Here is a 57,671-nt window from a genome sequence, read left to right as displayed (position 1 = left end):
TAATACTGGTCTATATTTTTAATTTTTGACATCAGGTTTGCCACATCCAGATAAGCATTCAAAATCGTCTTATCATATTCATATAACGCTTGTATCTGCTTAGCATCAGCCGTCTGAAAATTAGCTTTGATCGCACTTTTATTAATCAGCGGACCCGCCAGCTCTCCTACCAGATTATAAGCAATCGATTCCGGCATTTTCACCAGATATGATGGTTTAAATGCTTCCAATCCTAATGTCGCAGAAATTTCTAATGAAGGATAAAACTCTTTTCTTGCCGCTTCCACATCTAATTTAGAAGATTTTAACTCCAGTTCTGCCTGCTTGATATCGGGACGGTTTGCCAACAATTGTGACGGAATTCCCGTATAAACCGTTGGCGGAATCGTTGACATAAAGTTTTCCTTTGTTCTGATAATCGGCTGTGGATATCTTCCCAACAAAGCATTGATCTGATTTTCCTTTTCAGTAATTTGCTGACGGATTGTGTACTCTGCTGCTTTAGATTTTGCCAGTTCTGCTTCAAATTTCTTTACCGCAAGCTCTGTGGCAGCAGCAGCTTCTTTCTGAATCTTGGAAACTTCTAATGCCTTTTGCTGAAGCTTAATATACTGTTGAATAATATCCAATTGATTATCAAGCGCCAATAATTCATAATAATTATCCGCCACTTCCTCAATAAGATTAGACAAAACAAAGTTCTTCCCTTCTACCGTAGAAAGGTAATGAGCCACCGCTGATTCTTTTTCCGTTCTCAGCTTTTTCCAGATATCAATTTCCCAGTTTGCATTCAATCCTGCTTCAAAATTTCCCAGTGGATCTGGAATTTCTTTACCCGGCTCCATTTCTGTGCTTGCATCTCCGGCTCCCTCACTGGTATATCGCCCGGCTTTTTTCAGCCCGGCTCCTATTCCGGCAGAAACTGTAGGAGTAAGTCTTCCTTTTTTAGCTAAAACTCCACTTTTAGCAATTTCAATCTCCTGAAGTGTGATCAAGAGTTCCTGATTATTCTTTAAAGCCGTTTCAATAAGGCTTACAAGATTCGGATCTGTAAAAAACTGTCTCCACGGAGTTGTTCCACTGTTATTATTAGCATCCTGCTGTTCTTCCTGATTGAAATTTTGAGGAATATTTGTTTTTACCTCATCCTTTATGACGGTTGCCATTGGTGCTTTACAACTTGCTAAAACAAGAGATAAAGCGATGGCTGCTATATATTTATTATAAATCTTCATGTTTGTCATCGTGTTGATACGGTTCAGTTTGTTCTGTTAAAGGATTTTCTTCTTCATATTTTGCCAGTCTCGACTTTTCAGCAATTGTTCCAAAAATGTAATACAGCCCCGGAATAATCATTAACCCGAAGATTGTACCTATCAACATTCCTCCTGCTGCAGCTGTTCCGATTGTACGGTTACCCACAGCACCGGGACCCGTTGCAATCACCAACGGAATCAACCCTGCAATAAAGGCAAATGATGTCATCAAAATAGGGCGGAAACGTATCGCTGCTCCTTCAATTGCTGCTTTTGCTACAGGAATTCCTTCTTCTGCCTTTTTCTGTACAGCAAATTCCACAATTAATACGGCGTTTTTACCCAAAAGTCCGATAAGCATTACCATTGCCACCTGAGCATAAATGTTATTTTCCAATCCTAAAAGCTTCAGGCATAAAAATGCTCCAAAAATACCCACAGGTAAGGATAGAATTACAGGTAAAGGAAGGATAAAACTCTCATATTGTGCAGAAAGAATCAGATAAACAAATCCTAAACATACCAGAAATACAAATACTGCTTCATTTCCACGGCTTACTTCATCTTTAGAAATCCCAGCCCAGTCGATACCGAAACCTCTTGGAAGTGTTTTATCCGCAACCTCCTGAATGCCTTTAATTGCCTGTCCGCTACTATATCCTGGCGCAGGAGTTCCGCTTACTTCAGATGCATTATACATATTATGTCTGGTAATTTCTGATAGACCATATACTTTTTCTAAATGCATAAAATCTGAGTATGGAACCATCTGATCTTTATCGTTCTTAACGTATAACTTTAATAAATCCGTTGGCAATGCACGATATTGAGGACCAGCCTGAACAATTACCTTGTAAGGTCTGTCAAAACGGATAAAACTCGTTTCATAATTGGACCCGATTAATGTAGAAAGATTATCCATCGCTTTTTCAATGGTTACTCCTTTTTGCTCCGCAAGATCATTATCAATCTTCAGCATATATTGAGGGAAGCTCGCCGAATAGAATGTAAATGCCGACCCTAGTTCAGGACGTTTTTTCAATTCCTTCACAAAATCGTTACTTACCTGCTCCATTTTATGATAGTCTCCACTTCCTGCCTTATCAAGCAATCGAAGTTCAAAACCTCCTGCTGCACCATATCCAGGAACAGAAGGCGGTTGGAAAAATTCAATATTGGCTCCAGGAATATTCTTGGTTTTTTCTTCTAGCTTTTCTATAATTTCGGCTGCAGATTCTTTACGTTCATCCCAGCTTTTAAGGTTGATAAGACAGGTTCCTGAGTTCGATCCCGTACCTTCAGTCAGAATTTCATATCCAGCCAATGATGAAACAGACTGTACACCATCGATATCCTCGGATTCTTTCAATAATTCCCTTGCGATCTGATTGGTTCTTTCCAAAGTAGATCCCGGTGGCGTCTGAATAATCGCATAAATCATCCCTTGGTCTTCTGCGGGAATAAATCCTGATGGAATGGAGTTACTCAGGAAATAAGTTCCAGCACAAAATGCCAATAGCAATGGTAATGTAAATGCTTTTTTAGTTACTGTTTTATTAAGCATTTTCTCGTACTTCCCTGCTCCCTTGGTAAATAATCCATTGAATTTATCTAGGAAGATTGTAATCGGCGTTTTCTTTTTAGCTTTTCCGTGATTATTTTTCAAGATTAAAGCACATAAAGCCGGAGTTAACGTTAATGCTACTACCCCTGAAAGGATAATCGCTGAAGCCATTGTAATGGAGAACTGGCGATAGAAAACTCCAACTGGTCCGGACATAAATGCAATCGGAATAAATACGGATGCCATTACCAAAGTAATTGCGATAATCGCTCCGCTAATTTCATGCATTGCTTCTTCCGTTGCTTTTAAAGGGGAAAGATTTTTCTCCTCCATCTTGGCATGGACGGCTTCAATAACCACAATCGCATCATCTACTACTACTCCAATTGCCATTACCAGAGCAAAGAGGGAAATCATATTCAATGTAATTCCAAATGCGGACATCACCGCGAAAGTCCCTACCAACGAAACTGGAACTGCCAAAGCGGGAATCAAAGTTGAACGCCAGTCTCCAAGGAAAAGAAAGACTACAATTGCCACCAATACAAAGGCTTCAAACAACGTATGAATTACCTTTTCCATGGAAGCATCCAAAAATTTGGAAACGTCATAACTGATGTCATAATGCATTCCTTTCGGGAAATTATTTTTTTCAAGATCAGCCATTAAAGTTTTTACATTTTTAATAACGTCACTTGCGTTGGAGCCATACGATTGTTTTACCGTGATTGCTGCTGAAGGTTTTCCATTCAATGTAGAATAAATATCATACATTGAACTTCCGAATTCTATATCTGCTACATCCTTTAATCGGATTGATTCACCATCCGGTTTTGCTCTTAAAATAATGTTTCCATAGTCCTTTTCGTTATTAAAACGTCCAGGATATTTTAACACATATTCAAAAGACTGCGAACGTTTACCTGAACTTTCTCCCGTTTTACCCGGTGACGCTTCCAAACTCTGTTCGTTCAAAGCTTCCATCACTTCATCTGCTGAAATATTATAAGCCGTAAGCCTGTCCGGTTTAAGCCAGATACGCATTGCATATTCACGGGTTCCTAAAATATCGGCAAAACCTACCCCGCTTACCCTTCTTAGTTCAGACATTACATTAATATCCGCATAGTTAAACAGAAACTTCTGATCAGCTTTCGGATCATCACTATACAGGTTAATGTACATCAGCATATTCGGTTCTTCACGGGTAATCTTTACCCCTTCACGAACTACCAGCGGAGGTAATTTATTCACAACCGAAGATACACGGTTCTGAACGTTTACCGCTGCAACATTGGGATCTGTTCCTAAATCAAATACCACCTGAATGGATGCCTCTCCGTCATTTCCTGCATCCGAGGTCATATATTTCATCCCTGGAACACCATTTAAGCCTCTTTCCAGAGGAATAACAACAGATTTAATCAATAATTCGTTGTTGGCTCCCGGATATTCCGCGGTAATATTTACTTTAGGCGGAGAAATGGAAGGAAACTGTGTCACTGGAAGTTTTACCAATGAAAGTATTCCTAAAAATACAATAATCAATGAGATTACAATAGACAGAACGGGTCTGCGAATGAATTTCTTAAACATACTACTTCACTTAGAGTCCACTACTCTGCTTTTAATTTCAATGATTGAAGAACTTTTTTAGGATCCTGGAATTTTGTTTTCACTTTTTGATCATCCTTCACTTTCTGAACACCTTCCAAAAGAATCTGATCTCCTTTTGTAATTCCTGAACCTACTACATACAAGTCAGGCAGTTCATAAGCAACCTTTATATTTCTTGATCTTGCCGTTCCGTTTTTGTCAATAACAAATACATACTTCTGATCCTGAATTTCATAAGTAGCTTTTTGAGGAATGATCAACGCATTGTGAACAGGCATCGTCATCTGAACTTTTCCGGTTTCTCCGTTTCTTAATAACTTATCGGGATTGGGAAACTTTGCACGGAAAGCAATATTCCCCGTTTCATTATCAAATTCCCCCTCGATAGTCTGAATTTCTCCTTTTTGAGAATAAGTTTCACCGTTAGCCGTAATCAAAGATACCTGATTGCTTCCTCTGTCAGCAACATGAGTCTGGTAGCTTAGATATTCAGGTTCAGAAACATTAAAATAGGTGTAAATACTTGTATTATCAGAGAGAGATGTCAACAAATCTCCTTCATCCACAAGACTTCCTAACTTTAAAGGAATTCTATTAATAATTCCTGAGAACGGTGCTTTAATATCTGTAAAAGACAGGTGAATCTGAGCAAGTTTCATTTCTGCATTGGCAGCATCCAGTTTAGCTTTTGCCATTGCTTTTTCGTTTTTGGATACAATATTATTGCCAGCCAGTGTACTTGCGTTTTTCAACTCAATAGAAGCTTGTTCCACTTCTGCTTTTGCTTTTAATAATTCAGCCTGATATAATTTAGGCATAATTCTGAATAGTGTTTGCCCTGCCTGTACATATTGCCCTTCATCTACAAAAATCCTCTCAAGGAAACCTTTTTCCTGTGCACGAAGCTCAATGTTTTTTACAGATTGAATCTGAGCCACATATTCTTTATTGATCACAGTATCCATCACTACAGGAGAAGTTACCGGATATACCGTTACTTCCTCTTTTTCTTCTTTTTTCTTACTGCAGCTCACCGCCAATAACAGGACGCTTAATGCAATGCCCGAAGCAACTCTTTTTATCATAATTCTAGAGTTTGTATAAATCGTTAATGTTTTGAATAGAAATAAAAATGGTAATAAAAGTATTACGACGTGAGCATTACCAGGCTACACAACGAAAGGTGTTTCCATCTGATTATCAGACAGACATCAATTCGAAAAAGTGAAATTTTAAATTCTAATAGATCGGATCAGAATAAATCTTTTGGTCGCCAAACCAAAAACAAAGCCATGAAGGTCCTGTCTGAAACGTTTGTAGCTTTTTAATCCAAAAATATAAACAAGGCTGAAAACACTTGCAAAAACTGCAATTATCTGAAATACATCAGAAAATTGAAAATCATTTTCGGCAAGCTCCAGGGTAGAATTGTCTATACTATCCGCCATCTGCTGAACCGAAAGCTTTTCGTACGTTTGATTCAGGCGGTTAGCTCTTTTGGGCATATGATGAGAAACATGACCGGAATAGTCATTTCGAAGTGTTTTAACATTCAATCTGCTTTCTACTACAAAGAGCAGAAAAAGACCAGTTAAAAAATATACTATAAAGTTTCTCATATTGAAGTCGCAAATGTACGCTTAGATTATGATATCTTCATAATGGATTAACAAAATTTAACTCTCCTTTAAATAACCTGAATTCAAAATTTTATTAAATATTAAATATACATTTTACTATTATTTTTCATTCATGTTTTAAAAGCTAAACTTTATCATGATTTTCAATTTATTAATATAAGCATTTTGGAATTCTCTTATTTTTGAATTATTTTTGCCGAAAATTTACACAACAAATGAACAATGGAAAAAAATACACCTTATCCTTTTGGAAATAAGACGGTTAAAAATTCAGAATTAATCGCACCTGACACAAAATTTTTACTCTAAATATTACTTCCCGTTTCGTGAAAAATGTTTTGAAAAAAGCGCTAAAAACGCACAATAATCAAAAAACAATGTTAGTTTATGAAAATTTAACACATATTTATTAAAAATATTTGTAAATTTATATAGTATTAACACCATAATTCATGAAACACTTTAAAATCACTTATCACTATGAAAAATTTATTAACTTCAATCCTTTTCGGGTTGGCAATTCTTTCCTCAACAGCGTGTAAACATCCCAGCAAAGAAGCTGAAACGGTTACCATCGCAACTCCTGAAAATGCTGACGATATTTCAAAGGATGTATACGTAGACAGCTATGGAGAAAAAATAGAAGTAACAATAAACCGTTCTAAAAATACAGCCACTGTACATTTAAACGGTAAAACTTATGACCTAAAAAAAAGTGATGCTTTACCCGAGTATACAGCCTCAAATGAAGAGTATCAATACTCTGAAATTAAGGGGAATATCACTTTCCTAAAGAAGAACGTGGATATGGTACTTTTTCATCTTAAACAGGCAAAAAAAGAGTCTGCTCCGGCAAAAATGGCATCGTATTAGCATAGGGATTAAACATAATATTTAAATAATTAAAATTTATGAAAAGCTTATATTATTATTTATCAGCTCTTGTTCTTACCGTATTTCTTGTTGCTTCTTGTCAAACACAAACTGCACAAAAACCAACAACAGATATTACAGGGAAAACTTGGAAATTAACAGAGCTTAACGGGCAACCGATTCAGTTAAAAAATCAAAAGAACAATCCTTACTTTAAACTTGATATGAACGGAATGAGATATGCAGGTCATGCAGGATGTAATGGTTTAGGTGGAACTTTTGAAATTAAGCCTGATGTAATGAGAATTAAGTTTAATCAAGGAATGTCTACCATGATGGCTTGTGAAGATCTGGATATTGAAAACCAATTCACAAAAGCAATCCTTGCTGCAGACAACTATTCTGTTAACGGAAATACATTAACATTAAACAAAGCGAGAATGGCTCCTTTAGCTAAATTCGTTCTTGAATAAGAAAAAATAATTAGATTTAATATAAAAGACGTCCTCATAATGGGGACGTCTTTTTACTTTTTATTATACATTATATAGCAGATCAGGAGACTTATATTGACTATGACAGCAAAGGAATTTGATAAGATAATAGGTAATTCATCCTTTTTAAAACCATACCAAACCCATAAAGATAATCCTGAAATAAGGACCAGTAACATCAACAAGGAAATATCTTCCACATTTTTCTCTCTGATCACCTTTATAAGCTGTGGGATCATAGATATGGAAGTAAGTACTCCTGCTATTATTCCTAATAAATTTTCATTCATTTCAAGATGATTGATGTTCTAAGCTTATAATTATTTAAACCTATTCAGTGAAACTTCATCATGCAAAGGAACTCCTTCTTCTATAAAACGGAATAAATCACGCGAAAAGTAACATCCATTCAGAATTCCTCTTGCTCCCAATCCATTAAATACATAGAGATTATGATAAGTTTCATGTCTGCCAATAATTGGTCTTCTGTCTTTCACCGTAGGTCTGAATCCAAAATTAACTTCTTCCACTTCAAAATCGTAAGGATAAAATTCTGAAAGTCCATTTACCAATTGCGTAACAGCAGATTCATCAATATGATGATGAAGTTGTTCTCTATCATAAGTTCCGCCATAGAAATATAATCCGGTTCCTGTTGGGAATAAGAAATGTTTCTTCTTAATGGTAATATCTTCAGGAATTGGCTGAGAAAGCTTAACTTTTATATGATGTCCTTTGTTTGGATTGACAGTGATTTCAGAAAAGTAAGGATTTTCTTTCACCCCCATTCCTTCACAGAAAATAATATTTTGGAACTTTAAATCCTTATAAGTGGATTCAGATAGATTCACTTTACTGTATTCAAATTTTTCTTTGATTAAAAAGTCATTTTTTTCGAAATAATTGAATAAACCTGTAAAAAATCCATTAACATTTAATCTCGCAGACTGATTAACCTTTCCCGCGAGAAAATCGTTTTTTACTATGTTTAAAGACTCAAATTTTTCATCTAAAAAGTTGATGAGTTCATCATTTGTTAATTTTTTTAACCAAAGCTTCTGTTCATTTTCATCATGAAAAATTCTGTGAATCGGTGCATTGATCAAATAATTCTCTCCGGTATAAGATTTTATTTCCTCAAGACTGGTTTTTAAAAAATCAATTTGCTCCTGCGCTTTCCAGAATGTTGTAAACTTTTTAAGCACCACAGGATTAATAATCCCTGCCGATACCTGCGAAGCACTCTTTCTTCCTTCAGAAAAGATTACAAACGATTTGTTATTCTTAATCAACTGATGAGCAAAGAAAAGCCCTGCATATCCATCTCCAACAATAATATAATCTACATTTTTCATATGAGAATTTTCATTTTTTAAAGGTCAAATGCAATCGCAAGTTTATTGATGATCAATTGACAATAAATAAGGAGCGATTTCATAATAAAAAAACCTGAGTAAAAATACTCAGGTTTTCTATAAATATCAAGTGAAAATTTAGTAATTCCACATATCATTTTCCATTTCAAGGATTTGCAACTTAATTCTGTCGCTTTCATCCAGCTGATCATCAGCATCTTTAGGGATATAGTCTTTAATAGTACCATCACCTAAACCGCTTGAAGATTTATAGATTACAGAAGAGAATCTTCTTGCATTGATGATATCATCGAAAGATAAGTCTGCAGACGAGTTTTTTCTGTTGAAAACATAATTGTTTGCTAAAATATCTCTTGCATTCGGATAGAAAATCCAGAATAGGTCGATAAGTTCGTCATTGCTTGCAATAGGCTTACCATCTGGTCCTATCACTCCCTGTACCGCTGGATCTGGTCCCATTGCTGCGATACCTAGAGGTCTGTATTTCATTTGTCCGTCTCTCTTATCTACGAACCACATACCCATAATTTTAAGAACCTTTACTTTATCAGTAGTGGTTTTAAATACATCGGTATATTCTTTTTTCTCCTGATCAGTTAATGCTCTTCCAGAGTTTAAGATATCGATGGCAGCATCGTTGATTTTAATATTCTCCAATCTTTTCTGAATCCCTTCAGGTGAAAGCTTTACAGTAAAGTTTTCATCATCGTACACCTGTTCAATTTTACCAGATAAAGCTGCATCTAACAGTAACTGATATAGAGATCTTGTAGGTGTAGATAGAAGACCGTCTGGATTATCGTAGTAAAATGGCTGATTGATTTTATCATTCATATCGATAATTTCCCAAACAAACATACTCTTAAGGATGTCTTTGTCTTCAACAAATCCATATTCAAGAGGCTTTACTGTTTTATCAATAATAGTATCACCAACTTTTTGTTTGTTCTCCGCTCTCATCTGTCTAAACTCTTCTGGAGAAGAAGCGTTCAGAATAGTCTGGGAAAATGCAAATCCCGAAACTAATACTAAAAGGGTGCTAATATATTTTTTCATAATAAATTACAATTTTAGTCCTATTGAACATTAATAATTATAGGAGTAATATTTTTAATCTGTTGTCCTTCTAATCCTTGAGCAGTAGCTTTAATATCGAAGATAGAAACTACGTCCCCAGATCTCAGATTTTTAATTAATCCAGATGCATCATTTAATGAGTTTCCGTGGATCAATAATGCTGCTCTACCAGGTACTCTTACCATGAATTGAGTTACATTGAACGAAACAGGGAAGTCAAAGTCAGGAATAGCTGCCTGTACAGATTGGTTAGGAATAGAAGTTGCCGGCATCGACAATACATTCTGACCTCTCATCTGTCCTTGTGGTGGCGGAACATTCTTGATTCTATATTCAAATACCTGTGAAACTGTTTTTCCATAAGGATCTACTCCAGATAATGTCAACTTAACAGTAGTACCTGTAGAAGGTTTTACAATCCACTTACCAGGACCTGTATTTCTTACAGTTGCTCCCGGAGCTGATAATGAAAGTTTAGAATTGTCTGCACCTAAGATTGATCCTGAAACAGGGTTCTCAAGTCCTCTATACATTACATTCATCTTATCAGCAGAAAGTAATAATCCTTTTTCAAGTTTTACTTCTCTAGGTCCTGCAATTACGTTATACGTATGTGTCCAAGGGAAAGATTGTGGCTTTCCTGTAGCATCTGTTAATGTAATAGTTCCTCCTAATTTATGTTCACCGATTCCAGCACCAGAAATAGGAATAATACCCTTACCATTTTCCTGCTTGCTCACACCGGAAATGTTGATCTTATTACTGTTAGAATAAGTACCCAGCATTACTTTTACTTCCGCTTGTTTACCAGCCTGAATATCTGTAGGACCTGAAACGATTGGCTCATAGCTTGTAAACTTGATGCTCGCATCTACTTTCTCCTGAAGTAATAATGCTAATGCATCAGACTGTACGTTTCTGGCATCATTTTGGATAATTTCCAAATTAGATATAGCAGCAATGAGTGGCTGATGATAAAATTTATTTTGGAACCAAGTTTTCTCATTTGGAGATTTTCCTTTAGGATACTCTGCAATAAGAGACCTGTTCGCTCTCTCAACTAAATCATTAAGCTGAGGGTTCTTTCCAAAAGTAGCATTAATATAATTTCTTACATCATCAATTTTAGCCTTTAAATCCATGGCATTTTTTGATGGTGTATTTTCGTCTCCTTCTTTAAAGAAATATTCAGTAGTTGCTTCGTTATTGTTAAGTGCAGCGAAGTTTTCACTTACATCAATATCTTTTCCGGTTTTAGGATCTTTATCATGAAACTCAGATTGTTTTTTTAACAAATCTTTGATATCCTGAGCATGTTTCACTAATGCATCAATCTTGGATTTTAAGGTTTTATAATCTTCCCAAGGTTTTGCATAAGTATCCGGAACCTGTTGAGCTTTAGCTTCCAGTGTTTTTTCAAAGATCTTTTCGTTTTTATTTTCCGTTAAACGTCTTGTTTCGTTTAAGGCTATTGTTGAATCATAATATGATCTGATGATTTCTGCATCAATGTTTAGGGCCATCATCGCGATGAACACCAGATACATCAGGTTGATCATCTTCTGACGAGGGGTCTGTTTTCCTTGTGCCATTCTCTTTTCTTTGTTTTTTGATTAAATAGTTTAAGTTCAGAAATGGTTAGGAATTAAGACTTCATAGCAGTTAGCATACCACCATAAACTCTATTTAAGTTATTAAGATTAGATGTTAAACCTTGTAGCTCTTGATTGAATTTTTCAGAATGTTCAACAGATTTCTGCATGTCGGAAACATATTTAGTAGCAAATTCTGCTTGTTTCTTTCCGCTTTCCAACTGCATTGCATATAATGCATTCATACTTTCCATATGCTGAGCAGCTTTATTTAACTGATCATTATATTTATGTGTAGAAGCAGAAACGTCAACAGTTTGGTTGATTTGATCTACAGAGCTTGAAAATTTATCGATTCCCGTTCTTAATCTTTCGAATAATTGAACGTCTAATCTTGCGTCTTCAAGCATTTTATCCAATTTGGTAGAAAGAGAATTCTCTAGTTCAGCAAATTGGTTACCTGTATTTCTAGTTGTTACATTTGAGTGTAAAGGGTTTGGGTTAGCATGCTTATCTAATAATTCAGGATAAACGTTTTCCCAAGCGTAAGACTCTTCAGTTTTTGGAGGGTCAAAGGCAAAAATAATAAAGATAATAGCTTCTGTAATAAGTCCTACAGTAAGAGCGATATTACCATTAATTGGTCCCAGGGTAATGTGAGTAATTTTAAGCCAAGCTCCAAGAATTACAATTGCAGCACCGAATGAATAGAAGAAATTCATCCAAGCATCTTTCGTCTTAAACATATTGAGTTAGTTTTTTTAATGTTAAATAAAATTGTATTGAAAAATAATTGTTTTGATTGATTACCTGTTAACTCTTCTTGGCTTAACAGCTGCTTCAGGAATATCCTGAACAGTTCTAAATCCGATATAGCTTCTTGCTGAATCTTTTCTTTCCCAATCTCTAGCCCCTGTCATTAACGCATATCCTATATCTTTCCAAGATCCACCTCTTACAGATCTTTTAGTATCCTTTTTATCTTTTGTAGAAGGATTTAATGTAGAAGAGAATCCATATGAAGAATTGTTATATGCAGATTCAGTCCACTCAGAAACGTTCCCAGCCATATCATATAATCCAAACCCATTTTTCTTAAATTTCTTAACTGGAGCTGTATATGTATAAGTACCCTTTTTCTCGTCTTCCATATAGTTACCTCTCTTAGGTTTAAAGTTGGCTAAGTAGCAACCTCTGTCATCCATTAAATATGGACCTCCCCAAGGATAAGTAGCATTTTGCATACCACCTCTTGCAGCATATTCCCATTCAACTTCTGTAGGAAGACGGAACTGCAATGGTCTTTGTTTTTTTCTTTTTAAACTTTCGTTGTAATCTGTTTTCAATTTAGATCTGAAGTTACAATAAGCTCTTGCCTGATCCCAAGTTACACCTACTACAGGATAGTTTTTGTAAGCTTTGTGCCAGAAATATTGTTCAAATAAAGGCTCGTTGTAAGCAAAGTGGAAGTCTTTTACCCAAACAGTTGTATCAGGATAGATCGCGATACTTTGACTCTTCAGGTAATTAGCTCCTCTTTCATTGTCTGCAAGTGCAGCATCCATATCTCCCCAACGGTAAGTATATTTAAGTTTACTTACGTCTAAAATTCTTTCGTTTCCAATTCTGGAAGAAGCTGGTAAATACATAGATTCTAAAACTTCTGCGTATTCTACATCCGGATATTTTGATGTGCTCCAGTGTAAAGGAATTTTCCAATCTAGTCTTTTGCTTGCGTCATAGGTTCCGTCTTCACGACCACCCTGACCTTCCATATATTCCTGATAAGGTGTTAAATTTTCTTCTTTCTTAGCAAGGTATGCATAATCTCCTATGCTTGCTCCTCTGCCTCCACCTTCGTCACCACCTTCTCCGGCAGCTTCTGCAAGTAGAGTTCTTGCAATAGAATCTCTTACATAGTTAATGAATACCCTGTATTCTGAATTGGTAGTTTCTGCTTCATCCATGAAGAAAGAAGAAACAGTAACTGTCTTCAATGATGCTTTTTCAGGAGTATTTGTTGGATCCTGGTCTGCTAAACCAGCAACAAATGAACCTGCAGGAATTGCAACCATTCCGTATGGTCTTTCCGCAACAAATGATTTCGTTTTTTCTCTTGGTATCAATTCACCTTTTGTTCCTGGCTTCCCTACAGAAGAGCTGCCACCACCTGAACAAGATACCGATGCTACCGACGCAGACAATAATAAAAGAAATATCCTTTTCATGTTAATTTTTATAATTAAGCCGTAAATATATAATTTTTTTAAGAAACTTTTAAGATTTTTTTTGAAATAACGGAAGAAATCTAAATTTATTTTATTTACAACAACTTTTTATTCAACAGTCACAGATTTTGCTAAGTTTCTCGGCTGATCCACGTTTGCACCTCTATATACTGCGATGTAATACGCAAGCAGTTGTAAAGGCACTGACGCCACTATCGGAGAGAAACATTCTGATGTTTCTGGAATTTCAATAACATAATCTGCCATTTCGCTAACCTGACGGTCACCTTTATTAACGACAGCAATAACTTTTCCTTTTCTTGCTTTAATTTCCTGAACATTACTTACAATTTTATCATAGTGACCTTTTTTAGGGGCAATAATAACAATTGGCATGTTCTCATCAATAAGGGCAATCGGACCGTGCTTCATTTCTGCTGCAGGATATCCTTCTGCATGGATATAGGAAATCTCTTTTAATTTCAATGCACCTTCCAATGCTGCAGGATAATTGTACCCTCTTCCTAGGTAAAGGAAATTGGTTGCTTTTACGAAGTCTCTTGCGATATTCTGAGTCAATTCATGAGTAGCACTTAATACTTCTTCAATCTTTTTAGGAATAGCATCAAGTTCAGCGATTAAACTCATAAATTCAGCGTTTCCTAAATTCCCGTTATGTTTTCCTAGCTTGAAGGCAATTAAGGTAAGAATGGTAAGCTGTGCTGTAAATGCTTTTGTGGAAGCAACTCCGATTTCAGGTCCGGCATGAGTATATGAGCCGGCATCAGTAATTCTTGCAATAGAAGAATCTACAACATTACATATACCATATATAAATGCTCCTTTTTCTTTCGCTAATTTTAATGCAGCCATTGTATCTGCAGTTTCTCCTGATTGAGAGATTGCAATAACCACATCTTTATCTGTAATGATAGGATTTCTATATCTGAATTCCGAAGCGTATTCTACTTCAACCGGAATTCTTGCATATTCTTCGATAAGATATTCACCAATAAGCCCTGCATGCCAAGAAGTTCCACAAGCAATAATGATGATTCTGTTTGCATTTTTGAACTTCTCTACATGATCCCAAATTCCAGCCATTTTAATTACTCCTTCGTCTACAAGAAGTCTCCCTCTCATTGTATCATGGATAGATTTAGGCTGTTCAAAGATTTCTTTAAGCATGAAATGCTCATATCCTCCTTTTTCAATTTGTTCAAGACTTAATTTAAGCTCCTGAATTTCAGGCTCGATTTTAGAATTTTCATTAATTGTTCTGATATCAACACCGTTTTCCAAAGAAATCGTTGCCATATGCCCTTCTTCAAGATAGATGGCTTCTTTTGTAAACTCTACGAAAGGAGAAGCATCAGAAGCAATAAAATATTCTTTTTCACCAATTCCTATTGCTAAAGGTGATCCTAATCTTCCCACAACCAAAACTCCAGGATAATCTTCATGAAGCGCAGTAATTGCATAGGCACCATATACTTCATTCAAAGCATATCTTACTGCTGTTGGAAAATCTGTTTCAGTATTAAGATCCATAAAATACTGAACTAAGTTTACCAATACTTCTGTATCTGTTTCAGACTTAAAAGTAAATCCTTTTTCAGTAAGCATTGTTTTAATAGTATCATAGTTTTCAATAATACCATTATGCACAATCGCTATTTTTCCATTATTTGACAAATGCGGGTGAGAGTTTCTGTCACTTGGAACTCCATGAGTAGCCCAACGGGTATGTCCCATACCAATTTTAGCTGTTCCTTTTAATCCTTTCGAGATATTAACCAAATCCTCTACTTTACCCTTTGTTTTTTCAACCTCAAATGTATTATTTGAACCTTCTAAAACAATTCCCGCACTGTCATACCCTCTGTATTCCAATCTTCTAAGACCGTTAATAACAATCTCATAAGCATCCTGAAATCCTGTATATCCTACTATTCCGCACATATTTATTTTGTCTAGTGTTTATTTTGTTTTATTTATTTTTTTGCTCCGTAAGTAACCAATAATTTGATTTGATATTTTGAATTGTCATTTCCAACCAAAACAGCTCTGTTCATTTCAGTTGCTCTAGTTGTATATTGAGCCCCTGCAGGTGTTCCCTGAGCATCTTTAACAAACGAGCCAACATCTAATTTTAAGATTAAATCCTCAGCAGAGAATTCTTTAGCCTCCGTGATATCTTTAATTGTTTTTGTTACTGTTAGATCGTAATATTCCGGTGTATTAGTAGTCTTTATTCCATAATAATACATAGGAAGTCCATTCACAATTTCTGAAGTAAATGGATATTGTTTCACACCATCAACAATTTTCATAGGAGGAATAAGTGTTACTTTACGGTCTCCATCTATAGAATGCTTATTTTCAAAAGTTAAAGGATCTACATATACTCTGACTTTAGCTCCTACGATTGCTTGCTTTTTTTCATAAAGTTCTCTTCTTAGGTTGCTAAGAGTTTCTTTAGAAATTTTTATTCCTACAGATGGTCCTCCCATTCCCTGAACATAAAGCTTTTTATCTCCATTAGTCACATCAATTGAACCTAACGCCCCTACAACAGCAGATGAACCTCTAGCATATTCATATTTTCCAATATGAGCATTTGGACTTCCTAAGTTAAACTTAAGAGTCGTTTGTGGACGGGTTGTAGTTCCATTTTCTGTTTTATCATATTTATAGTACATGATAATTTCTAAGTCATTAGGAGAAAACTGGAAAAGATACTTATCTGTTTCGCTTACAGAAAGCTGAATACCTCTGAAATATCTGATAAAGTTAGAAGCATCCTGAAGTTCAGGTTTTCCTTTTTTATCTACAATACGAGTCTGGAAAAAGTTAGTGTCCAGCTTCATTCTGAACCCTAGATTTCCTGTAAACAGATTTGTATTGTCAGATTTTTTTGTAACAGTAACAGTACTTATATTTCCGTCAAAAACTGCTGAACCTAAAAGAGCACCAGTAACAATAGGTGCATTAGAACGGCTAAATGCATCATTATTAGTATCTATGAAAGATGTTACTTCATGAACATTAATAGTCATAGCTTTAGAAATCTTACCATATTTACGAACCGGATAAGTTTTTTTATCTATTGAAACAGCTACCGTTTCATTTCCAACAGGGAAATCATTTCTGTCATATGCACCCGGTGCTTTGATAGAGTCTGCAATATAATAAGTATCATCCATCGTATTTGCCGGAGGTCTTACTACTAGCACAACAGAGTCTACTTTCGGATTGGGACCGCTGAAGTCAAAGTTATCTACAGGCATTCTCATCTGAGTAATATAAGATGCTTTCTGTGTACCAAACTGTCCTTCAGTAAAAGATCCTAATACGCCCACACCTACCGAAGTACCTGAAGCATTAAGCCCGGCAATAAGTCTGGAAGCATCACTCCTGATAGAGTCATTATTATTAATATTGTAAGCGATAACATCATATGGAGTTTCAACACCTACTGCTGCATCTTTATCGAAAAGTTGCTCACCAAGAGAATCCGCATCTGGTTCACAGTTATAAAGTATAGCACTTCCGAAAACCGCCAAAAAAAGCATGGCGAAAGTCCTTTTAAGAGTATGAGTCATTAAAATGTGTTTTTAATAAAGTTGGTTTATAGAGTCTACATCAAGATACTCTGACTTCTGAATAGTCGTTTCGTTGAAAGCTTTATCCAGATCTTCATCAAGGAATTCATCTCCTTTTACAACGGCATCTACGTAGTTCATACTTTCGACAACAAAACTTTTAATTGTTGGGTTATCTAACGCTTTTAATCCTGAAATATTATCAAATTTTAGTTTTTCATCGATCTTTTTGTCAAGATCAGCGTCTTTCTCATTATAAAGAGAAAGAACAATTTTAGCGTCCTTAAAGTAAGTATCTGATTCGTAATAAGTTTTCAGGTAAATTGGAACAAAAGAAGACATCCATCCATTAAGGTGGATCACATCAGGTACCCAATTTAATTTTTTGATGGTTTCAATTACTCCTCTGGCAAAGAAAATAGCTCTTTCGTCGTTATCCTCGAAAGGAGTTCCTTCATCGTCGAAATAATATTGTTTTCTTTTGAAGTATTCTTCATTATCAATAAAGTAAACCTGAAGTCTTTCCCCCGGAAGAGACGCTACTTTAATGATTAAAGGCTGGTCTAGATCATTGATAATAATATTCATCCCTGAAAGACGGATCACCTCATGAAGTTGGAATTTCCTTTCACTTATTTGTCCAAATCTTGGCATAAAAACTCTTACATCATTGCCTTCATTGTGCATCTTAAGTGCCATTTTGTTTACCACTGCAGCCATATTTGTGTCTTCCTGATATGGATACATCTCTGTAGTAATGTACAGTATTTTTTGATTCGGCATAAACTTTCTATCTAATTTTTGTAAAAATGCTTTAATGTGCAAAATTACAAAAAAACATCCAACATTATTTTAATTAACATTTTTTTACGAAATTTCCCATTTGCAAAGTATTAAAAACACATATTATTGTGTGATATTTTTAGTATTTTTGAATAAGTATTAAAATAAACTATGGAAGTTATAAAAAATAGGAAAACCCTTCAGGATTTCATTGAAAGACAGAAGGAAATGGGAAAAAGAATTGGCTTTGCCCCTACCATGGGAGCGTTGCATAAGGGTCACCTTTCTCTGTATGAAGAGGCAAAAAAGGAGAATGACCTGGTTATTTCTTCAATTTTTGTAAATCCTACCCAATTTAACAATCCTGAAGATCTGGAAAAGTATCCAAGAGATATTAACAGAGACATTCTTATTCTCGAAAGTTCAGGGCTTGTAGACGCTGTTTACATTCCCGAAGTTACGGATATTTACCCTGAAAAAGCAGAAAGCCAGCATTATGATTTTGATGGATTGGAGAATGAAATGGAAGGAAAATCCAGACCAGGACATTTCGATGGTGTAGGAACCGTTGTAGAAGAGCTTTTCAGACAAGTACAGCCCGACAATGCTTATTTTGGTGAAAAGGATTTTCAACAGCTTGCCATCATCAGAAAAATGGTTGACAAAAAACATCTTCCTGTTAAAATAAAAGGAGTTTCTATTTACAGAGCGGAAAACGGACTAGCTTTAAGCTCTCGAAACCAAAGACTCCATGAAGACAGAAGGGATGCTTCTAAAATTATTTATGAAACTTTACAGAAAGTAAATGATTGGTTCAAAACGGTCAGCATTCCAGAAATAAAGGAAAGAGTGGCTGATATTTTCGATGATCAAAAAGGAATGCAACTTGAATATTTTCTGATTGCTGATGAAAATACATTACAGGAAACTGATTTCTTTTATAAAGACAGAAACTTCAGAGCTTTTATTGTGGTTGTAGTAGACGGAGTGAGATTAATTGACAATATGCATTTGGATTAATCATAAAAGTTTTGCTAAAAATATATTCCCGGTCATTATATGATCGGGATTTTTATTCAGATCATTTTCCAAACATATTACTTTTATCGTCCTGATTTTTAGTAGAGCACTTTGAATCAGTCTCAAACTAGGGATCACATTGTTTGTGATTTATGGAATTTTATTTAACACAAAGTTTCAATAACTTTATTTCGGATCAAGTGCAAAAGTTATGTGGCTTAGAATATTTAGATCTGTTTAATTTTAAAATTTAACGCAAAGGATTTCTATTATCTGCTGTTGTATTTTAGGAAGCAAAGATTGAATCAATTGTATTGATTCTTTCTAAGCGTACGCGTATCTACATCGCTTCATCAGCTACTTTTATCGCTTTCTTAGCTCCCTTATCAATAATCAATTCATCATGTCTTTGCATTTATAGAAAATTTAAGTATAAAGCTTAGAGGAGTAAAAAGATAATTTGTTTTTTTCTTCAGATTAACTAAACTTTTTACTTAGTCCACAAGTTTTGCACCTGATCCTTTTTTTGCTTAGTTCCGAACTTTTGCGCTTGATTCATTTAGATTAATATAAAAATCAAAGGTCTCCTGAGGGAGACCTTTGAAACACCAAATCACAAAATATTAATATGAAAAAAATTTACTTTTCAGTAAACTTGTGACCCGGCTGGGATTCGAACCCAGGACCCATACATTAAAAGTGTATTGCTCTACCAGCTGAGCTACCGAGTCGGCCACAATTAAAAATAAAAAATATTTTCAATTATAAAAATTTTCTTTGCAGTGCCTGCGACTGGACTCGAACCAGCACATCCTTAGGAAACCACCCCCTCAAGATGGCGTGTCTACCAATTTCACCACGCAGGCAATAAAATTACAAAAAACTGTAATGATATTGCTAGTGACCCGGCTGGGATTCGAACCCAGGACCCATACATTAAAAGTGTATTGCTCTACCAGCTGAGCTACCGAGTCGGCCACTTGTGTAACAAGTTTTCATTTAAGTAATGTCCCTTGTTTTAAGTGGTGCAAAGATATGACTTTTTTCTTTATCTCAAAACTTTTTCGCAAATTTGTTTAAAAAAAATTCATGATAATTTCATTGATTGGATACATGGGCAGCGGCAAATCCCACATTTCCAAAATATTAAGCGAAAAAATAGATTTTAAATTAATAGATCTTGATAAAGAAATTTCGAGGAGAAATAAATTAACCATTCCTGAAATCTTTGAAAAAAAGGGAGAAATTTATTTTAGAAAACTTGAAAGAGAAGCATTGGAAGAAATTCTTGCATCGGAAGAAAATTTAGTTTTGAGTTTGGGTGGTGGTACTCCGGTTTATTATAACAATATGGAGATCATCAATCATAATTCAAAAAGTGTTTTTTTGATGACCTCTGTGGGAACATTGGCAGAAAGGCTTTCTAAACAAAAAGAGAAAAGACCTTTGATTGCTAATATATCTAATGAGGACCTCCCTGAGTTTATTGCAAAACATTTATTTGAAAGAAATCAGTTTTACAGTAAGTCTCAATTCACTGTAGGTACTGATGCCAGAGAACCTGAGGACATTGTCAATGAAATAATAGAAAAGCTCTATCTCTAGAGCTTTTTTATTTTAATCTTGATCTTCGGCATCAGCATCTGTTTCGCCGAAGAAATCATCCCAGTCTGTAAAATCAGCATCCACATCATTGCCTACATAGTCGTCCATATCTCTTCTGTCTTTTTTAGTAGGTCTTCCTTCGCCTTTATTTCTGTAATAGTCTTGTGACATTTTACGGAGCTTTAATAGCTCATATTGCTCTTTATCGGTGACATCCTGTATATGAAGTGGGACCAGTTTTGCTCCAATTCTGCTTTTAGGAATCTGAATAACTTTTATTTTATAATCAATTTGATTTTTACGAACTTTAATAATATCTCCTTCTTTTACCTCTTTGGATGACTTTACGGCAGATGTTCCAATAGAAACTCGGTTCTTCTTAATCTCTTCTGCTGCAATACTTCTCGTCTTATAAAAACGAATGCTCCATAAAAATTTATCTATTCTCATAATTTTTTATACTTTTGCCGTTATATTATTTGTAAAGTAATTAAAGTTTTTTGAAATGAAAAAAATATTTTTATATATCCTTGCGGGATCTTTGTGTTTTTCTGCGTGTAAGAAAGATGATGAAGTAGAAACTTATCAAGAACCTGAAGACATCAATGTCCAGAATAACTATGATGAGCAGGCTATTACGAAGTTTATGGATGAAAATTATCTGGATGTACAAGGAAATATAAAAACTTTCAGTGCTACAGATTCTACTGATGATCATCAGAAAAAATTATCTGAAATGCCTTTTACAAAGCTTCCTTCCGGAACCATTTATATTATCAGAGAAGGTGCACAGCCGTCTCCCGGTAAAGAAATTAAAGAAACCAATGTAATTAAAATAATGGGTAGGGCTTACTCTTATTTAGCTACTGAAACTAATGGAAGCGGAGTATTTAGCTCTAAAGCTGCCTTCTTAAATACGATTGACGGAAACGTAGTTCCTTTGGTAGATCCAATGTATTACTATGTGAAAGAACAGACAATGAAAGATGCGGGTAAAGCAGATAACAGAGGCTATTTTGAAATAGCAGGTTTCAAAGAGGCAATACAGAAATTCAAAGCATATAATGATCTTGCAAGTGAAGCGCCATATAATTTACAGGGGGTAATCATTGTACCTTCAAAAGCAGCTTTTGCAAGAAATCCTCACTATCCTTATTTAAACATGTCTTACAGAAACAGATCATTTGTATTTAACCTACAGGTTTACAATAGCAGAGAAAGACTTGACAGTGAAAAGTAAAAATATAAACCGCCTAAACAGGTGGTTTTTTATTTGTTCTTAACTTGAAAAAAAGAATCTAGCAGAGAATATAATACCGTGGTTTATTTTCATGCTGTAAAGTATTCCTGTTTATCAAATCTGACTGAGATACAATGAATCATCATAAAAAAAACAGAGTAGAATGTTCTACTCTGTTTTTCTTTATTGAATGGTCATTTTTTTAAAACGACTTATGTATTATTAAGATCTGGCTTTTTGTTTTACATTTCCAAGAATATCCGGGAAATAAAGATCTGCAAGGTGATCAAATTCGTCTCCTCTCATAAACATTGTTGCATCCACTTCTTCATAAGAGCTTCTTCCTGCCGCAGCAATCAATTCGTTACAAGTGTGAAGTGTATTTTTATGGAAATGATATACTCTTTCTGCCTTATCTGTCACATCAAGCCCTTTAATAAGCATTTTATCCTGTGTGGCAACTCCGGTAGGACAATTGTTAGAATTACATCTTAAAGCCTGAATACAACCTAAAGAGAACATAAATCCTCTTGCATTATTACACATATCTGCTCCCATTGCAACAGCTCTTAAAATATCTAAGCTTGTAAGTACTTTACCACTTGCAATAACTCTTAATTTATTTCTAAGATTGTAATTATTCAATGTTCTGTTAACAAAAATCAAAGCAGGCTCCAAAGGCATCCCTACTCCATCTGAAAATTCTGGCGGAGCTGCTCCTGTTCCTCCTTCTGCACCGTCTATTGTTATAAAGTCAGGATAGATTTTTAAAACATTCATTTGTACGCAGACATCTTCAAATTCTTTGGTATCTCCAATACAAAGTTTAAATCCGATTGGTTTCCCTCCCGAAAGCTCTCTTAATTGCTGTACAAACCTCAACAATCCTGCTGCATCAGAAAAAGCGGTATGTGATGGTGGTGAAATAACGGTCATTCCCGGAGTTACGTGACGAATTGCGGCAATCTCCGGTGTATTTTTCACACCAGGAAGTACTCCACCGTGTCCTGGTTTTGCTCCTTGTGATAATTTGATCTCAATCATTTTCACATTAGGCAATGTAGAATATTTTGTAAATAACTCGGGATTGAATTTTCCTTCATCATCACGACATCCGAAATACCCGGTTCCTATTTGCCAGCATAAATCTCCTCCTTCCATATGGTAAGATGAAATTCCTCCTTCTCCTGTATTATGGAAAAAATTACCTTTTTTAGCACCTCTGTTCAATGAAATCTGAGCTCTGTCACTTAATGCACCGAAACTCATTGCTGAAATATTGAATAAAGAAGCGTGATAAGGCTGAGTACACTGCTCTCCTCCTACCCAAACTCTTGGAAGCTCTTCTGACGGTGATTTTGCATAAATTGAATGCTTGATCCCTTCATATTTTCTGTGATTTACTTCCAGCTGTGTACCGAAAGCTACAGTATCACTAATATTTTTAGCTCTTCTGTATACTGCAGAACGTTGATTTCTTGGGAACGGCTTCCCGTCGGTTTCCCTTTCAATGAAATACTGTTGCATTTCGGGTGAAATACTTTCGAAAAAGTACCTGAAGTATCCCAATACCGGAAAGTTCCTCAGAATAGCGTGTTTCGATTGGTAAGCATTGTAAACACCCAATGCATAGATGGCGGATAACAGCGTCGGTATCCAGTAATGCGCTCTGATTAATAGTGCTACAATCCACGTAGCAGCTACTAATACAATTCCCCAAGATAAAAACTTATCTCTCATGAATGTAGTATTTAAAAGTTTAAAAATAAATTTAGTGGAAATTTTGCAAAGAGCCTATGCTTTTGCTAAAAAACTTTGGTAGGAAGATTGCACAGAAACCGTGCCATCTGACAGGATTTTTTCTAAATTTAGAAATTCGATTTGATTTACGGATGCAGGATCAAAGTCTTTCTGGACTCTCACGTAGTTTTCTGTGAAGCCAAACATTTTCCCGTCTTTATTTTCATGCTCCCAAAGTACAGGAAGCGTTTTTCCAAGCTGAGTCTGATAAAATGCCATTTTTTTCTTTTCAGAAAGGATTCTAAGCATTTTATTACGTTTTTTTCTTTCTGCTATCGGAACGACTCCTTCCATCGCAGCAGCTTCTGTATTTTCTCTTTCAGAATAAGTAAATACGTGAAGGTAAGTAATCGGAAGTTCATTAAGGAAATTATAGGTTTCCATAAATATTTCCTCTGTTTCTCCCGGAAATCCTACAATAACATCTACACCAATTGCCGCATCAGGCATTACCTCGCGGATTTTGTTTACTCTGTCATTGTATAGTTTTGTCAGGTAACGACGTTTCATTTTTTTCAATAATTCATCGCTTCCGGATTGCAACGGAATATGGAAGTGAGGTACAAAACTTTTGCTTTTTGAAACAAGCTCAATGCTTTCATCCTTCAAAAGATTAGGTTCAATGGAAGAGATACGAATTCTTTCTATTCCTTCTACTTTATCCAGTTCTGAAATAAGGTCAAGGAAAGTATGTTCATGCCTTTTGTTTCCGAATTCTCCTTTTCCATAATCACCGATATTGACCCCTGTAAGAACTATTTCTTTGATATCTTTTGCGGCAATTTCTGAAGCATTCTTAAGAACATTTTCAATGGTGTCTGAACGCGAAATCCCTCTGGCTAACGGAATGGTACAGTAAGTACATTTGTAATCACAACCATCCTGCACTTTAAGAAAGGCTCTCGTTCTGTCTCCAATAGAGTAACTTCCAATAAAAAAATCAGTTTCTTCAATCTCACATGAATGAACGATTCCCTCGTTGTCTGATTTTTCTAAATCGTCAAGGTAACTTAGAATATTGAATTTTTCTTTAGCTCCTAAAACAAGATCTACTCCTTCAATCTGGGAAATTTCTTCAGGTTTCAGCTGTGCATAGCAACCTACAATTACCACTAATCCATCAGGATTGGCTTTCATTGCTCTTTTCACGTGAAGTTTACACTCGCGGTCTGCATTTTCAGTTACTGAGCATGTATTGATTACATATACGTTAGCTCTTTCATCAAAACTCACCTTATCATAACCTGCATCTGTTAATTGACGGGCAATAGTAGATGTTTCTGCAAAGTTTAATTTGCAGCCAAGTGTATGAAACGCGGCAGTTCTTTGAAAAGTAGACATTTGTTACTCCTGAATTTTATGGGTGCAAAGATAGTAATTTTAATAAGAATGAAAAGATTGATTCAGTCTATTGTTTATATTCATTTCTTACTTCGGGGCTATTTTGAAAACATACGGGAGAAGAATTGGTGTTCGGTTCTTCTTGTGAAAGTTTATTATTCATTTCATTATTAAACTCCTGGGATTTGTTTCTGGCGATGGAAAGTGTTTTCCAGTCTTCATTTTTAACCATTTTAGCAATGTAAACAATCTGTCCGATGTGGTAAGGATAATGAGCAAGCTGCCTGAATATAGCATCTATTACTGAATGGGCTTCTCCTCTGATATAAATTGTAGCATATAAATTTTCATCATTTACCTGATTCAAAGCATCAAATAAGCACTTCCAGCCTTTTTCCCAATATTCGAGAACTTCTTTTTTGGCAGTAAAAGTATTTACAAACTCCTCATCTCTATGACGCCAGTTTTTTTCACCATCTTCTGTCAGAAAGTTCGTCCATCTTGATAACATATTTCCGGCAATATGCTTCACAATGACAGCTATAGAGTTGCTTTCTTCATTGTACTGCCAGAAAATCTGATTGTCATCTAACTGATCAAATGCTTTATCACCCAAAGTCTTATAATATTCAAAACGTTTTATAAATAAATCCTTCATATTTCCTATTTGGTAACTAATGTAAAAAATTAATAAAAATAAAACCATCCCTCACGAAATGGTTTTATCTATGTATTATATTGTAATATGTAATTATTCTCTGTTTTTCACTAATATCCAGCCACTGAATTTTACAGGGGTATTTCTTTTATCATTTTCATTCCATGTTACAGAGTACCAATAGGTGCCTGTAGGAACTCTTCTTCCTACTTGAGTCCCGTCCCATTTATATCCGTTTGATCTATCCGCCTGATGAATTTTCACTCCATACCGGTCAAAAACATTCATTACAAGATTCTGTTTTCCTGCCAATGCAGAATAATCAATTACATCATTCACTCCGTCTGCATTAGGAGTAATAACATTCACAATATTAGGTACTACGACTCCTACTTCTATAGGATTACAATCGTAAGCATCTTTTACAAATACCGTATATTCTCCTCTTGAAATATTTGTGAAAATATTAGAGTCCTGCCAGATAACATTATCAATTGAATATTTGTAAGGAGCATTTCCTCCGATTACTGATACTGTTATGGAATTCGTTCCAATTTCAATTCCCGAAACAACAGGCTGTTCAGAAGCATCCACTTTTACTTTTTGTGTAGCCACGCAATCTCCGCTTTTAAGTTTTACCCAATAGGCACCAATTCCTACTTCTATTTTTTGAGTGGTAGCTCCTGTACTCCATTCGTAGCTCTTAAAACCAGGTCCTGCATCTAAGGTTGTCTTTTCTTCTGCACAGATGATTTTATCTTTTAAAACCTGAGAATATACGGGAGCAATTACTACCAGAGTAATTTTTGCGATGGTATAACATCCTTGAGCACTCATTACTCTGACATACACAAATCCGTTAGGAGCAACATAATTAGATATGTTTGTTATTTCATTGGTCTGATTAATTGCATCTGTTTCCGATGGATAATACTTTTTTGTAGAGTTTGTAAGATTCGTTACAGCTATTCCTCCGATGTTAAAAGAAGCTGTGGCAGGATTTGTCTCTATAAAGCAAGATCTCAATACAGGATTATTTACCGGAACTACAGGATGAAATTTTAAACTGATCTGTGCTACTGCACTACAGCCAAACTCTGAGGTTACTTTTACATAGATTGTACCTTCAGCAGATACAAATGCAGTTGGATTAATAATCTCATTAGTTCCTGCATTAAGATCAGCCATACTGTGATAGTATTTCTTTGTCATAAGCGGATTCGCTATAACATCGGCTGTGGTTAAATTATATAATGCCGTACCTGCGTTATTATTGTTACATTCCGTCAGTGTAGCATTTTTCACGGTGAAGCTTCCGTCTCTGAATTTAAATTTCCCTACTTGTTTACATTTATTGAGAGGATTGGTAGGATTGGCTGCATCGGTATAATTTATACTGTAAAAATAAACAGCCGTTGTATTGATAGCTTTAGGGGTATTGATAGGATTATTTCCTGTTAATGCATCATTCTGATTGGTATGATAGCTTACACTAAAGTTCTGATTTCCATTAATAATTCCTGGTGATAGAATTGTAAAATCAAATAAATCTGAAATAGAGCAGACAACAACCTCTCTTGGATCAGCCGGATTAGCTCCAGGAACTCCGGGAGGTATAAAAGGAGATGTTTGAATATTGGGGTCTGTAAATGGAGAAGCCAGCGTTGCCGTCCCGCCCCACGTTAACGAAAAAGGTGCAGTTGTTGAGCTCCCACTCCCTACCCAGTTATCTATAAATAAATAATAGCTTTCTCCCGGCAGCACATCCATATATTTACAATAAGGTGTTGGAGAGCCTCCAAGCGCGCTGATAATAGTACTCGTCATATTAAGACCTGTTGAAGCCCCTACCCCTATTACTGTTGCTGCATTACAACGTATAGGAGATCCCAGACTTCCACAGTTTACATTGGGACCAAAAATCGCCCAGTCATAGTCTGCCCCAGCATTATTGGGTACCAAATCGAAAGTAAGTGTCCCTCCAGTAGCAATGGTAATTTTATACCAGATGGAGTTGTGTTCACCGGTATTATCAATACAGCTTCCCGAATTGACGAGCTCCTTTACAGCTCCCCAGCCACTCGGGCTATAAGTAATGTTTGAATTTCCGCATACCGACAATGCACTGGCACAATCAGCCTGAGCGTAAAAAATTGGGGATGCACATAAAAGAATAAAAAGTAAAAGTTTTCTCATAGATATATAGTTTTTGTGGTTGAATCAGCTATTAATCAGATCAATATCTAATATTAAACCAAATATACCTATAATTTAATCACAAACAATAGAAATCTAAATATTTTGAATTATTTCAAATAATGAATCCAATTTATTGCGTAATAAACACTAATACCTTACTATTATTTTATACTTGTAATATTGCCACAAAGATTTTCAAGGTGAAAGATTTTATGAAAAGGACTCTTCACTTCGTTAAGATGTTCTTTGTCCTGAATAAATGTATATCTTGATGCCAGAGAATTCATATCCGAAACAATCACGAGCCAGCATTCATCCACAGAGGTATCATAATAGGGAAATTTTTCATTTTTCTTTTCAATGAGTTCCAGAATTTTGTCTGAGCACAATTCATCAAACAAGTTCATACTGTATTCATGGGTAATAAAAACATTTCTTCTGTGAAAGGATTTTCTTACACTTTTTACACAGCCTATTCCTTTATTTTTTTTTATGCTTTTATATATGTTGATGATATTTTCCTGCTGCTCTTCCAGGTTATCCAATTTTAAATTATGGTGAAATTCTAAAAAATAAACACCACGATATTTCGTAGTGTCTTCCTGTTCTAATAATATTTCTGCCTGGCGGAACATTTTATTTAAAGTACTCTCCACCTTCTTCATTTCCAAATGATTGATCACCTCGGTTAATTCAATTCCGATTTTTTTGTCGTTTAGTTTGGCGATAAAGTCCGGGCTTTCGCAGGTAAGGTTTTCAAATTTAACCTCAGGAAAATGATGCATAAAAGAGTTGAGAAGAAGAATCTCAGACTTCTTTCTGTATTTTTCACGATCATGAAGCGGAGATTCATCTATAGTACGGTGATACTTTTCTATAGGCTTTTTTTTCAAATGCCGGTTCAGGTAATATAAACTCAGATTCTTTATCAGATCTTCATCAGAAAACGTCTTTTTCATGTGTGATTTTTTTATTTAATTAAACACATGCAGCCATTGGCTTTCATCATTAAAAGTTTTTGATAATCAAAATTTTACACTCTTAAAGATAAGTAAAAAAACAATTCAATACTTACTTTTAAAATTAATTTATTGATTAATTAATGTAAAGTTTATTTTCATTATTAATACCTTTGTCACTTCTAACACAAACCTGTATTTATGGATTTTAGGAATTTTAAAATACCCTACAGCATCAATCCCCAATATTCAAAAAAAACCGCCTATTTTTCAATGGAATTCGCCCTTGAACAGGTGTTGAAAATATACTCAGGAGGACTTGGATTTTTAGCAGGTTCTCATATGAGAAGTGCTTACAACCTGAAACAGGATCTTATCGGAATCGGAATTTTATGGAAATTCGGTTATTATGATCAGGCAAGAAACCATGATCAAACCTTACAACCGGTATGGACAAGGAAAATGTACAGTTTTCTGGAAGATACGGGAATCAAATTTCAAATCGAAATCCACAGTGCTCCTGTCTGGGTGAAAGTATGGTACCTTGATCCGGAGATTTTCAATACAGCACCCATGTTTTTCCTTTCTACAGACGTTCCTGAAAATGATCACGTTTCAAAAACAATCTGCCACAAGCTATATGATGCCAACGAATCTACAAAACTGGCGCAATATATTTTATTAGGAAAAGGAGGTGCAAAGCTATTGGATGAAATGAACGTTGAAAGAGAAGTTTATCATTTAAATGAAGCTCATGGACTTCCCGCAGCTTTCTATTTATTAAGAAAATATAATGGTGACCTGAATAAGGTAAAGGAAAAACTTGTTTTCACCACTCATACTCCTGAAGAAGCAGGAAATGAAAAGCATAATCTAAAATTATGTTATGACATGACCTATTTCTCAGGCTACACCATGGAAGAAGTAAAATCTATTGAAGGATCAGCTGATGATCGTTTCAATCATTCTCTTTGTGCTTTGAAAATGGCAAGAATAGCCAATGGTGTATCTCAGCTTCATGGCGTAGTTTCCCGTGCCATGTGGAATAAATATCCGGGAATTTGTGAAATTACATCTATTACGAACGCTCAGGAGTTTAAATATTGGGCAGACAAACCTCTTTATAAGGCAAAGGACGAGAATGAAGATACTGTTTTTGACTATCGTAAGAAACATTTAAAGAAAGAACTGTTCAATATCGTTGCAGACCAAACCGGAAATCTGTTCAATCCTAATATTTTCACCATAGTCTGGGCAAGAAGGTTTGCCGGATATAAGCGTGCTGAACTTCTTTTACATGATAAAGACAGATTCTACAGACTTTTAAACAATCCTAAATATCCGGTACAGATCATCTGGGCAGGAAAACCTTATCCGATGGATTATTCTGCTATTTCTACCTTCAACACTTTGGTGGAAGAAAGCAAGAATCATAAAAATATGGCTGTTCTTACAGGCTATGAATTGTCATTAAGTAAATCTTTAAAACAAGGTTCTGATCTTTGGTTAAATAATCCAAGAGTTCCAAGAGAAGCTTCAGGAACTTCAGGAATGACTGCCGCAATGAACGGTTCTATAAATTTATCCACAGACGATGGCTGGATCCCGGAATTTGCCAGACACGGAGAAAATTCTTTCGTAGTTCCCAAAGCAGACTATCTGAATATGAGTATCTACGAACAGGACAACTATGATTTGAATACATTATATGACATCCTTGAAAACGAAATTCTTCCGACCTATTATGACCATCCTGATCAATGGAGAAAAATTCAGCATAACGCAATGAACGACGTGAAAGATCAGTTCAATAGTGATAGAATGGCGGATGAATATTATAAGATTCTTTATAATCAAACGAATTAGTAAAATTTCATCTTTTATAAAAATTGCCCGGAGTTTTTCCGGGCAATTTTATTATTTATTTGTTATTTTTCTTTGGTACTTTTAAACCTTTTTCTCTTGCTTCAGAAATACCGATGGCTACGGCTTGTTTTCTGCTGGTCACTTTTTTCCCGGAAGAAGATTTAAGTTTTCCTTCCTTGAATTCGTGCATTACTTTTCCTACTTTGTCCTGAGCTTTATCTGAATATTTGGTCTTGCTCATGATAAAAATTTTAAGATTTTGGCAGGGATACCCCTAGTTCATAAACTCTGGCATGTTTCAAATACTTTGAACGTTCTCTTGAAGTTACCGATTGAAAATGATCATTTTTGATGACAATAATCGGGTCTTCTGCATTTTCGATTTCAAAATTTGCTAAATATCTTTCATCTGGTGGAGATTGCTGCTGTTTTGCTTTAATCTTCTGAAGTTCATCCGCATATTTTCTAAATCCGGGATCAGATGAATGGATAAATTTATACTCATCGCCTGCATACACATAGTAATGAAGTTTTTTTTCTATCAATCCGGCTTCATCTGTAATTTCGGGATTATCATTACCGTCTTTAAACCCCACTTCCACTAATATTCCACCTTTTTTGGTAGCGCATTCCTGTGCATCATTAAAACTGGAAAAACCTGTATAAACAATTCGGTCGTTTAATACATAACGGTTCAGTTTTTGGTTGTATGCATTCGTTTCCATAATTATTCTTTTTGATTGTTTGGTGAATATATACATTCAATTTTTTTGCCAAATTGTATTTTTTTCAAAAAATCAAGCACTAATATTTTCTTTATTAACTTATATTTTATTATCTAAAAATAATTAACATAAAAAACCTGAAAACAGCTTAAATAGAGGCATTAAGAGAATAACTGAAAAAACTTTTGCAGGAAATCATGGCTACCTCACGTCTGATCTTTGTTTTATATGGTTATATAAGTAAGATTCATTAAATTTGGAAGCATTAAAATTAGAAATGAAACAACTATTCTTAACACTTACTATAGCAGCGGCATTTCACAATGTATCTGCTCAGGAAATCACCTTAGATAAAATATACTCAGGATATTACCGTGGTAAAGGTATTGCCGGAATTACATCCATGAAAAACGGGGAAAACTACCTTGTTATTGAACCTTCAGGTATTGCTAAATATTCTTATCAAACATCTCAAAAAGAAGGAAATATTGTAGATGGAAGCTTTGAAAGCTATATATTTTCCGATGATGAGTCAAAAATTCTTTTGCAGACAGGAAGCCAGCCTATTTACAGGCATTCTTTCCTGGGAAAATTTGATGTAAAAGATTTAAAATCGGGAAAAACAATCAGTTTAAATGAAGGAAAACCAGTTCAGGAACCTAGTTTTTCACCTGATGCAACTAAAGTAGCTTTCATTGTTGATAATAACTTATTTTATCAGGATTTAGCTTCAGGAAAAATTACTCAGATTACTACAGATGGTAAGAAAAATTCCATTCTTAACGGTTTGGCAGACTGGGTATATGAAGAAGAATTCGGACATGCTAAACAATATGAATGGACAAAGAATTCTGATGCAATTGTTTTTGTAAAATCTGACGAAAGCCAGGTTCCGGAAATTTATATTCCAATTTATGGAAAAAATCTGTATCCGGGAGAAATGCGTTATAAATATCCAAAAGCCGGAGAGAAAAACTCTGTAGTTACCGCACAGTTGTACCGTCTTGATAACGGAAAAACAATGCAGCTGAATTTAGGTTCGTATAAAAATTATTATATCCCGAATGTTTTCCAGACGGCAAAAGCAGATGAAATTGTTTTGATCACATCTGAAAGAATCCAGAATGCTTCAGATGTTTTAAAAGTAAATACTAAAACCGGAGCGGTTCAGAAATTATTTACAGAAACGGATGAGAAATGGATAGAAACAGACAGTCCAACCATGGAGTTTTTGGAAGATGATTCATTCCTTTGGGCTTCTGAAAGAGATGGAAACCGTCATTTATACTGGTATGACAAAGATGGTAAGCTTAAAAAACAAATTACCAAAGGAAACTGGGAAGTAACTGATTATTATGGATTCAATCCGAAATCTAAAGAAATCTACGTTCAGACTACTGAAAAAGGGAGCATTAATAAAGTGGTTTCTAAAGTAAATATCGAAAGCGGTAAAACTCAGCTGATTTCTAATGCAGAAGGAAATAACTCTGCTAATTTTAGCAAAAACTATAATTATTTCATAGAAACTTCTTCTACAGCTAAAAAACCTTATACATACGTTCTGAAAGATGGAAATGGCAAAACAGTAAAGGAACTTCAAAATAATAATGATCAGCTTCAGAAACTGAAGACCGATAATTTTGTTGAAAAGGAGTTTATCACCATTCCTAATGCTGTAGGCGACCAGATGAATGCCTGGGTAATGAAGCCTAAAAATTTCGATCCTGGCAAAAAGTATCCGTTATTTATGTTCCAATATTCAGGACCGGGATCTCAGCAGGTTGCCAACTCATGGGATAATGGAAACGCGATGTGGTTTAATCACCTTGTACAAAAAGGATATATTGTGGCTTGTGTGGACGGACGCGGAACTGGTTACAAGGGTGCAAAATATAAGAAAGTAACGTATATGAATCTTGGAAAATATGAGATTGAAGACCAGATTACCGCTGCAAAATGGTTCGGAAATCAATCTTATATTGATAAAAGCAGAATCGGAATGTTCGGATGGAGCTTTGGAGGATACATGACCAGCTTAGCAATGACGAAAGGTGCTGATGTCTTCAAGATGGGTATTGCCGTAGCACCGGTAACTAACTGGAGATATTACGACTCTGTATATACGGAAAGATTTATGAGAACTCCTCAGGAAAACCCTGATGGCTATGATAAAAACTCTCCTACTGAATATGCCAACCTATTAAAAGGTAAATTCCTTTTAATTCATGGAACTGCTGATGACAATGTACATTTCCAAAACTCTATGGAATTGTCTGAAGCTTTAATTCAAAACAAAAAACAGTTTGATTTCATGGCTTATCCGGATAAAAACCACGGAATTTATGGTGGGCAGACCAGACCGCAATTGTATCAGAAAATGACAGATTTCATTATAGAAAATTTATAAATTAAAATCCCTTTCAAAATTTTGAAAGGGATTTTTTATTTTCATTCAGGGTATTTTACAGCCTTATCCAGCTCTTTCTGGGTAACGGGAATTGCCTTCGCAATAAAAGTATCTAATGAAAGGCATTGATAATTTTTTCGCTTTTGACAACATTAAAATATTAGTCTTTCCTTCTATTATTGCAGTTCCCAGCAATATATAGGGATTGTAATAGTTTTACAAAATTAAAAATATTACAAGTTCATAAAATTACTTTTTAATACCTCTCAACAAATCAATTTCAATGATATTGTTATCTTTTTTCATTCTTTCTCTGGTTAGCTGATCGACTTCCTTTACCACTTCAGCTCCAGTTTTTAAAATACCAGAAGCATCTTTTTGATCCGGAATTCTGCCTTCCATATAAAGTTGTCTTGTTTCTGCTGCGGGATCATTTCTATATTTCTTATACAGATCAATAAATTTGTCCCGGGTTAAAACCAATTCATTTGATCTTGTTGTTAATTCAGGATAAATAGTTTCACTTATATTATTAATACCTACCAATTCATAAAAATGACTTTTGGTAGCATCTTCCATCTTCACAATAAGTCCAGGGAGCCCATGAAATTTGTAAGGTCCATCCTGAATAGGAATATCTGAGCTAAACCACGCAGTCCATTTTCTACCTCCAAATTCTGTGGTTGCCTTTTGGGCTATGTACTCTCCGATCTTCTGCTTTTCTGGCAGAACTTTCCAATTCATTTTTCTATCATCTTCAACTTTTATTTTTCCAAGACCATAATCAATTGTTTTTAAAAAAACTTTTCCATCCTTTTTCTCTATTCGGTACATTATATCAGCATTTGGTATGTAAAATTTTCCTTTTTTTGATTCCGCAATAGAAGTTGAATCTTCAGTAAACTTATATCTGCTGTAGAAAATAGATTTGTCACCCATTCTGTCTAAATACATCAAATCTTTAACTACATTGGATCTATTAGTTGAATCTGGAATATAGGTATACTGATAAATAAACCTTTTATTTTGAGCGCTCATAATTAACACAGACAACATGAAGAATAGTATAATTGTTTTTTTCATAATTTTTCAATAATAAAAAATACAGCTGAAAAATACCAGCTGTAGAAATTACACATTTATTTCAAAGCACTATACAGCAACCAAATGAGAGCCTGACGAGCAGCCAACGGTTCCAGATTCTTCTAGCGTTACTACTGTTATAGTGCTACATTTAGCAGGTTCAACGTTTGAACAACATTGATAACTACATCCTGTCCCAAATTCAGGCTTTGAAGGACCACCTCCGTTTACATTTTTCAAATTTTCTCTCGAAAGATTTTTTAGTTTTTTCATAAATGCTTTTAAATTATTTGTCACTATTAACACCTTGAAATTAGAAAAGAAATATTCTTTAAAGAGAAATAATATTGCAAATCACCTGTACAATAAAGATTTACAACATTTCAGACAAATCGTACAAATTAATTTTATTACGCAAGTTTTATTTTGAATTTAAAATTTTACATTTATTTCATTAATCATTTATCCGACAATTATTTATTTTATCAATTGAAATTAAAAACTTATTTTTGGGGGAATTGAAATTTGAATATATGAAGACTAAACATCCTAAAGGGCTTCCTTACCTTTTCTTTACTGAAATGTGGGAGCGTTTCGGGTATTACCTGATTCTTGGAATCTTTGTTCTGTATGTTATTGAGCCTACAGGTATGAAAGGCGGACTAGGACTGCCAGACAAAACTGCTGATGACATTTTCGGAACTTATATTGCTTTAACTTATCTTACTCCTTTTATTGGGGGATTCTTGGCTGATAGAGTTTTAGGATATATCAAATCAATTTATCTTGGTGGATTCTTAATGGCTGCCGGATATATTGGAATGGGTGTTTTCAAGGATTTACCTTTATTTTACTCATCGCTTGCATTGATTATTATCGGAAATGGTTTCTTTAAGCCCACTATTTCTACCCTTTTAGGAAATCTTTATTCTGAAGAACCTTATAAAGCCAATAAAGACTCCGGATATAATATTTTCTACATGGGAATTAATATCGGAGCGTTTATCTGTAACATTATTGCTGCATTTATGCGTAATAAATTCGGTTGGGGTGAGGCTTTCATCACTGCCGGAGTCGGGATGCTAATAGGTATGGTTATTTTTACGATAGGAAGAAAGCATTACATCCATGCTGCACAGATGAAACCTGTACAGGAAGGTGATACGAAGCTTTCTGAAATCTTAATCAAAGTATTTGTTCCTGCTATTGCTGCCGGAGCACTGGGATGGTTTATCCCTGGTAATATTTTTGGAAGTGACAGCACAGATGCCTTCATTTTCGCATGTATTCCTGTTATTTACTTCTATGCTTCTCTTTACTTTAAAGCTAAACCGGATGAGAAAGCATCAATTGGTGCCTTACTTTCTGTATTCCTGATCAGTATGTTCTTCTGGGCTGTTTTCAAGCAAAATGGTACAGCATTAACAAGATGGGCTAATTATTATACAGACCGAAGTGTTCCTGCATCATTGGAAAAACCTCTGGAAGGAATCTATATGGTTGACGGAAAGAGCTACGAAGACAAAGAAGTTCCTGTTTATGATAATCAATTCCGTTCTCAGAAAGATGATAATGGAGATACTAAAAAAGAAACAGGAAAAGATGTTTACTTTAAAAATATATCTCCTGAACAACGTGCTGCTCTTGAGAAAAACCCTGAAAATAAAGTCTATTTATACAATACCGAATTATTTCAATCCATTAATCCGTTCTGGGTAATTGCATTAACACCGGTAGTTGTAGGATTCTGGGCATTATTGAGAAGAAAAGGTAAAGAACCATTGACTCCTACCAAAATCGTTTTAGGACTATTTATTTCAGGGCTATCCTGCCTGGTAATGGTACTTGCAGTAATGGCTGGTGATAACGGATCTGTAAAAGTTTCTCCTTTATGGCTGGTAGCGAGTTACGGCGTAATCACAATTGGAGAATTATGTCTTTCCCCAATGGGACTTTCTTTCGTTTCTAAACTTTCACCTGCGAGAATTACAGCATTGATGATGGGTGGTTTCTTCCTTGCCAACTCAGTAGGAAATAAGCTTTCAGGAATCCTGGCAAGTACATGGTACAATTACGAAAACAAAACGAATTATTTCCTTGTGAATTTCGCATTGTTAATATTTGCTACGCTTTTAGGGCTATCAATGTTAAAAAGATTAAATAAGATCATGAAGGAAAAAGGACACTAATCCTTTGATATTCTCGTGATATGATAAAGAATAAAAAGCTGTGGAATGGTTCCGCAGCTTTTTTATTTAAAAATAAAATTAAAACCTTGCCAAAAACCTAAAATAAACTATATTTGTCAGTCTTAACAAAAATTAACAATAGAAATGGATAATATTGAAGCAATAAGTCCGAAACCGGATGAATTGGTAGAGAATAAGGGCTCCAGACATCCAAAAGGATTATGGGTTCTGTTCGGAACGGAAATGTGGGAGCGTTTCAACTTTTACGGAATGAGAGCACTTTTGACGCTCTTTATGGTAAATTCCTTATTGATAAAAGAAGCTGATGCAGCGATTATCTACGGTGGATTTTTGGCTTTATGTTATTTGACTCCGCTTTTGGGAGGATTTATTGCTGATAAATATATCGGAAACAGATTTGCTATTATTGTTGGTGGATCTTTAATGGCAATTGGTCAGTTTTTACTGTTCATCAGTGCCTCTACTTTCTCTGCAGACATTGGAAGTGCTAAAATGATCATGTGGCTGGCATTATTTGTTATCATTTTTGGTAACGGATTCTTCAAGCCGAACATTTCTTCAATGGTGGGTAGCCTTTATCCAAAGCAGGAAAAATCTAAACTAGACTCTGCTTTCACCATTTTCTATATGGGGATCAACATTGGAGCATTCTTAGGGCAGTTCATTTGTCCATACGTAGGAGATGTAAAGGATGCGACAACCGGAGTAAGAGATATTTTCGCTTTCAAATGGGGATTCTTAGCAGCTTCAATTGCAATGTTAATCGGAACAGTAACGTTCTTTATCCTTAAAAATAAATATGTTGTAACTCCTGAAGGAAGACCTATCGGAGGGTTGCCAAAAAATAACAGTACTGCAGATTTCGAAGAAGGAGAATCTCAGACAGCAAAATTCTCAGGAGCTTCTTTAGGAATCACTGTAGGTATATTTGCCGTTCTTTTCTTTGCATTCAGATACTTATTGGTAGGAGAATTTGGGTTTAACTCAATGGAGATGGGACAATTAATCAAAGGTATTATTTATCCTTTCATCTATGCAGCAGGTATTTCCCTTGCATTCCTGATTATGACCTCTGCTGAAAATAAGGTAGAAAGACAGAGAATCTGGGTAATTTACATTGTTTCATTCTTCATTATCTTCTTCTGGGCAGCTTTCGAGCAGGCAGGGTCTTCGTTGACTTTCATTGCAGATAACCAAACAGACAGAAATATCTTCGGATGGAATATGCCGCCTTCAATGGTTCAGATTTTCAACGGTATTTTCGTAGTATTGCTAGCTTTCCCTTTCAGTTTAATGTGGGATAAATTAAGAGCTAAAGGAAAAGAGCCTGTATCTCCTTTCAAACAAGCTATGGGTCTTGCTATCATTGCTTTGAGCTACTTTATTATTGCTCACAATGTAAAAGATCTTGGAAACTCAGGTTTATTAGCAATCAAATGGTTAATGCTTCTATACTTTATCCAGACTTGTGGCGAGCTTTGTTTATCTCCAATCGGACTTTCTCTGGTAGGTAAATTGGCCCCGAAAAGATTCGCTTCATTATTATATGGTGTATTCTTTATTTCTAACGCTGCCGGATATGCTTTGGCTGGTTCATTAGGTGCATTGATCCCTGCAACAGGTGATAAATTTAAAAAAGCACAGGAAATTGGAGTAAATTTACAGGACGTTTTAGACAAGAAAGTAACTTTGACAACGGATCAGGTTGCTGCATTTGAAAAGGCTCAATTACCATTACACAACCCTACTTTTGTAGGATTTGAGATTCATAACTTATTCGAATTCTTCATGGTTTTTGTAGTACTTTGTGGTATTGCTTCTGTAATTTTAGCTTTACTATCTCCGATATTAAAGAAAATGATGCACGGTGTAAACTAACTGCATTAACAAAATATGAATAAAACCTCTGCTAAGTCAGAGGTTTTTTTTATTTTCGTATGATGGAAATTTCCGAAGATTCTTTATTCCAGTCCGTAAAGGAAATCATTAGACAGTCGCGCGAAAAGGTTTTTCGAATAGCGAATTCTACACTCCTGCTTACTTACTGGCAGATTGGAAAACTTATTGTGGAAGATGAACAACAGGGAAAAGAACGTGCTGAATACGGAAAATATACTTTAAAAAACCTCTCTCAGAAACTTACGTTGGAGTTTGGAAAAGGGTTTGATTATACCAATCTTTCCAATATGCGTAAATTTTACATCGCATTCCCAATTGTTGACACATTGTCTCTACAATTGAGCTGGTCTCATTACCGACTTCTTTCCAGCCAGGATAATAACAGCAAAAGACAATATTATCTGAATGAAGCAGTACAAAATAACTGGAATGTAAGAGATCTAAAAAGACAAATCAATTCCCTGGCTTACGAAAGAGTTTTAAAACATAAAGAATCTTCCAATGAAAGTATTCACAGTGTTTTAAAGGATCCTTATATATCTGAATTCCTTGGAATTAAAGCTGATGAACAGTTTTCTGAAAAAGAAATTGAAACTGCTATCATTGACCATATTCAAAAATTTTTACTGGAATTCGGAAAAGGATTTGCTTTTGTTGCAAGACAGCAGCACATTTCTACAGATACTTCAGACTTTTATATTGACCTGGTTTTCTACAATTACATCTTAAAATGTTTCGTCATCATCGATTTAAAAACCGGTGAACTTTCCCATCAGGATATCGGGCAGATTGATATGTATGTAAGAATGTATGACGACCTGAAACGAGGCGAAGGAGATAATCCTACCATCGGTATTTTACTGTGTTCTGAAAAAGATGAGACCATTGTAAAATACTCCGTACTCAATGATAAAAATAATTTATTTGCCAGCAAATATCTGCTGTACCTCCCAAAAGAAGAAGAATTAAAACAAATCATCGATCAGGACAGAATTCGTTTTGAACTGGATCAGGATCATAAAAACCCTTAATTAAAACAATCATATATCATTATGAGCTTAACTTTAGATGAAATACAAAATTTCAAAGGAAAATATCCCAGACAAATCTGGAGCCTGTTTTTCTCTGAAATGTGGGAACGCTTCTGTTTCTACGGAATGCGCGGAATGCTGGTTTTCTTTATGATCTCTCAGCTTAATTTCCATGAAAAAGAAGCCAACCTTCAGTATGGTGCCACTCAGGCATTTGTATACGCCTTTACTTTTATAGGCGGACTTTTTGCCGATAAAATTTTAGGATTCCGAAAATCCCTTTTCTGGGGCGGACTTCTGATGATTCTCGGAAGTTTAATTTTAGCGACAGATCCACATAAATTCTTCTTTTTAGGAATTGCGTTTACCGTAGTAGGAACAGGTTTCTTCAAACCTAATATTTCTTCAATGGTAGGACAACTTTATAAACCTAATGATTCAAGAGCGGATGCAGGTTTCTCACTGTTTTATGCAGGGATTAACCTTGGAGCATTATTAGGAGGATATTTATGTATCGCTATTGGTAAAGGAGAATTCTTAGGAAATCTTATCGCTGAAGAAATGAGATGGCACATTGCTTTCGGGCTTGCTTCAGTAGTAATGGTTGTCAGCCTTATCAACTTTGTATTTACCCAAAGAAGATTGGGAACTATCGGTTTACAGCCAGGACATCCTCTAGCTGAAACGAAAAGTGCTCCTATTCCAAAATGGAAAGAATATGGCGTCTATGCTTTATCTCTGATTTTTATTCCAATCATTATGACAATGGTTGCAAAAACGGAATATACAGATTATTTTATGTGGACCATCGGACCATTGACGCTAATCTATCTATTCTATGAAATGTCTAAAGTAACCGCTGCAGAACGTAAAAAGCTTTGGGCTGCTCTGGTATTCATTATTTTCTCAATTATTTTCTGGGGAATTTATGAGCAAAGTGGTGGATCATTAAGTATTTTTGCCGCAAAGAACCTTAATAAAGATCTTTTCGGGCTGGATCCGAATGGAGTGAACAACTCTGGAGGAGCTTTCTTTATTATCTTCCTTGCTCCATTAGTGGGACTTCTTTGGATATGGTTAAATAAAAGAAAGATTGAACCCAATACAATTATAAAATTCGGATTAGGGTTTATTTTCTTAGGAGCAGGATATTATGTACTGTTTGCAACACGTCTGTTTGCAGATCTTCAGGGAATCACTTCTTTGAACTTCTTCACATTGGCATTATTAATCATTACCCTTGGGGAATTGTGCCTCTCTCCTATCGGACTATCCATCATGACTAAGCTTTCCACCAAGAATCTTCAGGGAATGATGATGGGAATGTGGTTCCTTGCTTCAGCATATGGACAATACGTTGCCGGAATCATCGGGGCTAGTCTTGCGACAGCGAAGGAAGGATCAACCAACTATGATGAATTGATCACTTACACTGATGGATATAAACAATTGGGATTGTATGCGATAATTGCCGGAGTGGTATTAATTTTGATATCTCCGTTCGTGAAAAAATTAATGCAGGATGTAAAATAAAAAAATAAGTAATTATGCTTATTTTTACGTAAATATCAAATTATGAAAAAAATTTTAAGCATAGTTCTCTTATTATTACTAAACTTTAGTTTTGCACAAACTCAATGGATGACTATTGAAGAGGCTTTAAAAGCTCAAAAAGAAAATCCAAAAAAAATTCTTATTGATTTTTATGCAGACTGGTGTGGACCCTGTAAGATTATGGATAAAAAAACTTACGGACATCCGGTACTTTCACAAATTTTAAATGAGAATTTTTACCCTGTAAAATTTAACGCAGAAGAAAAAAAGAGTATTGAAATTTTTGGAAGAACATTTTCTAATCCAAATACAGAACAGAAAAAAGGAAGAAATTCGCTACATGAATTCACTCAATATATGAATGTAGGTGCTGTTCCAAGTACTGTATTTCTGGATGAGCATGGTGATCCGATCACTATTCTTCAGGGGGAATTATCTGCCAAAGAGCTGGAACCTTATCTGGAACTGATCTCGAAGGATCTCTTTAAGAAAATTCGTACGAGAGAACAATGGGAAGATTACCAGAAGAAATTCAAATCTAAAATCAAAGAGTAAGCTGTTTAAGTTTCAACCTTTGAATTATACCTATAAAACATAAGACTTTCAATTTTTTTTGGAAGTCTTTTTTATTTTACCGAAATTCGAACCTTTGTTTTTCATACAACATTCGATTCCCGAATCTGAGATAAAATGACTTTAGAAACTTCCATAGAATATGTAAAAGGAATAGGTCCGGAAAGAGCCAAACTCATTAAAAATGTGTTGGGATTATCCACTGTAGAGGATATGCTGAACTTTTATCCTATCCGTTATCTGGATAAAAGTAAAATCTATAAAATTTCTCAGCTTCATGAGGAAACCAGTCAGGAAATACAGTTTAAAGGAAAAATCACCCAGGTTCAGGAAATCCAGACCGGAAAAACCAAGAGATTAACGGCAAAATTCAATGATGATACAGGAAGTATGGATCTTGTGTGGTTTCAGTATTCAAAATGGCTGAAAGAACAGCTTCCCATTAATCGGGAGGTTTATATTTTCGGAAAAATCAATGTTTTCAACCGCCAGTTTTCGATGCCACATCCTGAAATTGAGGCAGAAGAAAAAAAAGAAGGAGAAACCCGTTTAAAGCCCATTTATCCAAGTTCTGAGAAGCTTACCAAAAGAGGTCTTAACCAAAGGTTTTTTCAAAATGCATTAAGAAATATCTGTAAAGAAATCCCTAATCTTATTGAGGAAAACTTCCCGGAATACTTAATGAAGACCTTTAAATTCATGTCACGGCAGCATGCTTTTCTGAACGTACATTTTCCAAAAGATGTAGAGCATTTTGATAAGGCTGACTTCCGTTTAAAATTTGAGGAATCTTTTTTCTTTCAGTTAGGATATGGATTAAAAAAACTTCATCATAAAACCCAGTCATTTGGAAATCCGTTTCCTATTATCGGTGATCATTTCAATAATTTCTATGAAAATCATCTTCCGTTTGAGCTTACCGGTGCTCAAAAAAGAGTGTTAAAGGAAATCCGTATGGATATGAAAAGACCTATTCAGATGAACAGGCTTTTGCAGGGAGATGTAGGCTCAGGAAAAACAATGGTTGCCCTGCTTACAATGCTTATTGCTATGGATAATGATTTTCAGAGCTGTATAATGGCTCCTACTGAAATTCTGGCACAGCAACATTATAATGGAATAAAGGATCTTTTAGAAGGAACAGAAATCAATGTCCGACTTTTAACAGGTTCTACTAAGGCTTCTGAGAGAAGAATCATTCATGAAGAGCTTGAAAACGGAAATCTATCCATACTTGTCGGAACTCATGCTGTACTTGAGGATAAAGTTAAATTCAAAAACCTTGGGCTAGCCATTATTGATGAACAGCATCGATTTGGTGTAGCACAAAGAGCTAAGCTTTGGGCAAAGAATAAAATTCCGCCCCATATTCTGGTTATGACAGCAACGCCTATACCGAGAACCCTTGCTATGAGCTTTTATTCCGATCTTGATGTTTCGGTGATTGATGAAATGCCTGTGGGAAGAAAGCCTATCATTACGGCTCACAGACGTGAAAAGGACAGATTGTATGTATATAATTTCTGTAAGGATGAAATAAAGAAAGGAAGACAGGTTTATTTTGTTTATCCATTGATCGAAGAATCAGAAACCTTAGATTATAAAAACCTGATGGAGGGTCTTGAACATGTCATGGATTTCTTCTCGGATTATAACGTTACCATGTTACACGGGAAAATGAAACCAGACGAGAAAGATGCTGCAATGAATTATTTTGCCTCCGGAAAAGCTGAAATTATGGTTGCTACCACCGTAATTGAAGTTGGAGTCAATGTTCCCAATGCTTCTGTAATGGTGATTGAAAGTTCTGAAAGATTCGGACTTTCTCAGCTTCATCAGCTTAGAGGACGTGTAGGAAGAGGTGCTGAACAGAGTTACTGCATCCTGATGACCTCCGATAAATTATCTAAAGAAAGCAGAACCCGTATTAAAACAATGACTGAGACCAATGACGGTTTTAAAATTTCTGAAGTAGATATGCAGCTTCGTGGTCCCGGTGATATCCTGGGAACCCAGCAAAGTGGTGTTGTAGATTTTAAAAGGCTGGATCTGGTGAAAGATTCGGTAATTATTAAAACAACAAAAAATACTGTTGATAAAATTCTGGAAGCCGATCCTATGCTTACAAGACAGGATAATCTGATAATCAAAAATTATTACATTAAGTACTACAAAGGAAAAAATAAGTGGAGTAAGATTTCATAAAAAAACCGCAGAAAATATTTCCTGCGGTCCCCTTATAAAACTGTTATTTAGAAGAAATTACTTTTGGTCTGTTTAAAAAATTTATTTTAATAGTTTAGGCTTAATATTTTGTGATGTGGTGTGAAAATATCTATATATTATTTGAAATAAGTAATAGCCACAACTATTAAAATAAATTATAAAAAACAAAATGAATTACGTTTCCAATTTGCTTATTATAAAAACTAACTGTTGTTTAGCTGGAGATGAGGGAATGAAACGAATAAAAATATCTCCAACTACTTCAAGTTTTCATGATTGTACCGTTTTGTTTAAAGATCTTCTATGCTTTAAAATTGGAAATTAATATAATTCATTTTGTTAAACATCGTGATTTATATTTTTTGTTTTTTAGAAACAATTACTTCTCATTTCATCTGTATCTTATTGTATATGATCAAATTTGTGTCTGAGTTTACATTTACAAAGGTCAAGATATTAATTGAGAGTTTCTTTATATTATTTCAATTATTAGTTATAAAATTTTCACTTATTTGTGAATAGTATGCAATAAATACAACCTTTCCGATTCCAATATTAAACTCTTAAAACTGTTTATTCATTAAACTTTAAGAATGAAATTTTCCTTATTTAAGCCTGAGGTATGATATTGCCAATTTATAGTAATAATATCTGTAAGCGTCTTCTTCAGGTCCTTAAAATCTTCAGGTTTTTTCATACAAATATTCGCTCCTCTTACAAAAATATCTTCAATTTCAGATTCATCAAACTGTTGAGAATAGATTGTCGTTACCATATTGTTGAACTTATCATTTCTCTTAAGCTCATCAATACATTCCAAACTGTTTTTCTCAGCTATTTCATGTTGAATGAAAACAATTTCAGGAATCATGGCATCATCATTATTTAAATATTCCATTAATCTCTGTCCGTTACTGAAGAACTGAACTTTTATAGAAATTTTCAGCTCTTTAAAAATGCTTTTAAAAAAAATTAATGTGTTTTCATTGTTATCTGCTACTATTACGTTCAGAAATTCTTTATTCATACTGCATTTTAGGATTTGTTACCGTACTCTGGAATCTTCTTCTTTTTCCTATAATCTTTTGAAACTGGGATGGTGTGATTCCCGTTGTATTTTTAAACTGTGTACTTAGATGTGCCACACTTGAATAATTCAGTTTGTGGGCAATTTCTGTAAGACTTTGCTTATTTCTTATGATCAAAGCCTTTGCATGTTCAATTTTCTGTAGAATAATAAAGTTTTCTATAGAAGTAAAGGCTACTTCTGAAAATAAGTTGGAAAGATATCCATAGCTGTGATTCAGTTTTTCAGCAATGTAAATGGATGCTTTTACAGGAATTATCTCATCAGAAAAGACAAGCTCTACAATGGCATCTTTTATTTTCTGTACCAAAGCCGTTTTTTGGCTTTCTATGATTTCTATGCCATAATCTTCAAGATTCTTCTTAAAAAGATTATGTTGTTCCTGGGTAAAGGGTTCATAAAATTCTACCTCACCGAAGTTCAGCAACCGGTATTTCAACCCATGTTCCTTGAGTTTCTCGTCCAATACCTTCTTGCAGAGGGCATTGAAGTCAAATTTTACGTACATTTTCATCCTAGTATATGTAAGTCATTATTTTTAGTAAATATAATAATTTATTTCAATTAAAAGTGAAATAGTGGTATATTTTTTTAACTTTGCTTCTACACAAAAAAACTCCTGTATTACTGAATACAGGAATTTAAACACTAAGGATGAAAAAAATATACTGATAAAAAGCTGAATCAGCTCAAACCAAGCATATGAATGTATTGTTATAAGTGATTTGGTTCTGAAGCAAAGATCATTCAAAAAAAGAAATCACTTGTTATAGAATTACAGGATAAAGTTACAAAATTTTAAGTCAATCATTCGTGAATTAGAAATTCCATTAAGTAATCATCCATCACAAATCCATTTCCGATATTAAAAACGCCTTCATCATATACTTTGTAACCTTGTGATTCATAGAATTTTCTGGCTTCATTGTATTTATTTACATTCAGGATAATTCTTTTATTGCCATTTTCTGATACTTTTTCATTTAAAAACTGAAGTGCTCCTTTTCCCATCCCTTTTCCTTTACTTTCCGGAACCAGATAAATACGATGCAATTTAGTTGTCTGAGGCTCATAATTATGCTGATAACCAACAAATCCTTCATAAGAATTGTTTACATCATCCTGAATAAGATAATAATGATAATCAGGGTTTTGAAAATGGTTTTTAATTTCAGCTTCGGAATACATTTCAGAGAGCATATATTCCATTTGTTCTTTAGAAAGAATCTCGGCATAAGCCTTTTCCCATGATCTTCTTGCCAGATCCTGAATAAGCGGAATATCTTTTTCTGTTGCTTTTATTAATTTCATGATTTTATAATTATGATTAAAAAAAGTGAAAAGTATAAACTTTCCACTTTATGATTATTTTGGTTATGAATGATCAATTTCACATATTTTAAATTTGATATTAAAACATCACTTTTGATCATTATCATTCTGTCATTAAATATTTGCCATTTCAGCTTTAATTTTTGCTGTCAATCCTTCTGAGGCAGCAACTAAAGGAAGTCTAAGATAGTTTTTGATGATTCCTTTTTCAGCCAATACTACTTTGATACCACAAGGGTTTCCTTCTGCAAAAATCAAGCGGGTGATCTCAACTAGTTTGTTGTGGATCTCATATGCTTCTTTTACTTTACCATCAAAAGCCAATTGTACCATAGTAGAGAATTCTTTAGGATATCCTTGTCCTATTACAGAAATTACTCCATTTCCTCCTGCTAAAGTTACAGGAAGTGTATACTCATCATCTCCGGAAACTAAAAAGAAGCCTTCAGGTTTTTTTCTAAGAATATCAAAATATTGTAGAATATTCGGAGCTGCTTCTTTAATCATCAATAGATTCGGAAATTCTTTTGCAAGACGAATCGTAGTATCTGCATCAATATTCTGTCCTGTTCTGGAAGGAACATTATAGATGATGATATTTTTACCTGTAGACGCTAACGCCTTATAATGTTGATAAAGTCCTTCCTGATTAGGTTTATTATAGTAAGGAGATACCGAAAGTACAGCTTCAAATGCTGAAAGATCAGCTTCCTCGATCTGTTTCTTGACTTCAAGAGTATTGTTACCGCCAATCCCTAATACAAGTGGAAGACGTTTATTATTCACCTTAATGATATGCTCAATTACCTGTTTCTTCTCATCATCAGAAAGCGTAGCGGCTTCTGCCGTAGTTCCCAATACCACCAAATAATTGGTTCCGTTATCGATGTTATATTCAATCAGTTTTGTTAAACTGTCGAAGTCAACGGATAAATCTTCATTAAAGGGTGTTACCAATGCAACACCTACTCCTTTTAAAATGCTCATCTGTTAGAATTATTTTTGTCAAATTTAATAATTTACAGTAAGAATTTGTAATAAATAATAATGTTTTATTATACATATAGTTATATTTGCATGTACTAAAAGATATTATGAAATTGCCATAACTGAAATTGTTTGCAAAAAACACAGAAAGAACCGGCGATTACATATAACCTTATGAAAAATAATTTGCAGTATATGAAAAATAAATTCTTGTTATTAGGAATTGCTCTGGTATCTCTTACAGCATGCAAAACGGCTTCTGCCCCACAGCTTGCCAATGTAAAGCCCCAGAAAAACATTTCTATTAATAATGAGCTAAAAAATGATGAGGAGTTTGTAAAATTTATTGAACCTTATAAGCAAAAGCTGGATCAGGAAATGAATCAGAAGATCTCACACACTAACGTAGATCTTACTAAGCAAGGGGATAATAGTAATTTGGGAAATCTTTTAGCTGATTATACACTTCAAGGAGGTGACGTATGGACAAAAGCTAATCTGAAGCAAACGGTAGATGCAGCTTTAATTAACATTGGAGGAATCCGTACGACTATTGGGAAAGGTGATATCATGCTGAAAAATGTTTTTGAGGTAATGCCTTTCGAAAATGAGCTGATCATTGTAAAAATGAAAGGGGCTGATTTACCGGGACTTTTTGAATATTACGCTAAAACACAGGTGAATAATCCAGTAGCTCAATTGTATATTGAAACCAAAGACGGACAACTAACCCAATCTTTAATCAACGGAAAAAAAGTAGATCCGAATAAAGACTACTATATCGCTACTTCAGACTATCTTGCGCTGGGAGGTGATAATATGAAGTTTTTTTCGAAAGGAGAAGCTATTCCGACGGGAATAAAACTTAGGGATTTATACATTGAATATTTCAAGAAAAATCCTGAAATTATACCTGCAACAGATGTTCGTTTAAATTTTATTGGTAAAAAGTAATGGATAGAAAAAGTTTCTTAAAAGCAATAGGTGGTGGATCTTTAGCAATGGCTTTAGCTCCCAATATGATGATGGCGGAAGAGTTGAAAATGCTTGACTTAAAATCCGCAAATAAACTAACCATCCTCCATACCAATGATCAGCATAGCCGAATAGAACCTTTTGATGCAAGCTATACAAAAAATCCTAATCAGGGAGGGTTTGCAAGAAGGGCTAGCTTAATTCAGCAAATCAGAAGTCAGGAGAATAATGTATTATTGCTTGACTCAGGTGATATTTTCCAGGGAACACCCTATTTCAACTTTTTTGGTGGTGAGCTGGAGTTCAAATTAATGTCCATGATGAAGTACGATGCTTCCACCATGGGAAATCATGATTTCGATAACGGATTGGAAGGCTTCTTAAAAGTTCTTCCAAATGCAAAATTCCCGTTCATCTGCTCAAATTATGATTTTAAAAATACCATATTGGATGGTAAAACGTCTCCATACAAGATTTTTAATAAAAACGGAATCAAAGTAGGAATTTTTGGGGTAGGAATTGAGCTGGATGGTCTTGTAGGAAAAAAACAATATGGAGAAACGGTTTATTCTAATCCGATAGATGTGGCACAACATTATTCTAACTTTCTGAAAAATGATCAGAAATGTGATCTTGTGATCTGCCTTTCACACATTGGATATGATTATAAAGACGAACCGAACAAAATAAGTGATAAAATTTTAGCAGCCAGCACAGAAAATATTGATATTATTCTTGGCGGGCATACTCATACTTTCTTACCGGAACCACAAACTTTCACCAACAGACAAGGCAAAAATGTTCTTGTGAATCAGGTTGGATGGGCTGGACTTCTTTTGGGTAGGATAGATTTTTATTTTGACACAAACAAAAACGTAAAGCATATTTCCTGGAATAATCAGGCAATAGACAGCAGTATAATAGCATAACATGAAAAAACTCTCAATAATTTCTCTTGGTATTTTAGCATCCTTGCAGTTTACAAAAGCTCAGGTGATTTCATCAAAAAAATGGGCGGATCATTTTTCCTATAATAATGTCTTAGCAATGAAAGAAGACAACGGAAAAATAATAGCTGCTACCGAAAACGGAATTTTCTATTATACAATATCCTCAGGAGAAATTACGAAGTTATCAAAAGCTAACGGTCTTCATAATATCGGAATAACAGCCTTTGATTATGATCCTAAGAGCAAAATAGGTGTTATAGGCTACTCAAACGGTTCTATGGATGTTATCACGCCTAACGAAATTAAATATATCGTAGATATTCCTATTGCTGCTGGATACAATGGTAACAAAAAAATCAACCATATTTCAATTACGGGGGATCAGGCGGTAATTTCCGTAGGATATGGAGTTTCTATATTTAATATAAAAAAGAAAGAATTCGGCGACTCTGCATTCTTTTTAAATGCAGGTATTTATGAAGCCAGCAATGAAGCTACCATATTTGGTAACAAAGTTTACTCTGTTACCAATACAGGTTTGAAAAGCCATGAGCTGAATACTACTTTCCCTGTTTTTTCAACATGGACTACTGAGATTCCTGGTTCATTCAAGCATATAGATTCTGACACTGATGTAGTATTCTCATCTGCAACCTCTGCTTTTATATACAATAATGGTACACCAATGCCTCTTCCGACTAATTTTGGAGATATTCAGGATATTGTGGTATCACCAGACAATATTGTAGTTACTGACAGCAGAATATATTCTTTTGGCACTAATGGTGTTGCTTTAAATACTGTAGCTCTGGGAGAACAGTGCAATACAGCCATATCAGCAAATGGAAAAATATTTGGAGGAACAGTACTTTCCGGAATAAAAGATGAAGGAAATAATATTTATAAACCATCAGGACCACAGTTCAATTTTGCGTATAAAATAAATCTCTACGATAACAATCAGCTATTGGTCTCAAGTGGTGCAAGAGCAGAAAGATATAATGATGCTGTATTTAATTCTAAAAGACCTGGATTTTATTATTTTAACGGTTCAGAATGGATTTATTCTTCTTATTTCAAAACTTTTACCGGAGAGCTAAACATCCTAGATGCTATATTAAATCCTCTTGATAACAACGAGGTACTTTTTTCCAACTATACGTATAATAGTCAGGGAGTTTATAAAATGAAATACAACGCAGGAAGTAAAGATTTTGAATTTGTAAAACGTTATGATCTTCAGGCTACAGCTTATGGACGTCGTACGGTAGGTCTTGCTACTGATTCTAAAAATAATATTTTCGCAACAACCGCTTTTAGTAATGGTTCATCATCAGTAGCAATTTATGACAAATCTAAGGATGACTTTTTTCATAAAGAACTTTCTTTAAAGAGTACTTCCATACAAAAACCCATTGTTTATGAAAACATGTTATGGATAGCTTTACCAAGATCCAATAACTTTTGGGTGTACGACTACAAAGATGCTCTTAATGTTTCTGATGACAACGATTATATCTTAAGAGAGGCAAACGGATTTGCTGCTAATGCATCTGGATCAATATCGGTAGCCATTGATAAATCCGGTGACGCATGGATAGGTACTGATAGTGGATTAAGAATAGTACCTAATGCTGCATCTGAGATCAAAAATCCTGATGTAAAGGTAAATCCTATTATAATTGAACAAAATGGCTTAGGAGAAGAGCTTTTCAGAGATTCAAATATTCTTCAAATCGAAGTGGATGGAGGGGATTACAAATGGGTTTCTGTAGATGGTGGTGGTGTATATTATCTATCTGCCGATGGACAAAAGACCATAAAACATTTCACCATGCAAAACTCACCTCTTCCTACTAATAGTGTTACAGATATAAAAGTAGATAAAAAGACAGGTAAGGTATATTTTGTTACTTATAATGGTATTGTAACCTATCAGAGTGATATTTCGGAAGTAAATTCTAATTTCGGAGATGTGGTGGTTTATCCTAACCCTGTTGTTTATTCTAACTTCAAAGGAAAAGTTACCATTAAAGGACTTGCCGAAAAGACCAATATAAGAATTGCAGATGCAGCAGGAAATGTAGTACATTCGGCAGTAGCGAGAGGAGGTTATTATGAATGGGATCTTAATAATCAGAAAGGTAACAGAGTGGCGTCAGGAATCTATTTTGTATTAATGACCAATGAAGATGGCTCTGATAAAGCTACAGCCAAAATAGGGGTAGTTAATTAATGAATTCACAACACGGTTTTTTACTGTCATTTATAAAATATGGGGAAAATGATGCAGTATTGCATTGTTTTACTGAAGAGGACGGCTTTCAGTCTTATTTCCTGAAGGGAATTTATTCAAAAAGGAATAAAAAGAAAGCCTTCCTGCAACCCTTGAATAAACTTAGCTTTACGATCAATCCTGCAAGAGGAAACGGTATACCTTCAATTTCAAAATTTGAACTGGTAAAAGATCACGATATCTACACCGATATCAAAGCCAATACTGTGATATTCTTTATTTCAGATTTTCTGAACCAAATTCTTAAGTTTGAGAATAAAAATTCTAAGATTTTTCTTAGTATTGAAAGGTTTATCGAAGAATTGGGAAGCAAAAATTATCAGTGCCATTTACTTTTTTTAATCGCAATTTTAAAAGTACAGGGAGTAGCTCCATTAGTTGGCGAAGGTAAATTTTTAGATCCTGAAACCGGAACTTTTTCCATCACCTCTACTCATCAACTGTTCAATGAAGATATTTCCGAGATATGGAAAAGTGCTCTTTGCGCTGAAAATTTTTATACAGTAAAAATACATTCATCAATAAGAAAAGACTTTATGGACAGCCTTTTGGTCTATTATCATTACCATATTACAGATTTTAAAAACCCCGCTTCTCTGGAAGTGATCCAGCAAATATTTGAGTAGGAAAAAAGTAAGTACTATTCCTTTGTTTTTTCAATATCTTCAGGCATTTCAGTTTCGGATTCTGCGATTTCTTTTTTGGAAAATCTGGGTTGTAAAATCTTTGCAATAAGCCCCGTCCAGCCTGTTTGATGAGACGCTCCTACTCCACGTCCATTGTCTCCATGAAAATATTCATAGAATAAAATATAATCTTTGAAATCAGGATCTGTCTGAAATCTTTCGTACTGACCATGAACAGGACGTTTTCCGTTTTCATCTTTTAAAAACAGCTTAGTCAATCTTTTATTCAAAGCATCTGCAATCTGGTCCAAATTCATATAATTTCCGCTTCCTGTAGGATATTCCACTAAAAAATCAGGGCTGTAATAAAAGAAAAAACGTTGAAGGCTATCTATAATTAAAAAGTTTATAGGAAACCAAACCGGTCCGCGCCAATTGCTATTTCCTCCAAACAATCCGCTATCACTCTCTGCAGGAGTATATTTTACACAATAATCGGTTTCGTTGAGATTAAGGGTATACGGATTCTGTTCATATTCTTTGGATAATGCTCTGACGCCATAATCACTTAAAAACTCATCCGGATTCAGCATTCTTTTTAATAATCTCTTCAGCCGATGTCCTCTAAGCAGGGATAAAAGGTGCTTAGAATCCTGTCCTTTCACTTCCCATCTGGAAACTAAAGCAGCCAATTCGGGCTTATTATCCAATACCCATTTCATTCTTTTCTTAAAATTAGGCAGGTTTTCAATCATTTCGTCATCAATTACCTCAACCGCAAACATAGGAATCAAGCCTACAATTGTTCTTAATCTTAGATACATATGAGTTCCGTCACTTGAAGCAATAGCATCATAAAAGAATTCATCTTCTTCATCCCATAAACTGAAATTTTCTTCTCCCATATTATCCAAAGAATGGGCAATGCTTAAAAAATGTTCAAAAAACTTCATTGCCATTTCTTCATATACATTATTATATAAAGCAAGCTCCAAAGCTATTCTCATCATATTCAAGGCAAACATAGCCATCCAGCTGGTACCATCAGACTGCTCCAGCTGCTCTCCGTTAGGAAGAACAGAATTCCGGTCAAACACCCCAATATTATCCAGTCCTAAAAATCCTCCCTCAAAAATGTTATTCCCATTGATATCTTTTTTATTTACCCACCAGGTAAAGTTCATCAGCAATTTTTGAAAAGCACTTTCGAGAAATTCCAGATCTGGTTTATCCTTTAAATATTCATCTATTTTAAATACTCTGAAAACAGCCCAAGCATGAACCGGAGGATTTACATCACTAAAGTTCCATTCATAGGCGGGAAGCTGTCCATTAGGATGCATATACCATTCAAACAGGAAAAGTTTCAGTTGATGCTTCGCAAAATCAGGGTCTATTAATGAAAAACTGATCGTATGAAAAGCAAGATCCCATGTTGCATACCAAGGATATTCCCATTTGTCAGGCATAGAGATAATATGCTCATTATTCAGGTGCTTCCAATCGTAGTTTCTTATTTTTTCGCGGGATTTAGCTGGTGCTATTTCTGCAGGATCTCCTTTCAGCCATTTTTCAACATTATAATGATAAAACATTTTATTCCAGAGCATACCTGCAAAAGCCTGTCTCTGAATCAGTTTTTCGTCTTCAGACTGAATGCCTTTCTGAACTTCACTGTAAAATTCATCTGCTTCCTGAATTCTTAGATCAAAAATGGAACTAAAATCTTTAAAAGGTTCTTCTAAATCCTTTTCTGTAAGCCTGAACTCAAATATTTTAGATTCCTGGGCATAAAAAGTTTCATCAATAAAAAACGAAGCCTTGGTTCCCTGATTCTGAGGATTAACAGATTGTGAGTTTCCATTCAATACAAAATCATTGATTCCATCTTTACAATACTGAGTGGTATTTTCCGACTGGTAAAGCCTTTGGTTATTGGTTTCATTATTACAGAATAAAACCTCTGAGGTCTGTCCTGCATATACATTCCTGATCTCAATATCTTTATGATCAATCTTAATATGATTGGTTTTCTCAGCATATAACTGAGGTTTATAATCATCATACCCCCAATTCCAGGTATTTCGAAACCATATTGTGGGTAGAATCACCAGATCAGCTTCTTTCTCTGATTTATTTTTTACCGTTAATTTAACCAAAATATCACTCTGACTTTCTTTTGCGTATTCAATGAAAATATCAAAATATTCATTTTGATCGAGAATTCCTGTATCAATTAGCTCATATTCAGGTTCATCTTTACCTCTTCTGGCATTAACAGTAATTAAATCTTCATATGGAAAAGCATTTTGCGGATATTTATACAGCATTTTCATATAGGAATGCGTAGGCGTGGAATCCAGATAATAAAAATACTCTTTTACATCTTCTCCATGATTTCCCTGCCCATTCGTAAGACCAAAGAATCGCTCTTTTATCATTTTATCTTTCTTATTCCAAAAACCAATAGAGAATACAAGTTTTTGAAGATCATCACAGATGCCACAGATTCCTTCTTCTCCCCATCTGTAGGTTTTAGCTTCCGCAGTATCGTGATTGGTATAGTTCCAGGCATCACCATTTTCACTGTAGTCCTCGCGCACAAGTCCCCATTCCCGGTTACTTACATAGGGTCCCCATTTTTTCCATGAGACATCTGAAACTCTTTGTTTTTCTGACATAAGCGATAATTATGAATAATGAATAATTGTTGAGCAGTCAACTTTTAGCCTCCTGTAGAAAAGCTTTCGAACGTAGTCATTCCTCCATCGATGAAAATGCTGGTTCCTGAAATATAATCTGCGAGATCACTGGCTAAAAAAGCCGTCATATTTCCAATATCTTGCGGTTGCCCAATTCTATTATAAGGAATCAAATTAAGTAAAGAATTCAATGCTTGTGGGGTATCCCATGCATTTTTATTGATTGGAGTCTGAATCGCTCCGGGACAAATAGAGTTAACACGTATTTTATCGGCTCCATATTCTTGAGCTAATGTTTGCATCAGCATTCTCACAGCTCCTTTACTTGCGGCATAATTGGCATGTCCAGCCCAGGGAATAATTTCGTGTACAGAACTGATATGAATGATCTTACCACAGGCAGCTGAACGTTCCGGAACAATTCCCCGACGTAAAAACTCTTTGATTGCTTCTCTCGCACAAAGAAACTGTCCTGTTAAATTCACTCCTATCACGGCATTCCACTGTTCTAAGGTCATTTCTGTGAATTTAGCATCTTTTTGAATTCCCGCATTATTCACCAGAATATCTACAGTTCCCAGTTGAGAAACTACATCCTGAAACATTTTGACAACCTGATCCTCCTGAGAAACATCACATTGATAGATAATTCCTTTTCCGCCAGTATCAGTAATTTCTTTCAAAACAGCTTCTGCTTCATCATGAGATCTTGGTGAAGAGTGATTGATAACTACTGTGGCGCCTGCTGATGCCAATGATTTTGCTATTCCGGTTCCTATTCCGCTGGAAGCTCCGGTAACGATAGCTACCTGATTATGAAGTGATATTTCCATATTTGTAATTTGATGTTACTCAAAGTTATGGAAAGCAATCACGAGTAAAAAAGTTTTGAATTTAAATTTTTCTTAAAGTTTCTTGTGCATCAGGTATTGAGGTCCGCTTCTGCCTATTCTGGTTTTTCCGTCAAAAATATATCCTGCTTTAAGATAAATATGATAGGCAAGATCATTTTTCTGATTTACGGCGAGAACAATTTCATTACAGTCTTTAAAATTATTTCTGATAAAATCATCCAGGTTCATCATTGCTATTCTTCCCAATCCTTTTCCCTGCATTTCAAGGTTTACAGATAAAGACCTCACCAAAACTGCATGATCATTATCAGTAAGCTCAAACTTATCTTTTCCAAAATCAAGTACGAAGAAACCCGCTATAACATTATCTTCCAGAATAGTAATTGGAAACGCATCATCATCATCTCTTTCACTTATACTTTGCAAAGCCTGTGGAGCTGTAGCTGTGAACTGCAGCTGGCTTTCATCCAACTCATAACTTACTCCGGAAAGATGCTCTTCTGGGTTAAAAAACGATAAATTTACCATAATCTAGTGGTGATAAATATCTTCATACATTACTCCGGCTCTTATCTCTACAGGAAGTTTATTTTCCTCAGGAACAATAGGACAGTTGTAGTCGTAAGCATTATAAGCACAATATGGCTGATAAGATTGATTAAAATCCAAGACAATGGTATTTCCTTTTGGAATCTTTAAGTCCATATATTTCCCACCGCCATAGGTTTCCTTCCCATTGGTTTCATCACGGAATGGCAGAAAAAGATCATCTTTATATTTTTTCTGCTTGATAAGATCTAAACTTTGATATAAAGTAAGAGTATAAGGCTTGCCCTTTAATTCAAAAGTAACTTTCCCATATTCCTTATAAGATTTGGTCTTACCTGAAGAAGTAGGTAACTCAAATGGTTTAGCTCTTTTTGTTTTAAAAAATTTCGCTGTAACTCTATATTTAAAATCATACTGAAAAAAAGGATGTCCTTTAAAATTGGTAAAATTATCGCCACGTAAAGGAGTTGTCTTGGGATTTAAATATTCCGCATCCAGATCTTCTTTGAATTTCTTCATCTCCATAATTTCAGGAGAAACCATTTTTTGAGAAAGTGCCAACAAAGGCAGGAGTAAAAAGATCAATATATATTTTCTCATGAATTTTTAAATTATAAGTAAAATTATGAATTTTTCAGAGGATGAAAAGTTAAAATTGTAATAAAATAACACAATCTGTTTTAAATATAATATCCCTGTATAAATTTAGCATACTTTTTGAGCAGCAATGCGCATGGACAGAAAGAAATTCATCAAGACCAGTGTACTGGCTATTTCCGGTTTTTATTTTCTTCAGTCAGAGCTTTTACAGG

The 57,671-nt window shown here is 34.9% G+C and carries 49 protein-coding genes and 3 tRNA genes (2 of these 52 cut by a window edge); 18 read left to right on the top strand and 34 right to left on the bottom strand.

Annotation, left to right across the window (positions count from 1 at the left end; translation table 11 throughout):
* The 4 genes from AC5YGG_RS17230 to AC5YGG_RS17215 form a co-directional block, all read right to left on the bottom strand.
* A protein-coding gene (locus AC5YGG_RS17230; RefSeq protein ID WP_496145679.1) for a TolC family protein crosses the window boundary here: on the bottom strand, positions 1-1,235 show its 5' portion. 208 nt of this gene lie to the left of the window's left edge; the window shows 1,235 of its 1,443 coding nt (coding positions 1-1,235); the start codon lies at positions 1,233-1,235; the stop codon falls past the left edge of the window.
* Positions 1,222-4,416: an efflux RND transporter permease subunit gene (locus tag AC5YGG_RS17225; protein ID WP_496145678.1), complete on the bottom strand. Its 3,195-nt coding sequence runs from the start codon at positions 4,414-4,416 to the stop codon at positions 1,222-1,224. The genes AC5YGG_RS17230 and AC5YGG_RS17225 overlap by 14 nt, the downstream gene beginning before the upstream one ends.
* A gap of 20 nt (positions 4,417-4,436) precedes the next feature.
* Complete coding sequence (locus AC5YGG_RS17220; RefSeq protein ID WP_496145681.1) at positions 4,437-5,519, bottom strand: efflux RND transporter periplasmic adaptor subunit; 1,083 nt, start codon at positions 5,517-5,519, stop codon at positions 4,437-4,439.
* A 150-nt stretch (positions 5,520-5,669) separates the two neighbouring features.
* On the bottom strand, positions 5,670-6,056 hold the full coding sequence (locus AC5YGG_RS17215) for a hypothetical protein (protein WP_496145677.1): 387 nt from the start codon (positions 6,054-6,056) through the stop codon (positions 5,670-5,672).
* Between the two features lie 501 nt (positions 6,057-6,557).
* Between AC5YGG_RS17215 and AC5YGG_RS17210 the strand changes: the two genes are divergently transcribed.
* Together AC5YGG_RS17210 and AC5YGG_RS17205 are read left to right on the top strand one after the other, a co-directional pair.
* Complete coding sequence (locus AC5YGG_RS17210) at positions 6,558-6,950, top strand: hypothetical protein (RefSeq protein ID WP_496145676.1); 393 nt, start codon at positions 6,558-6,560, stop codon at positions 6,948-6,950.
* Between the two features lie 38 nt (positions 6,951-6,988).
* Positions 6,989-7,423 (top strand): META domain-containing protein, encoded by a 435-nt coding sequence (locus AC5YGG_RS17205; protein ID WP_496145675.1) that lies wholly within the window; start codon positions 6,989-6,991, stop codon positions 7,421-7,423.
* Between the two features lie 53 nt (positions 7,424-7,476).
* Here the strand turns inward: AC5YGG_RS17205 and AC5YGG_RS17200 are convergent, their stop codons facing one another.
* From AC5YGG_RS17200 to AC5YGG_RS17160, 9 genes are all read right to left on the bottom strand, one after another.
* Positions 7,477-7,734, bottom strand: a complete 258-nt coding sequence (locus AC5YGG_RS17200; protein WP_496145674.1) for a SemiSWEET transporter — start codon at positions 7,732-7,734, stop codon at positions 7,477-7,479.
* A 30-nt stretch (positions 7,735-7,764) separates the two neighbouring features.
* Positions 7,765-8,799 (bottom strand): NAD(P)/FAD-dependent oxidoreductase, encoded by a 1,035-nt coding sequence (locus tag AC5YGG_RS17195; RefSeq protein ID WP_496145673.1) that lies wholly within the window; start codon positions 8,797-8,799, stop codon positions 7,765-7,767.
* 138 nt (positions 8,800-8,937) lie between these two features.
* The gene (porN, locus tag AC5YGG_RS17190; RefSeq protein ID WP_496145672.1) at positions 8,938-9,876 is read right to left on the bottom strand and encodes a type IX secretion system ring subunit PorN/GldN; all 939 of its coding nucleotides are present in this window, start codon (positions 9,874-9,876) and stop codon (positions 8,938-8,940) included.
* A gap of 20 nt (positions 9,877-9,896) precedes the next feature.
* On the bottom strand, positions 9,897-11,489 hold the full coding sequence (gene porM / locus AC5YGG_RS17185) for a type IX secretion system motor protein PorM/GldM (protein WP_496145671.1): 1,593 nt from the start codon (positions 11,487-11,489) through the stop codon (positions 9,897-9,899).
* A 53-nt stretch (positions 11,490-11,542) separates the two neighbouring features.
* A complete protein-coding gene (porL, locus tag AC5YGG_RS17180) occupies positions 11,543-12,235 on the bottom strand; it encodes a type IX secretion system motor protein PorL/GldL (protein ID WP_065396532.1) in 693 nt (230 codons plus the stop codon).
* 60 nt (positions 12,236-12,295) lie between these two features.
* Entirely contained in the window at positions 12,296-13,717 is a 1,422-nt protein-coding gene (porK, locus tag AC5YGG_RS17175; RefSeq protein ID WP_496145670.1) for a T9SS ring complex lipoprotein PorK/GldK, read from the bottom strand.
* Positions 13,718-13,825: 108 nt separating this feature from the next.
* Positions 13,826-15,679 carry a glutamine--fructose-6-phosphate transaminase (isomerizing) gene (gene glmS, locus AC5YGG_RS17170; protein ID WP_496145669.1) on the bottom strand — a complete coding sequence of 618 codons (1,854 nt, stop codon included), beginning with the start codon at positions 15,677-15,679 and terminating at the stop codon, positions 13,826-13,828.
* Between the two features lie 32 nt (positions 15,680-15,711).
* Positions 15,712-17,322 carry a DUF4270 family protein gene (locus AC5YGG_RS17165; RefSeq protein WP_496145668.1) on the bottom strand — a complete coding sequence of 537 codons (1,611 nt, stop codon included), beginning with the start codon at positions 17,320-17,322 and terminating at the stop codon, positions 15,712-15,714.
* Positions 17,323-17,334: 12 nt separating this feature from the next.
* Positions 17,335-18,105, bottom strand: coding sequence for a glycogen/starch synthase (locus tag AC5YGG_RS17160; RefSeq protein WP_496145667.1), 771 nt, complete (start codon positions 18,103-18,105; stop codon positions 17,335-17,337).
* 171 nt (positions 18,106-18,276) lie between these two features.
* Between AC5YGG_RS17160 and panC the strand changes: the two genes are divergently transcribed.
* Positions 18,277-19,125 (top strand): pantoate--beta-alanine ligase, encoded by an 849-nt coding sequence (gene panC / locus AC5YGG_RS17155; RefSeq protein ID WP_496145666.1) that lies wholly within the window; start codon positions 18,277-18,279, stop codon positions 19,123-19,125.
* A gap of 658 nt (positions 19,126-19,783) precedes the next feature.
* Here the strand turns inward: panC and AC5YGG_RS17150 are convergent.
* From AC5YGG_RS17150 to AC5YGG_RS17140, 3 genes are all read right to left on the bottom strand, one after another.
* Positions 19,784-19,856, bottom strand: a tRNA-Lys gene (locus AC5YGG_RS17150).
* Positions 19,857-19,908: 52 nt separating this feature from the next.
* Positions 19,909-19,991, bottom strand: a tRNA-Leu gene (locus AC5YGG_RS17145).
* 35 nt (positions 19,992-20,026) lie between these two features.
* A tRNA-Lys gene (locus tag AC5YGG_RS17140) sits at positions 20,027-20,099 on the bottom strand.
* Positions 20,100-20,214: 115 nt separating this feature from the next.
* Between AC5YGG_RS17140 and AC5YGG_RS17135 the strand changes: the two genes are divergently transcribed.
* Entirely contained in the window at positions 20,215-20,730 is a 516-nt protein-coding gene (locus AC5YGG_RS17135) for a shikimate kinase (protein WP_496145665.1), read from the top strand.
* Between the two features lie 12 nt (positions 20,731-20,742).
* On the opposite strand, the gene AC5YGG_RS17130 is transcribed toward AC5YGG_RS17135, so the two are convergent.
* Positions 20,743-21,180: an RNA-binding S4 domain-containing protein gene (locus AC5YGG_RS17130; protein WP_496145664.1), complete on the bottom strand. Its 438-nt coding sequence runs from the start codon at positions 21,178-21,180 to the stop codon at positions 20,743-20,745.
* Between the two features lie 55 nt (positions 21,181-21,235).
* On the opposite strand from AC5YGG_RS17130, the gene AC5YGG_RS17125 reads away from it, so the two are divergent.
* Positions 21,236-21,970 (top strand): hypothetical protein, encoded by a 735-nt coding sequence (locus AC5YGG_RS17125; protein ID WP_496145663.1) that lies wholly within the window; start codon positions 21,236-21,238, stop codon positions 21,968-21,970.
* Positions 21,971-22,192: 222 nt separating this feature from the next.
* Here AC5YGG_RS17125 and AC5YGG_RS17120 read toward each other — a convergent pair whose 3' ends face one another.
* The 5 genes from AC5YGG_RS17120 to AC5YGG_RS17100 all read right to left on the bottom strand — a co-directional run bounded on the left by AC5YGG_RS17120 (position 22,193) and on the right by AC5YGG_RS17100 (position 28,927).
* Positions 22,193-23,710, bottom strand: a complete 1,518-nt coding sequence (locus tag AC5YGG_RS17120) for an FMN-binding glutamate synthase family protein (RefSeq protein ID WP_496145662.1) — start codon at positions 23,708-23,710, stop codon at positions 22,193-22,195.
* 54 nt (positions 23,711-23,764) lie between these two features.
* The gene (gene mtaB / locus AC5YGG_RS17115; protein WP_496145661.1) at positions 23,765-25,111 is read right to left on the bottom strand and encodes a tRNA (N(6)-L-threonylcarbamoyladenosine(37)-C(2))-methylthiotransferase MtaB; all 1,347 of its coding nucleotides are present in this window, start codon (positions 25,109-25,111) and stop codon (positions 23,765-23,767) included.
* A 67-nt stretch (positions 25,112-25,178) separates the two neighbouring features.
* Entirely contained in the window at positions 25,179-25,769 is a 591-nt protein-coding gene (locus tag AC5YGG_RS17110; RefSeq protein ID WP_496145660.1) for a DUF1572 domain-containing protein, read from the bottom strand.
* Between the two features lie 93 nt (positions 25,770-25,862).
* A complete protein-coding gene (locus AC5YGG_RS17105; protein ID WP_496145659.1) occupies positions 25,863-27,965 on the bottom strand; it encodes an FIDD domain-containing protein in 2,103 nt (700 codons plus the stop codon).
* A 164-nt stretch (positions 27,966-28,129) separates the two neighbouring features.
* Positions 28,130-28,927 carry a hypothetical protein gene (locus AC5YGG_RS17100; RefSeq protein WP_496145658.1) on the bottom strand — a complete coding sequence of 266 codons (798 nt, stop codon included), beginning with the start codon at positions 28,925-28,927 and terminating at the stop codon, positions 28,130-28,132.
* A gap of 201 nt (positions 28,928-29,128) precedes the next feature.
* On the opposite strand from AC5YGG_RS17100, the gene glgP reads away from it, so the two are divergent.
* A complete protein-coding gene (gene glgP, locus AC5YGG_RS17095; protein ID WP_496145657.1) occupies positions 29,129-30,793 on the top strand; it encodes an alpha-glucan family phosphorylase in 1,665 nt (554 codons plus the stop codon).
* A 55-nt stretch (positions 30,794-30,848) separates the two neighbouring features.
* Here glgP and AC5YGG_RS17090 read toward each other — a convergent pair whose 3' ends face one another.
* Together AC5YGG_RS17090 and AC5YGG_RS17085 are read right to left on the bottom strand one after the other, a co-directional pair.
* Complete coding sequence (locus AC5YGG_RS17090; RefSeq protein WP_496145656.1) at positions 30,849-31,034, bottom strand: DUF6496 domain-containing protein; 186 nt, start codon at positions 31,032-31,034, stop codon at positions 30,849-30,851.
* 10 nt (positions 31,035-31,044) lie between these two features.
* Positions 31,045-31,518, bottom strand: coding sequence for a hypothetical protein (locus AC5YGG_RS17085; RefSeq protein ID WP_496145655.1), 474 nt, complete (start codon positions 31,516-31,518; stop codon positions 31,045-31,047).
* 277 nt (positions 31,519-31,795) lie between these two features.
* On the opposite strand from AC5YGG_RS17085, the gene AC5YGG_RS17080 reads away from it, so the two are divergent.
* The gene (locus tag AC5YGG_RS17080) at positions 31,796-33,925 is read left to right on the top strand and encodes a S9 family peptidase (protein WP_496145654.1); all 2,130 of its coding nucleotides are present in this window, start codon (positions 31,796-31,798) and stop codon (positions 33,923-33,925) included.
* A gap of 249 nt (positions 33,926-34,174) precedes the next feature.
* On the opposite strand, the gene AC5YGG_RS17075 is transcribed toward AC5YGG_RS17080, so the two are convergent.
* Positions 34,175-35,008, bottom strand: a complete 834-nt coding sequence (locus tag AC5YGG_RS17075; protein ID WP_496145653.1) for a GLPGLI family protein — start codon at positions 35,006-35,008, stop codon at positions 34,175-34,177.
* A 69-nt stretch (positions 35,009-35,077) separates the two neighbouring features.
* The gene (locus AC5YGG_RS17070) at positions 35,078-35,281 is read right to left on the bottom strand and encodes a bacteriocin-like protein (protein ID WP_496145652.1); all 204 of its coding nucleotides are present in this window, start codon (positions 35,279-35,281) and stop codon (positions 35,078-35,080) included.
* A gap of 260 nt (positions 35,282-35,541) precedes the next feature.
* Here AC5YGG_RS17070 and AC5YGG_RS17065 point away from each other — a divergent pair, with 260 nt between their 5' ends.
* The 6 genes from AC5YGG_RS17065 to recG all read left to right on the top strand — a co-directional run bounded on the left by AC5YGG_RS17065 (position 35,542) and on the right by recG (position 44,480).
* Positions 35,542-37,197, top strand: a complete 1,656-nt coding sequence (locus AC5YGG_RS17065) for a peptide MFS transporter (RefSeq protein WP_496145651.1) — start codon at positions 35,542-35,544, stop codon at positions 37,195-37,197.
* A 144-nt stretch (positions 37,198-37,341) separates the two neighbouring features.
* Complete coding sequence (locus AC5YGG_RS17060) at positions 37,342-39,096, top strand: peptide MFS transporter (protein WP_496145650.1); 1,755 nt, start codon at positions 37,342-37,344, stop codon at positions 39,094-39,096.
* 59 nt (positions 39,097-39,155) lie between these two features.
* Positions 39,156-40,148, top strand: coding sequence for a PDDEXK nuclease domain-containing protein (locus AC5YGG_RS17055; RefSeq protein WP_496145649.1), 993 nt, complete (start codon positions 39,156-39,158; stop codon positions 40,146-40,148).
* A gap of 21 nt (positions 40,149-40,169) precedes the next feature.
* Positions 40,170-41,681, top strand: a complete 1,512-nt coding sequence (locus AC5YGG_RS17050) for a peptide MFS transporter (protein ID WP_496145648.1) — start codon at positions 40,170-40,172, stop codon at positions 41,679-41,681.
* Between the two features lie 42 nt (positions 41,682-41,723).
* Entirely contained in the window at positions 41,724-42,257 is a 534-nt protein-coding gene (locus AC5YGG_RS17045) for a thioredoxin family protein (protein WP_496145647.1), read from the top strand.
* A 135-nt stretch (positions 42,258-42,392) separates the two neighbouring features.
* A complete protein-coding gene (recG, locus tag AC5YGG_RS17040; protein ID WP_496145646.1) occupies positions 42,393-44,480 on the top strand; it encodes an ATP-dependent DNA helicase RecG in 2,088 nt (695 codons plus the stop codon).
* A 601-nt stretch (positions 44,481-45,081) separates the two neighbouring features.
* On the opposite strand, the gene AC5YGG_RS17035 is transcribed toward recG, so the two are convergent.
* From AC5YGG_RS17035 to dapA, 4 genes are all read right to left on the bottom strand, one after another.
* Complete coding sequence (locus AC5YGG_RS17035) at positions 45,082-45,528, bottom strand: response regulator (protein ID WP_496145645.1); 447 nt, start codon at positions 45,526-45,528, stop codon at positions 45,082-45,084.
* A complete protein-coding gene (locus AC5YGG_RS17030; protein ID WP_496145644.1) occupies positions 45,521-46,102 on the bottom strand; it encodes a helix-turn-helix domain-containing protein in 582 nt (193 codons plus the stop codon). The genes AC5YGG_RS17035 and AC5YGG_RS17030 overlap by 8 nt, the downstream gene beginning before the upstream one ends.
* 293 nt (positions 46,103-46,395) lie before the next feature.
* On the bottom strand, positions 46,396-46,899 hold the full coding sequence (locus AC5YGG_RS17025; protein WP_496145643.1) for a GNAT family N-acetyltransferase: 504 nt from the start codon (positions 46,897-46,899) through the stop codon (positions 46,396-46,398).
* A 135-nt stretch (positions 46,900-47,034) separates the two neighbouring features.
* On the bottom strand, positions 47,035-47,907 hold the full coding sequence (gene dapA, locus AC5YGG_RS17020; protein ID WP_496145642.1) for a 4-hydroxy-tetrahydrodipicolinate synthase: 873 nt from the start codon (positions 47,905-47,907) through the stop codon (positions 47,035-47,037).
* 195 nt (positions 47,908-48,102) lie between these two features.
* Here dapA and AC5YGG_RS17015 point away from each other — a divergent pair, with 195 nt between their 5' ends.
* Genes AC5YGG_RS17015 through recO form a run of 4 tightly spaced genes read left to right on the top strand, consistent with a single transcriptional unit; the run spans position 48,103 to position 52,754 of the window.
* Complete coding sequence (locus AC5YGG_RS17015) at positions 48,103-48,861, top strand: 5'-nucleotidase C-terminal domain-containing protein (protein WP_496145641.1); 759 nt, start codon at positions 48,103-48,105, stop codon at positions 48,859-48,861.
* Positions 48,861-49,811, top strand: a complete 951-nt coding sequence (locus AC5YGG_RS17010; RefSeq protein WP_496145640.1) for a bifunctional metallophosphatase/5'-nucleotidase — start codon at positions 48,861-48,863, stop codon at positions 49,809-49,811. Before AC5YGG_RS17015 ends, AC5YGG_RS17010 begins: the two co-directional genes overlap by 1 nt.
* Position 49,812: 1 nt before the next feature.
* Complete coding sequence (gene porZ, locus AC5YGG_RS17005; RefSeq protein WP_496145639.1) at positions 49,813-52,068, top strand: type IX secretion system anionic LPS delivery protein PorZ; 2,256 nt, start codon at positions 49,813-49,815, stop codon at positions 52,066-52,068.
* A complete protein-coding gene (gene recO, locus AC5YGG_RS17000; RefSeq protein ID WP_496145638.1) occupies positions 52,068-52,754 on the top strand; it encodes a DNA repair protein RecO in 687 nt (228 codons plus the stop codon). Before porZ ends, recO begins: the two co-directional genes overlap by 1 nt.
* 14 nt (positions 52,755-52,768) lie before the next feature.
* Here recO and AC5YGG_RS16995 read toward each other — a convergent pair whose 3' ends face one another.
* The 4 genes from AC5YGG_RS16995 to AC5YGG_RS16980 form a co-directional block, all read right to left on the bottom strand.
* Positions 52,769-55,435: an MGH1-like glycoside hydrolase domain-containing protein gene (locus AC5YGG_RS16995; protein ID WP_496145637.1), complete on the bottom strand. Its 2,667-nt coding sequence runs from the start codon at positions 55,433-55,435 to the stop codon at positions 52,769-52,771.
* Positions 55,436-55,479: 44 nt separating this feature from the next.
* Positions 55,480-56,289, bottom strand: a complete 810-nt coding sequence (locus AC5YGG_RS16990) for a glucose 1-dehydrogenase (RefSeq protein ID WP_496145636.1) — start codon at positions 56,287-56,289, stop codon at positions 55,480-55,482.
* Positions 56,290-56,361: 72 nt separating this feature from the next.
* Positions 56,362-56,838 (bottom strand): GNAT family N-acetyltransferase, encoded by a 477-nt coding sequence (locus AC5YGG_RS16985; protein WP_496145635.1) that lies wholly within the window; start codon positions 56,836-56,838, stop codon positions 56,362-56,364.
* A 3-nt stretch (positions 56,839-56,841) separates the two neighbouring features.
* A complete protein-coding gene (locus AC5YGG_RS16980; RefSeq protein WP_496145634.1) occupies positions 56,842-57,459 on the bottom strand; it encodes a DUF1684 domain-containing protein in 618 nt (205 codons plus the stop codon).
* 133 nt (positions 57,460-57,592) lie between these two features.
* On the opposite strand from AC5YGG_RS16980, the gene AC5YGG_RS16975 reads away from it, so the two are divergent.
* Positions 57,593-57,671: the 5' portion of a GMC family oxidoreductase N-terminal domain-containing protein gene (locus AC5YGG_RS16975; RefSeq protein WP_496145633.1), read on the top strand. 1,502 nt of this gene lie beyond the right edge of the window; only the first 79 of its 1,581 coding nucleotides appear in the window; its start codon is at positions 57,593-57,595; its stop codon lies off the right edge, out of view.

The organism is Chryseobacterium sp. CS2K3 (assembly GCF_059515185.1).
Note: the sequence above shows the minus strand (reverse complement) of the source record. Positions and strands in the feature narration are given on the sequence as shown.

Coding starts and splice junctions, on each gene's coding strand:
- AC5YGG_RS17225 (WP_496145678.1), bottom strand. CDS start 4,416: ATGTTTAAGAAATTCATTCGCAGACCCGTTCTGTCTATTGTAATCTCA.
- AC5YGG_RS17215 (WP_496145677.1), bottom strand. CDS start 6,056: ATGAGAAACTTTATAGTATATTTTTTAACTGGTCTTTTTCTGCTCTTT.
- AC5YGG_RS17210 (WP_496145676.1), top strand. CDS start 6,558: ATGAAAAATTTATTAACTTCAATCCTTTTCGGGTTGGCAATTCTTTCC.
- AC5YGG_RS17205 (WP_496145675.1), top strand. CDS start 6,989: ATGAAAAGCTTATATTATTATTTATCAGCTCTTGTTCTTACCGTATTT.
- AC5YGG_RS17200 (WP_496145674.1), bottom strand. CDS start 7,734: ATGAATGAAAATTTATTAGGAATAATAGCAGGAGTACTTACTTCCATA.
- AC5YGG_RS17195 (WP_496145673.1), bottom strand. CDS start 8,799: ATGAAAAATGTAGATTATATTATTGTTGGAGATGGATATGCAGGGCTT.
- porN (WP_496145672.1), bottom strand. CDS start 9,876: ATGAAAAAATATATTAGCACCCTTTTAGTATTAGTTTCGGGATTTGCA.
- porM (WP_496145671.1), bottom strand. CDS start 11,489: ATGGCACAAGGAAAACAGACCCCTCGTCAGAAGATGATCAACCTGATG.
- porL (WP_065396532.1), bottom strand. CDS start 12,235: ATGTTTAAGACGAAAGATGCTTGGATGAATTTCTTCTATTCATTCGGT.
- porK (WP_496145670.1), bottom strand. CDS start 13,717: ATGAAAAGGATATTTCTTTTATTATTGTCTGCGTCGGTAGCATCGGTA.
- glmS (WP_496145669.1), bottom strand. CDS start 15,679: ATGTGCGGAATAGTAGGATATACAGGATTTCAGGATGCTTATGAGATT.
- AC5YGG_RS17165 (WP_496145668.1), bottom strand. CDS start 17,322: ATGACTCATACTCTTAAAAGGACTTTCGCCATGCTTTTTTTGGCGGTT.
- AC5YGG_RS17160 (WP_496145667.1), bottom strand. CDS start 18,105: ATGCCGAATCAAAAAATACTGTACATTACTACAGAGATGTATCCATAT.
- panC (WP_496145666.1), top strand. CDS start 18,277: ATGGAAGTTATAAAAAATAGGAAAACCCTTCAGGATTTCATTGAAAGA.
- AC5YGG_RS17135 (WP_496145665.1), top strand. CDS start 20,215: ATGATAATTTCATTGATTGGATACATGGGCAGCGGCAAATCCCACATT.
- AC5YGG_RS17130 (WP_496145664.1), bottom strand. CDS start 21,180: ATGAGAATAGATAAATTTTTATGGAGCATTCGTTTTTATAAGACGAGA.
- AC5YGG_RS17125 (WP_496145663.1), top strand. CDS start 21,236: ATGAAAAAAATATTTTTATATATCCTTGCGGGATCTTTGTGTTTTTCT.
- AC5YGG_RS17120 (WP_496145662.1), bottom strand. CDS start 23,710: ATGAGAGATAAGTTTTTATCTTGGGGAATTGTATTAGTAGCTGCTACG.
- mtaB (WP_496145661.1), bottom strand. CDS start 25,111: ATGTCTACTTTTCAAAGAACTGCCGCGTTTCATACACTTGGCTGCAAA.
- AC5YGG_RS17110 (WP_496145660.1), bottom strand. CDS start 25,769: ATGAAGGATTTATTTATAAAACGTTTTGAATATTATAAGACTTTGGGT.
- AC5YGG_RS17105 (WP_496145659.1), bottom strand. CDS start 27,965: ATGAGAAAACTTTTACTTTTTATTCTTTTATGTGCATCCCCAATTTTT.
- AC5YGG_RS17100 (WP_496145658.1), bottom strand. CDS start 28,927: ATGAAAAAGACGTTTTCTGATGAAGATCTGATAAAGAATCTGAGTTTA.
- glgP (WP_496145657.1), top strand. CDS start 29,129: ATGGATTTTAGGAATTTTAAAATACCCTACAGCATCAATCCCCAATAT.
- AC5YGG_RS17090 (WP_496145656.1), bottom strand. CDS start 31,034: ATGAGCAAGACCAAATATTCAGATAAAGCTCAGGACAAAGTAGGAAAA.
- AC5YGG_RS17085 (WP_496145655.1), bottom strand. CDS start 31,518: ATGGAAACGAATGCATACAACCAAAAACTGAACCGTTATGTATTAAAC.
- AC5YGG_RS17080 (WP_496145654.1), top strand. CDS start 31,796: ATGAAACAACTATTCTTAACACTTACTATAGCAGCGGCATTTCACAAT.
- AC5YGG_RS17075 (WP_496145653.1), bottom strand. CDS start 35,008: ATGAAAAAAACAATTATACTATTCTTCATGTTGTCTGTGTTAATTATG.
- AC5YGG_RS17070 (WP_496145652.1), bottom strand. CDS start 35,281: ATGAAAAAACTAAAAAATCTTTCGAGAGAAAATTTGAAAAATGTAAAC.
- AC5YGG_RS17065 (WP_496145651.1), top strand. CDS start 35,542: ATGAAGACTAAACATCCTAAAGGGCTTCCTTACCTTTTCTTTACTGAA.
- AC5YGG_RS17060 (WP_496145650.1), top strand. CDS start 37,342: ATGGATAATATTGAAGCAATAAGTCCGAAACCGGATGAATTGGTAGAG.
- AC5YGG_RS17055 (WP_496145649.1), top strand. CDS start 39,156: ATGATGGAAATTTCCGAAGATTCTTTATTCCAGTCCGTAAAGGAAATC.
- AC5YGG_RS17050 (WP_496145648.1), top strand. CDS start 40,170: ATGAGCTTAACTTTAGATGAAATACAAAATTTCAAAGGAAAATATCCC.
- AC5YGG_RS17045 (WP_496145647.1), top strand. CDS start 41,724: ATGAAAAAAATTTTAAGCATAGTTCTCTTATTATTACTAAACTTTAGT.
- recG (WP_496145646.1), top strand. CDS start 42,393: ATGACTTTAGAAACTTCCATAGAATATGTAAAAGGAATAGGTCCGGAA.
- AC5YGG_RS17035 (WP_496145645.1), bottom strand. CDS start 45,528: ATGAATAAAGAATTTCTGAACGTAATAGTAGCAGATAACAATGAAAAC.
- AC5YGG_RS17030 (WP_496145644.1), bottom strand. CDS start 46,102: ATGAAAATGTACGTAAAATTTGACTTCAATGCCCTCTGCAAGAAGGTA.
- AC5YGG_RS17025 (WP_496145643.1), bottom strand. CDS start 46,899: ATGAAATTAATAAAAGCAACAGAAAAAGATATTCCGCTTATTCAGGAT.
- dapA (WP_496145642.1), bottom strand. CDS start 47,907: ATGAGCATTTTAAAAGGAGTAGGTGTTGCATTGGTAACACCCTTTAAT.
- AC5YGG_RS17015 (WP_496145641.1), top strand. CDS start 48,103: ATGAAAAATAAATTCTTGTTATTAGGAATTGCTCTGGTATCTCTTACA.
- AC5YGG_RS17010 (WP_496145640.1), top strand. CDS start 48,861: ATGGATAGAAAAAGTTTCTTAAAAGCAATAGGTGGTGGATCTTTAGCA.
- porZ (WP_496145639.1), top strand. CDS start 49,813: ATGAAAAAACTCTCAATAATTTCTCTTGGTATTTTAGCATCCTTGCAG.
- recO (WP_496145638.1), top strand. CDS start 52,068: ATGAATTCACAACACGGTTTTTTACTGTCATTTATAAAATATGGGGAA.
- AC5YGG_RS16995 (WP_496145637.1), bottom strand. CDS start 55,435: ATGTCAGAAAAACAAAGAGTTTCAGATGTCTCATGGAAAAAATGGGGA.
- AC5YGG_RS16990 (WP_496145636.1), bottom strand. CDS start 56,289: ATGGAAATATCACTTCATAATCAGGTAGCTATCGTTACCGGAGCTTCC.
- AC5YGG_RS16985 (WP_496145635.1), bottom strand. CDS start 56,838: ATGGTAAATTTATCGTTTTTTAACCCAGAAGAGCATCTTTCCGGAGTA.
- AC5YGG_RS16980 (WP_496145634.1), bottom strand. CDS start 57,459: ATGAGAAAATATATATTGATCTTTTTACTCCTGCCTTTGTTGGCACTT.